The 56,041-nt window shown below is 71.2% G+C and carries 53 protein-coding genes, 1 tRNA gene and 2 pseudogenes (2 of these 56 running past the window's edge); 28 read left to right on the top strand and 28 right to left on the bottom strand.

What is annotated here, in order from left to right:
• Positions 1–71, top strand: partial view of an ABC transporter ATP-binding protein gene (locus RI138_RS08055; protein WP_311119358.1) — the end only. 1,663 nt of this gene lie to the left of the window's left edge; the window shows 71 of its 1,734 coding nt (coding positions 1,664–1,734); its start codon lies beyond the left edge, outside the window; its stop codon occupies positions 69–71.
• A gap of 73 nt (positions 72–144) precedes the next feature.
• A complete protein-coding gene (locus RI138_RS08060; protein WP_311119359.1) occupies positions 145–999 on the top strand; it encodes an ECF transporter S component in 855 nt (284 codons plus the stop codon).
• A gap of 39 nt (positions 1,000–1,038) precedes the next feature.
• On the opposite strand, the gene RI138_RS08065 is transcribed toward RI138_RS08060, so the two are convergent.
• Positions 1,039–2,217 carry a steroid 3-ketoacyl-CoA thiolase gene (locus RI138_RS08065; protein WP_311119360.1) on the bottom strand — a complete coding sequence of 393 codons (1,179 nt, stop codon included), beginning with the start codon at positions 2,215–2,217 and terminating at the stop codon, positions 1,039–1,041.
• Positions 2,218–2,579: 362 nt separating this feature from the next.
• Here RI138_RS08065 and RI138_RS08070 point away from each other — a divergent pair, with 362 nt between their 5' ends.
• Complete coding sequence (locus RI138_RS08070) at positions 2,580–3,833, top strand: cytochrome P450 (RefSeq protein ID WP_311119361.1); 1,254 nt, start codon at positions 2,580–2,582, stop codon at positions 3,831–3,833.
• A 159-nt stretch (positions 3,834–3,992) separates the two neighbouring features.
• On the opposite strand, the gene RI138_RS08075 is transcribed toward RI138_RS08070, so the two are convergent.
• Both RI138_RS08075 and RI138_RS08080 read right to left on the bottom strand, forming a co-directional pair.
• Positions 3,993–6,131, bottom strand: coding sequence for a bifunctional glycosyltransferase 87/phosphatase PAP2 family protein (locus tag RI138_RS08075; protein WP_311119362.1), 2,139 nt, complete (start codon positions 6,129–6,131; stop codon positions 3,993–3,995).
• A gap of 179 nt (positions 6,132–6,310) precedes the next feature.
• The gene (locus RI138_RS08080) at positions 6,311–6,445 is read right to left on the bottom strand and encodes a hypothetical protein (RefSeq protein ID WP_311123076.1); all 135 of its coding nucleotides are present in this window, start codon (positions 6,443–6,445) and stop codon (positions 6,311–6,313) included.
• Between the two features lie 112 nt (positions 6,446–6,557).
• On the opposite strand from RI138_RS08080, the gene RI138_RS08085 reads away from it, so the two are divergent.
• Positions 6,558–7,046: a GNAT family N-acetyltransferase gene (locus RI138_RS08085; protein ID WP_311119363.1), complete on the top strand. Its 489-nt coding sequence runs from the start codon at positions 6,558–6,560 to the stop codon at positions 7,044–7,046.
• Between the two features lie 48 nt (positions 7,047–7,094).
• On the opposite strand, the gene RI138_RS08090 is transcribed toward RI138_RS08085, so the two are convergent.
• Positions 7,095–9,182 carry an MDR family MFS transporter gene (locus tag RI138_RS08090; RefSeq protein ID WP_311119364.1) on the bottom strand — a complete coding sequence of 696 codons (2,088 nt, stop codon included), beginning with the start codon at positions 9,180–9,182 and terminating at the stop codon, positions 7,095–7,097.
• A gap of 175 nt (positions 9,183–9,357) precedes the next feature.
• On the opposite strand from RI138_RS08090, the gene RI138_RS08095 reads away from it, so the two are divergent.
• Positions 9,358–10,479 carry a peptidoglycan-binding domain-containing protein gene (locus tag RI138_RS08095; protein WP_311119365.1) on the top strand — a complete coding sequence of 374 codons (1,122 nt, stop codon included), beginning with the start codon at positions 9,358–9,360 and terminating at the stop codon, positions 10,477–10,479.
• A 256-nt stretch (positions 10,480–10,735) separates the two neighbouring features.
• Positions 10,736–11,398: an HAD-IA family hydrolase gene (locus RI138_RS08100; RefSeq protein ID WP_311119366.1), complete on the top strand. Its 663-nt coding sequence runs from the start codon at positions 10,736–10,738 to the stop codon at positions 11,396–11,398.
• Between the two features lie 16 nt (positions 11,399–11,414).
• Here RI138_RS08100 and RI138_RS08105 read toward each other — a convergent pair whose 3' ends face one another.
• Positions 11,415–12,149, bottom strand: a complete 735-nt coding sequence (locus tag RI138_RS08105; protein ID WP_311119367.1) for an ABC transporter permease — start codon at positions 12,147–12,149, stop codon at positions 11,415–11,417.
• 232 nt (positions 12,150–12,381) lie between these two features.
• Between RI138_RS08105 and RI138_RS08110 the strand changes: the two genes are divergently transcribed.
• The 3 genes from RI138_RS08110 to RI138_RS08120 all read left to right on the top strand — a co-directional run bounded on the left by RI138_RS08110 (position 12,382) and on the right by RI138_RS08120 (position 15,558).
• The gene (locus tag RI138_RS08110; RefSeq protein WP_096623068.1) at positions 12,382–13,026 is read left to right on the top strand and encodes an HNH endonuclease family protein; all 645 of its coding nucleotides are present in this window, start codon (positions 12,382–12,384) and stop codon (positions 13,024–13,026) included.
• Positions 13,027–13,110: 84 nt separating this feature from the next.
• A complete protein-coding gene (locus RI138_RS08115) occupies positions 13,111–15,024 on the top strand; it encodes an alkaline phosphatase D family protein (protein ID WP_311119368.1) in 1,914 nt (637 codons plus the stop codon).
• 84 nt (positions 15,025–15,108) lie between these two features.
• Positions 15,109–15,558 (top strand): DoxX family protein, encoded by a 450-nt coding sequence (locus tag RI138_RS08120; protein ID WP_311119369.1) that lies wholly within the window; start codon positions 15,109–15,111, stop codon positions 15,556–15,558.
• Between the two features lie 223 nt (positions 15,559–15,781).
• On the opposite strand, the gene RI138_RS08125 is transcribed toward RI138_RS08120, so the two are convergent.
• Complete coding sequence (locus RI138_RS08125; RefSeq protein WP_311122821.1) at positions 15,782–16,543, bottom strand: superoxide dismutase family protein; 762 nt, start codon at positions 16,541–16,543, stop codon at positions 15,782–15,784.
• 229 nt (positions 16,544–16,772) lie between these two features.
• Between RI138_RS08125 and RI138_RS08130 the strand changes: the two genes are divergently transcribed.
• The gene (locus tag RI138_RS08130; RefSeq protein ID WP_311119370.1) at positions 16,773–17,708 is read left to right on the top strand and encodes a DedA family protein; all 936 of its coding nucleotides are present in this window, start codon (positions 16,773–16,775) and stop codon (positions 17,706–17,708) included.
• 31 nt (positions 17,709–17,739) lie between these two features.
• Here RI138_RS08130 and RI138_RS08135 read toward each other — a convergent pair whose 3' ends face one another.
• The 4 genes from RI138_RS08135 to RI138_RS08150 all read right to left on the bottom strand — a co-directional run bounded on the left by RI138_RS08135 (position 17,740) and on the right by RI138_RS08150 (position 19,317).
• Positions 17,740–17,964, bottom strand: a complete 225-nt coding sequence (locus RI138_RS08135; protein WP_096623074.1) for a DUF2277 domain-containing protein — start codon at positions 17,962–17,964, stop codon at positions 17,740–17,742.
• Between the two features lie 101 nt (positions 17,965–18,065).
• Positions 18,066–18,530, bottom strand: a complete 465-nt coding sequence (locus RI138_RS08140) for a DUF7144 family membrane protein (protein ID WP_311119371.1) — start codon at positions 18,528–18,530, stop codon at positions 18,066–18,068.
• Positions 18,531–18,662: 132 nt separating this feature from the next.
• Positions 18,663–19,007 carry a hypothetical protein gene (locus RI138_RS08145; protein ID WP_096623078.1) on the bottom strand — a complete coding sequence of 115 codons (345 nt, stop codon included), beginning with the start codon at positions 19,005–19,007 and terminating at the stop codon, positions 18,663–18,665.
• A gap of 91 nt (positions 19,008–19,098) precedes the next feature.
• Positions 19,099–19,317, bottom strand: coding sequence for a hypothetical protein (locus RI138_RS08150; protein WP_311119372.1), 219 nt, complete (start codon positions 19,315–19,317; stop codon positions 19,099–19,101).
• 133 nt (positions 19,318–19,450) lie between these two features.
• Between RI138_RS08150 and RI138_RS08155 the strand changes: the two genes are divergently transcribed.
• Positions 19,451–20,074, top strand: coding sequence for a histidine phosphatase family protein (locus RI138_RS08155; RefSeq protein ID WP_311119373.1), 624 nt, complete (start codon positions 19,451–19,453; stop codon positions 20,072–20,074).
• 12 nt (positions 20,075–20,086) lie between these two features.
• Here the strand turns inward: RI138_RS08155 and RI138_RS08160 are convergent.
• Positions 20,087–20,736, bottom strand: a pseudogene (locus RI138_RS08160) (inositol monophosphatase family protein).
• Positions 20,737–20,920: 184 nt separating this feature from the next.
• Here RI138_RS08160 and RI138_RS08165 point away from each other — a divergent pair.
• A complete protein-coding gene (locus RI138_RS08165) occupies positions 20,921–21,352 on the top strand; it encodes a nuclear transport factor 2 family protein (RefSeq protein ID WP_311119374.1) in 432 nt (143 codons plus the stop codon).
• A gap of 35 nt (positions 21,353–21,387) precedes the next feature.
• Here RI138_RS08165 and RI138_RS32370 read toward each other — a convergent pair whose 3' ends face one another.
• Both RI138_RS32370 and RI138_RS08175 read right to left on the bottom strand, forming a co-directional pair.
• On the bottom strand, positions 21,388–21,615 hold the full coding sequence (locus RI138_RS32370; protein ID WP_398862593.1) for a hypothetical protein: 228 nt from the start codon (positions 21,613–21,615) through the stop codon (positions 21,388–21,390).
• A gap of 68 nt (positions 21,616–21,683) precedes the next feature.
• Positions 21,684–21,758, bottom strand: a tRNA-Val gene (locus RI138_RS08175).
• 225 nt (positions 21,759–21,983) lie between these two features.
• Here RI138_RS08175 and RI138_RS08180 point away from each other — a divergent pair.
• From RI138_RS08180 to RI138_RS08190, 3 genes are all read left to right on the top strand, one after another.
• Positions 21,984–22,784, top strand: coding sequence for a DUF4097 family beta strand repeat-containing protein (locus tag RI138_RS08180; RefSeq protein WP_311119375.1), 801 nt, complete (start codon positions 21,984–21,986; stop codon positions 22,782–22,784).
• A gap of 243 nt (positions 22,785–23,027) precedes the next feature.
• On the top strand, positions 23,028–24,341 hold the full coding sequence (locus RI138_RS08185; RefSeq protein WP_311122822.1) for a hypothetical protein: 1,314 nt from the start codon (positions 23,028–23,030) through the stop codon (positions 24,339–24,341).
• Positions 24,342–24,605: 264 nt separating this feature from the next.
• Positions 24,606–24,824, top strand: coding sequence for an FmdB family zinc ribbon protein (locus RI138_RS08190; RefSeq protein WP_311119376.1), 219 nt, complete (start codon positions 24,606–24,608; stop codon positions 24,822–24,824).
• A gap of 128 nt (positions 24,825–24,952) precedes the next feature.
• Here the strand turns inward: RI138_RS08190 and RI138_RS08195 are convergent, their stop codons facing one another.
• The 4 genes from RI138_RS08195 to RI138_RS08210 all read right to left on the bottom strand — a co-directional run bounded on the left by RI138_RS08195 (position 24,953) and on the right by RI138_RS08210 (position 30,344).
• Positions 24,953–25,612, bottom strand: coding sequence for an O-methyltransferase (locus RI138_RS08195; RefSeq protein ID WP_096623091.1), 660 nt, complete (start codon positions 25,610–25,612; stop codon positions 24,953–24,955).
• A 100-nt stretch (positions 25,613–25,712) separates the two neighbouring features.
• Entirely contained in the window at positions 25,713–26,588 is an 876-nt protein-coding gene (locus RI138_RS08200) for an HAD family hydrolase (protein WP_311119377.1), read from the bottom strand.
• Positions 26,585–29,149, bottom strand: a complete 2,565-nt coding sequence (locus tag RI138_RS08205; RefSeq protein WP_311119378.1) for a phosphoribosyltransferase — start codon at positions 29,147–29,149, stop codon at positions 26,585–26,587. The genes RI138_RS08200 and RI138_RS08205 overlap by 4 nt, the downstream gene beginning before the upstream one ends.
• A 10-nt stretch (positions 29,150–29,159) precedes the next feature.
• On the bottom strand, positions 29,160–30,344 hold the full coding sequence (locus RI138_RS08210; RefSeq protein WP_311119379.1) for an HpcH/HpaI aldolase/citrate lyase family protein: 1,185 nt from the start codon (positions 30,342–30,344) through the stop codon (positions 29,160–29,162).
• A gap of 220 nt (positions 30,345–30,564) precedes the next feature.
• On the opposite strand from RI138_RS08210, the gene RI138_RS08215 reads away from it, so the two are divergent.
• Positions 30,565–31,536, top strand: a complete 972-nt coding sequence (locus RI138_RS08215) for a TerD family protein (protein ID WP_311119380.1) — start codon at positions 30,565–30,567, stop codon at positions 31,534–31,536.
• 57 nt (positions 31,537–31,593) lie between these two features.
• Here the strand turns inward: RI138_RS08215 and RI138_RS08220 are convergent, their stop codons facing one another.
• From RI138_RS08220 to RI138_RS08245, 6 genes are all read right to left on the bottom strand, one after another.
• Positions 31,594–32,328, bottom strand: coding sequence for a TerD family protein (locus RI138_RS08220; RefSeq protein ID WP_311119381.1), 735 nt, complete (start codon positions 32,326–32,328; stop codon positions 31,594–31,596).
• A 184-nt stretch (positions 32,329–32,512) separates the two neighbouring features.
• Entirely contained in the window at positions 32,513–33,676 is a 1,164-nt protein-coding gene (locus RI138_RS08225; RefSeq protein ID WP_096623101.1) for a DUF475 domain-containing protein, read from the bottom strand.
• A 70-nt stretch (positions 33,677–33,746) separates the two neighbouring features.
• Entirely contained in the window at positions 33,747–34,322 is a 576-nt protein-coding gene (locus tag RI138_RS08230; protein ID WP_096623103.1) for a TerD family protein, read from the bottom strand.
• 240 nt (positions 34,323–34,562) lie between these two features.
• Complete coding sequence (locus tag RI138_RS08235; protein WP_096623105.1) at positions 34,563–35,138, bottom strand: TerD family protein; 576 nt, start codon at positions 35,136–35,138, stop codon at positions 34,563–34,565.
• Between the two features lie 137 nt (positions 35,139–35,275).
• A complete protein-coding gene (locus tag RI138_RS08240) occupies positions 35,276–35,734 on the bottom strand; it encodes a peroxiredoxin (protein WP_311119382.1) in 459 nt (152 codons plus the stop codon).
• 259 nt (positions 35,735–35,993) lie between these two features.
• On the bottom strand, positions 35,994–36,431 hold the full coding sequence (locus RI138_RS08245; protein ID WP_003969400.1) for a DUF3052 domain-containing protein: 438 nt from the start codon (positions 36,429–36,431) through the stop codon (positions 35,994–35,996).
• Positions 36,432–36,935: 504 nt separating this feature from the next.
• On the opposite strand from RI138_RS08245, the gene aceE reads away from it, so the two are divergent.
• Positions 36,936–39,668 carry a pyruvate dehydrogenase (acetyl-transferring), homodimeric type gene (gene aceE, locus RI138_RS08250; protein WP_096623109.1) on the top strand — a complete coding sequence of 911 codons (2,733 nt, stop codon included), beginning with the start codon at positions 36,936–36,938 and terminating at the stop codon, positions 39,666–39,668.
• A 79-nt stretch (positions 39,669–39,747) separates the two neighbouring features.
• Here aceE and RI138_RS08255 read toward each other — a convergent pair whose 3' ends face one another.
• Together RI138_RS08255 and RI138_RS08260 are read right to left on the bottom strand one after the other, a co-directional pair.
• Positions 39,748–40,140 (bottom strand): peptidase inhibitor family I36 protein, encoded by a 393-nt coding sequence (locus RI138_RS08255; RefSeq protein WP_311119383.1) that lies wholly within the window; start codon positions 40,138–40,140, stop codon positions 39,748–39,750.
• Between the two features lie 168 nt (positions 40,141–40,308).
• Positions 40,309–41,928, bottom strand: coding sequence for an MFS transporter (locus tag RI138_RS08260; RefSeq protein ID WP_311119384.1), 1,620 nt, complete (start codon positions 41,926–41,928; stop codon positions 40,309–40,311).
• Positions 41,929–42,045: 117 nt separating this feature from the next.
• On the opposite strand from RI138_RS08260, the gene RI138_RS08265 reads away from it, so the two are divergent.
• The 7 genes from RI138_RS08265 (at position 42,046) to RI138_RS08295 (ending at position 49,740) form a co-directional block, all read left to right on the top strand.
• Positions 42,046–42,705: a TetR family transcriptional regulator gene (locus RI138_RS08265; protein WP_311119385.1), complete on the top strand. Its 660-nt coding sequence runs from the start codon at positions 42,046–42,048 to the stop codon at positions 42,703–42,705.
• 206 nt (positions 42,706–42,911) lie between these two features.
• On the top strand, positions 42,912–44,129 hold the full coding sequence (locus RI138_RS08270; protein ID WP_311119386.1) for an alpha/beta hydrolase: 1,218 nt from the start codon (positions 42,912–42,914) through the stop codon (positions 44,127–44,129).
• Between the two features lie 77 nt (positions 44,130–44,206).
• Positions 44,207–45,070: a DUF4429 domain-containing protein gene (locus RI138_RS08275; protein ID WP_311119387.1), complete on the top strand. Its 864-nt coding sequence runs from the start codon at positions 44,207–44,209 to the stop codon at positions 45,068–45,070.
• Positions 45,071–45,261: 191 nt separating this feature from the next.
• Entirely contained in the window at positions 45,262–46,623 is a 1,362-nt protein-coding gene (locus RI138_RS08280) for a sensor histidine kinase (RefSeq protein ID WP_311119388.1), read from the top strand.
• Positions 46,620–47,309 (top strand): response regulator transcription factor, encoded by a 690-nt coding sequence (locus tag RI138_RS08285; protein ID WP_311119389.1) that lies wholly within the window; start codon positions 46,620–46,622, stop codon positions 47,307–47,309. The genes RI138_RS08280 and RI138_RS08285 overlap by 4 nt, the downstream gene beginning before the upstream one ends.
• Positions 47,310–47,452: 143 nt before the next feature.
• Positions 47,453–48,511 carry an alpha/beta hydrolase gene (locus RI138_RS08290; protein ID WP_311119390.1) on the top strand — a complete coding sequence of 353 codons (1,059 nt, stop codon included), beginning with the start codon at positions 47,453–47,455 and terminating at the stop codon, positions 48,509–48,511.
• Entirely contained in the window at positions 48,508–49,740 is a 1,233-nt protein-coding gene (locus RI138_RS08295) for an acyltransferase family protein (RefSeq protein WP_311119391.1), read from the top strand. The genes RI138_RS08290 and RI138_RS08295 overlap by 4 nt, the downstream gene beginning before the upstream one ends.
• Before the next feature lie 65 nt (positions 49,741–49,805).
• On the opposite strand, the gene RI138_RS08300 is transcribed toward RI138_RS08295, so the two are convergent.
• On the bottom strand, positions 49,806–50,819 hold the full coding sequence (locus RI138_RS08300; RefSeq protein WP_311119392.1) for an aldo/keto reductase: 1,014 nt from the start codon (positions 50,817–50,819) through the stop codon (positions 49,806–49,808).
• Positions 50,819–51,331: a MerR family transcriptional regulator gene (locus RI138_RS08305; protein ID WP_311119393.1), complete on the bottom strand. Its 513-nt coding sequence runs from the start codon at positions 51,329–51,331 to the stop codon at positions 50,819–50,821. Before RI138_RS08305 ends, RI138_RS08300 begins: the two co-directional genes overlap by 1 nt.
• Before the next feature lie 86 nt (positions 51,332–51,417).
• Between RI138_RS08305 and RI138_RS08310 the strand changes: the two genes are divergently transcribed.
• From RI138_RS08310 to RI138_RS08325, 4 genes and pseudogenes are all read left to right on the top strand, one after another.
• Positions 51,418–51,909 carry a GNAT family N-acetyltransferase gene (locus tag RI138_RS08310; RefSeq protein WP_096623131.1) on the top strand — a complete coding sequence of 164 codons (492 nt, stop codon included), beginning with the start codon at positions 51,418–51,420 and terminating at the stop codon, positions 51,907–51,909.
• 17 nt (positions 51,910–51,926) lie between these two features.
• Positions 51,927–52,739, top strand: a complete 813-nt coding sequence (locus RI138_RS08315; RefSeq protein ID WP_096623133.1) for a serine hydrolase domain-containing protein — start codon at positions 51,927–51,929, stop codon at positions 52,737–52,739.
• Positions 52,740–53,125: 386 nt separating this feature from the next.
• Positions 53,126–53,847, top strand: a pseudogene (locus RI138_RS08320) (DUF5753 domain-containing protein); the annotation flags it as partial.
• Entirely contained in the window at positions 53,810–54,007 is a 198-nt protein-coding gene (locus RI138_RS08325) for a DUF397 domain-containing protein (RefSeq protein ID WP_311119394.1), read from the top strand. The pseudogene RI138_RS08320 and the gene RI138_RS08325, both read left to right, overlap by 38 nt.
• Before the next feature lie 73 nt (positions 54,008–54,080).
• Here RI138_RS08325 and RI138_RS08330 read toward each other — a convergent pair whose 3' ends face one another.
• Positions 54,081–56,041 carry the 3' portion of an FG-GAP-like repeat-containing protein gene (locus RI138_RS08330; RefSeq protein WP_311119395.1) on the bottom strand. The gene runs 1,108 nt beyond the window's last position, so 1,961 of the gene's 3,069 nt are visible here — the last part of the coding sequence; the start codon falls outside the window, past its right edge — the gene reads right to left on this strand; its stop codon occupies positions 54,081–54,083.

Consider the following 56,041-nt stretch of genomic DNA (forward strand, 5'->3'; position numbering starts at 1 on the left):
CGAAGATCCTGGCCCCGCAGGAGTGGCTGACCGTGTCCCAGGTGCGCGGGGCGCTGGAGGCGGGCGCGTGAGCGGAATCACGGGAGTACGGGAGCGGGCACCCCGGCCCGGCGCGGGGCTGGGCGTACGGAAGCGGGGCGCGCGATGAGCGTACGGGAGCGGGCGGTACGCGGGCGGGCCGTACCGGAGCCCATGGCCCGGCCCGTGCGGCTCGGGCCGAAGTCGGTGGCCGCGCTGGTGCTGATCGGGGCCGTCGGCGTGGTCGCCTTCGGGTGGCCGCTGCTGGCGGACGCCGGGTCCGGGCTCGCGCACGCCGTCGACGCGCCGTGGCTGTTCGCGGCGTTGCTGCCGCTGCTGGTCGCGGTGGTGGTGGCGACGATCTCCGAGTCGGGGATGGACGCGAAGGCGGTCGCGATGCTCGGCGTGCTGGCCGCGGTGGGGGCGGCGCTGCGCCCGCTGGGGGCGGGGACGGCGGGCCTGGAGCCGATGTTCTTCCTGATGGTGTTGAGCGGCCGGGTGCTGGGTCCCGGGTTCGGCTTCGTCCTCGGCTCGGTGACCATGTTCGCCTCGGCGCTGCTGACGGGCGGGGTGGGTCCGTGGATGCCGTTCCAGATGCTGGCGATGGGCTGGTTCACGATGGGCGCGGGCCTGCTGCCGGGGCCCGACCGGCTGCGCGGGCGGGCGGAGCTGGCGATGCTGGCCGGCTACGGCTGGGTGGCGGCGTTCGCGTACGGCACGGTGATGAATCTCCAGGGCTGGCCGCTCATCGCCGGGCTGGGTTCGGGCGTCTCGTTCGTCGCGGGGGACCCGCTGCACGAGAACCTGGTGCGCTTCCTCGCCTACTGCGCGGCGACCTCGCTCGGCTGGGACCTGGGCCGGGCGGCGCTGACCGTCGTCCTGACCCTCACGGTCGGACCGACCCTGCTGAGGGCGCTGCGCCGGGCGACCCGGCGGGCGGCGTTCGACGCGCGCGGCGCGTTCGGGGAGCCCGGGGGGTGATGGCCCCCGGGGCTCGTCCGGTACCGGCCGCAGACGGGGTCACAGCCGCTGGATGATCGTTCCCGTCGCCAGCGCGCCGCCCGCGCACATCGTGATGAGGGCGAACTCCTTGTCGCGGCGTTCCAGTTCGTGCAGGGCCGTGGTGATCAGCCGGGCCCCCGTGGCGCCGACCGGATGGCCGAGGGCGATCGCGCCGCCGTTGACGTTGACCTTCTCCAGGCCGTCGAGGTCCGCCTCGAACTCCTGCGCCCAGCTCAGCACCACCGACGCGAACGCCTCGTTGATCTCGACGAGGTCGATGTCCCGCAGCGACATCCCGGCCTTGCCGAGCACCGCCCGGGTCGCGTCGATCGGACCGTCGAGGTGGTAGTGCGGGTCGGAGCCGACCAGCGCCTGGGCCACGATCCGGGCCCGGGGCCTGAGCTTCAGGGCCCGCGCCATCCGCTTCGAGGACCACAGGATGGCCGCGGCCCCGTCCGATATCTGCGAGGAGTTGCCCGCGGTGTGGATCGCGCTCGGCATGACGGTCTTCAGCCCGGCGAGCGCCTCCATCGAGGTGTCCCGCAGTCCCTCGTCCCGGTCGACGAGCCGCCACATGCCCTGCCCGGCCGCCTGTTCCTCCTCGGTGGTCGGCACCTGGACGGCGTACGTCTCGCGCTTGAAGCGCTCCTCGGCCCAGGCGGCGGCGGCCCGCTGCTGGGAGAGCAGGCCGAGCGCGTCGACCCGCTCCCGGGTCAGGCCGCGCTTACGGGCGATGCGCTCGGCGGCCTCGAACTGGTTGGGCAGGTCGACGTTCCACTCGTCGGGCCAGGGCTTACCCGGGCCGTGCTTGGAGCCGCTGCCCAGCGGGACCCGGGACATCGCCTCCACGCCGCAGCTGATGCCCACGTCGATGACCCCGGCCGCCACCATGTTGGCGACCATGTGGGACGCCTGCTGCGAGGAGCCGCACTGGCAGTCCACGGTGGTGGCGGCGGTCTCGTACGGCAGGCCCACCGTCAGCCAGGCGGTTCGGGCCGGGTTCATGGACTGCTCTCCGGCGTGGGTGACGGTGCCGCCGACGATCTGTTCGACGCAGTCGGCCTGGATGCCGGTGCGGCCGAGAAGTTCACGGTAGGTCTCGCCCAACAGGTAGGCGGGGTGCAGATTGGCGAGTGCGCCCCCGCGCCTGCCGATGGGGGTGCGTACGGCTTCGACGATGACGGGTTCCGCGGCCATGAGCTCGTCCTCTCCTCACGCTTCCGCTGGGGCTTCCCGGCGCCCACGGAAGGAACTAGTACGCGTTCTAGTTCTGCAAGCAGTCTCGTGACGGCGGCCCTGCCGCGCAAGGGGCGTGCACGCACCACGCGCGCGCCCCCCGGCGAGCCGACAGGCGCGGCACCGGCGGCAGAGGCACCCGCACCGCCACCGGAAACCCCCGCACGGGCATCGGGGGCAACAGATCTGGCCACGACCCTTGCCACTTGTAGAACTCGTTACTACCTTGCGGGGCAACTTCTGATGGGTCGTCAGGATGCCGGATGGCCGGCCGGGCGGCTCCCCGAACGGTTCGCCGCCAGATCCGGAGTGGAGAGGTGCCCATGCGCTGCCCCCATCTGCCCGACGGGTTCGACTTCACCGACCCCGACCTCCTCCAAGCCCGCGTTCCGCACCCGGAGTTCGCCCTCATGCGGCAGACGGCACCGGTCTGGTGGTGCACCCAGCCCGCCAACATCTCGGGGTTCGGCGACGAGGGCTACTGGGCCGTGACCCGCCACGCGGACGTCAAGTACGTCTCCACGCACCCGGAGTTGTTCTCCTCGAACACCAACACCGCCGTCATCCGCTTCAACGAGACGATCAGCCGCGACCAGATCGAGGTCCAGAAGCTGATCATGCTGAACATGGACCCGCCCGAACACACCCGGGTCCGCCAGATCGTCCAGCGCGGCTTCACCCCGCGCGCGGTGCGCTCCCTGGAGTCGGCCCTGCGCACCCGGGCCCGCAGCATCGTGGAGACGGCCCTCGCCTCGGCCGACACCGACGGCTCCTTCGACTTCGTCACCGACATCGCGGTGGAACTCCCGCTCCAGGCCATCGCCGAACTCATCGGCGTACCGCAGGAGGACAGGACCAAGATCTTCGACTGGTCCAACAAGATGGCCGCGTACGACGACCCCGAGTACGCGATCACCGAGGAGATCGGCGCCGAGGCGGCCATGGAGATCGTGGCGTACTCGATGAACCTGGCGGCGGCCCGCAAGGAGTGCCCGGCGAAGGACATCGTCAGCCAGCTGGTCGCGGCGGAGGGCGAGGGGAACCTGTCATCCGACGAGTTCGGGTTCTTCGTGATCCTGCTGGCGGTGGCGGGGAACGAGACGACCCGTAACGCGATCAGCCACGGTATGCACGCCTTCCTCACCCATCCCGAACAGTGGGAGCTGTACAAGAGGGAGCGCCCGACGACGACGGCCGAGGAGATCGTGCGCTGGGCCACCCCCGTGGTGTCCTTCCAGCGGACCGCCACCCAGGACGTGGAGCTGGGCGGCCGGCGGATCAGGAAGGGCGAACGCGTCGGGCTGTTCTACTCCTCCGCCAACAACGACCCCGAGGTGTTCGACTCCCCGGAGGCCTTCGACATCACCCGCGACCCCAACCCGCACCTCGGGTTCGGCGGAGGCGGCCCGCACTTCTGCCTGGGCAAGTCGCTGGCCGTGATGGAGATCGACCTGATCTTCAACGCGATCGCCGACGTACTGCCCGATCTGCGGCTGCTGGAGGACCCGCGACGGCTGCGGTCGGCCTGGCTCAACGGCATCAAACAGCTCCAGGTGACCACGGCGGCGGCTTCCTGAGACAGCCCCGCCCGAGTGGCGGGCGGGGCCGGGAGGGCGGACCATGTAGGGACGCGGCGATCCACGCCGAAGGGGTGCCGGGACGGTGTACGTCGTCCCGGCACCCCTTCGGCCTGTTGCTGCCCTACTGCCCTTCGGTCCTGCTGCCCTCGTGCCCTGCTACTGCTTGCCGCCGACCTTCTCCGCGGGTACGCGCTCGGGTTCGGGCTCGGCGTCTGCGGGCTCCGCTGGTACGCGCTCGGGCGCGGGCGCGGCCACGGCCTCTGCGGGCTCCGCGGGTTCCGCCGTCGCCCGCTTCCCGTCGGCCACCAGCCTCCTCGGCCCCGAAAGCACGTATGTCAGCCCGAAGCCCAGCGTGACGACCAGCGCGCCACCGGCCGCGTCGAGCACCCAGTGATTGGCGGTGGCCACGATGGCGGCGATGGTGAAGAGCGGGTGCAGCAGACCGAGTGCCTTCATCCACATCTTCGGGGCCAGCATCACGATCACCACCCCGCACCACAGCGACCAGCCGAAGTGCAGTGACGGCATCGCCGCGTACTGGTTGGTGACGGTGGTCAGCGTCCCGTAGTCGGGCTTGGCGAAGTCCTGCACCCCGTGGACGGTGTCGATGAAGCCGAGGCCGGGCATGAGCCGGGGCGGGGCCAGCGGGTAGAGCCAGAAGCCGACGAGCGCCAGGAGCGTGGCGAAGCCGATGGAGGAGCGGACCCAGCGGTAGTCGGCGGGGCGACGCGCGTACAGCACGCCGAGAATCGTCAGCGGGACGATGAAGTGGAAGGTCAGGTAGTAGTAGTCGAAGAACTCGCGCAGCCAGTTGATCTGGACGACGGTGTGGTTGACCCAGTGCTCGATGTCGATGTGCAGCCACTGTTCGATCGCGTGGATCTGCCGTCCGTGCTCCTCGGCTACGGGGCGGCCCGCGGTGGCGGCGAGGCGGACCTGCGCGTAGGCGGAGTAGACGACCCGGATGAGCAGGAGCTCCAGCAGCAGGTTGGGGCGGCTGAGCACCCGGCGCCAGAACGGCAGGAGCGGCACGCGTCTCCAGCGCGCCGCCACCGGCTTCGCGTAGTCCGTGGGGATCGGGTGCTGCCAGTACGGCGAGGTACGGGGCAGGAACGGGGCGAGGCAGGCCGCGCCGAGGGCCGCGAGGAGCAGCACGTTGTCGCGTACGGGGTAGAGCGTCGCGATGTTCGGCAGCAGCATCGTCCCCGGCAGGGTGACGATCAGGACCACGACCGCCGGCCACACCAGCCGGTCGGAGGCCCGCCTGCCGACCCGGCCGACGACCGCGAGGAGCACCCAGAGCAGCTGGTGCTGCCATGCGGTCGGCGAGACGGCCACCACGACACAGCCGGTCACGGCCACGGCGAGGAGCAGCTGGCCGTCCTGGGCGTAGCGCACCGCGCGCCGCAGCCCGAGGAACACGACGACGGCGGCGAGCGCCAGGAACAGGGCGATCTCCAGGGGGCCTTCGAGCCCGAGCCTGAGCAGCGCCCCGTGCAGGGACTGGTTGGCCAGGCTGTCCGGGCGCTCGCCCAGCCCGGCGCCCGCGGCGTGGTGCGCCCAGTACATCCACGAGTCCTTCGGCGCCACGGCCCAGGCGGCGGCGGTGGCGAGCGCGAAGGTCGCGCCCGCGCTCACCGAGGCCTGCCGTCGGCCGGTCAGCCAGAGCAGGGCGGCGAAGAGCAGCAGCACCGGCTGGAGGGCTGCCGCGAGGCCGACGAGGACGCCCGCCGCCCGGTGCTCCCGTACGACGAACACGGCCAGAAGCACCAGCAGGACCGGCAGGATGCTGGTCTGGCCCAGGTGGAGGGCGTTGCGGACCGGCAGCGACAGCATGAGCAGGCTGATCGCGACGGGCGCGGCGAGCAGGACCGTCCGACGGCCGGCCGGCCGGGGCAGGGCGCGGGCCGCGACGATCCCGAGGGCGACGACCAGCAGCAGGGAGCCGAACGTCCAGGCGACGCCCAGGGCCTGCTGGGCCGCGGCGGTGAGAGGTTTCAGCACCACGCCGGCGAACGGCGTTCCGGTGAACCGGCCGCCGTCGTACAGCGCGCCGGTCGCATGCAGGACCCCGTTCTCCCCGGTCCAGGTCTCCAGATCGGTGAGCCGCTCCCCCGGTGGCTGCCGGAGCACCACCGCCACCTGCCGCACCGCCAGCACGGCCACGACCAGCCAGAGGACGGCCCTGGCCAGCCGGTCCCTCGCCCCCGCGTCCGATGCCCCGTCCGCTGCCGCGTCCCCACGCACACTGTGATCCGCTGTCGCCACGCTGCGCCGACCCTCCCACCGTTCCATGCATCGCCCCTTCGAGTGGGGCAGTGCAGGATGAAGCCTCGCATTGCCCTACGAGGCAGACACAATCAACCCCCTCTTTGCCTGACTGTCATCATGCTTTCGTCCAGAAGAATGACCGGGGAACGGAATCCTGGAGTCTCAGACAGCGACGGGACCGAGGCTGCCGGTGCGTCCGCCTGTCAGGCGGTGAGGAGCGGTACGTCGTCGGCCCCGCCCAGCACGACGATGCCGAAGGGCCGGTCGAAGGCGATGTGCCGGACCCGCCGCGGTCGCGGTGCGGCGTTCCGGGGGCCATCGCGGCCACCGTCCGCCACCGTCGCACTGTCGGCCGTTGCAGCGCTGTCGGCCGTCGCCCGGCCCCCTTCACTGCTGCCCCTGCACGCAATTGCGTCGCCGCACGGCTGTGCGCGAGCAAGAATGCCCCACATGACCTGGACCGTGACCACCGAACGATTCGACTCCCCCGACGCGACCGCGCTGCGCCGCGACTACTACGACGAGGTCGCGAGCCGCTATTGGCAGCGGCCCGCGACCGCCGAGGAGATCGCCGACGGTCTCACGGACGACGGCGCCGATCTGCTCACCCCGCCGACCGGGCAGTTCGTCGTCGGCCGCCACGAGGGCAAGGCCGCGGCCTGTGCCGGGCTGGTGCTGACGGAGGCCGCCGGGCCGGGGACGGCGGAGCTGACGCGGGTGTACGTGCGCCCGGCGTTCCGGGGTACGGGCGGCGGTGCGGTGCTGCTGGCCGCGGTCGAGGAGGCGGCGAGGGCGTTCGGCGTCCGGCTGCTGCGGCTGGATACCCGCACCGACCTGGTCGAGGCGCGCGGGCTGTACGCGAAGCACGGGTATCGGGAGGTGCCGGCGTTCCACCGCCGCACCCCGTACGCGGAGGTCTGGTTCGCCAAAGAGCTGTGATTCGCCGAGGAGGTGTGGGGGGAAGCCGCGCCCCGGCCCGCGCGCCGCTCAGGCGGACGGCGGGTGGGGACGGTCGTGGTGGCCGTGGCTCCAGTGGGCCTCGTGGTCGCGGGGAGGCTCCGGGGAGTGCGGGCGCTCCTTGCTCGAACCGCCGGCCTCCGCCGCCAGCTCGGCGACGAGTGCGACCAGGTCGGTGGGGCGCTCGGGCCCCCACCAGTCGCCCAGCAGTTCGGCGAGGGAGTCCTCACGGGCCTGGGAGAGCCGGACGACCGCCTCGCCCCCCGCGTCGGTGAGGATCATCTGCAGCCCCTCGCGACGGGCCAGCCCGCGTTCCTCCACCTGACGGGCCGCCTCGGTGATCACCCGCAGCGGTACGGGGGCCGTCTCGGCCAGCCGGGCGGGCTCGACCATGCCGTGCCGCTTGATCCGCAGCAGCAGCCAGCTGGAGGCGGGCAGCAGGTCGTACCCGGCGCGCGCGGTGATCTTCTCGTAGATCTCGCGGCGCCCCTCCCGGGTGGCGAGCACCGACAGGGCGCGGGCGCACTCGTCGTACGAGGAACGCTCCACGGGGTTGGACGCGAGGGTCTGGCTGGTGTCGGGAGCCGTCACCGAGCCCCGGAGCTTGTCCTCCCGGAGGAACCAGGCGAGGACGAAGGCGATGAGGACGACGGGTGCCGCGTACAGGAAGACGTCCGTGATGGAGGTGGAGTACGCGTCGAGGATCGAGGGGCGCAGGTCGGCCGGGAGCATCTGGATGGCCCGGGGGTCGGCCGCCAGCCGGTCGGCGTCGACGCCCGGCGGCAGGGAGCGGCCCGCGAGCGCGCTGTCCAGCTGGCCGGTGAGCCGGTTGGTGAAGACGGTGCCGAAGATGGCCACGCCGAAGGAGGCGCCGATGGAGCGGAAGAAGGTGGCTCCGGAGGTGGCGACACCCAGGTCCTGGTAGGAGACCGCGTTCTGCACGACGAGGACGAGGACCTGCATGACGAGGCCGAGTCCGGCGCCGAAGACGAAGAAGAAGACGCTCATCGCCCAAGTGGAGCTGGCCGGGTCCAGCCGGTGGAGCAGGAGCAGGCCGACGGCGGTGAGGGCGGTGCCCGCCAGCGGGAAGACCTTCCAGCGGCCGGTCCGGCTGACGATCTGCCCGGAGCCGGTCGAGGTGAGCAGCATGCCGAGGACCATCGGCAGCATGTGCACGCCGGACATGGTCGGCGTGATGCCGTGCACCACCTGGAGGAAGGTCGGCAGGTAGGTCATCGCGCCGAACATCGCGAAGCCGACGACGAAGCTGATCACGGCGACGAGGCTGAAGGTCCGGATCCGGAACAGCTTGAGCGGCAGCACCGGTTCGGCCGCCCGCCGTTCGGCGGCGACGAACGCGACGAGCAGGACGACGGCGAGCACCGCGAGCGCGATGATCCGCGCCGAACCCCAGGCCCAGGTCGTACCGCCGAGCGATGCGATGAGGACCAGGCAGGTGGCGACGGACGCGATGAGGAAGGTGCCCAGGTAGTCGATGGTGTGCTTCTCCCGGTGGACCGGGATGTGCAGCACGGCCGCGATGACGAGCAGGGCGACGACACCGATCGGCAGGTTGATGTAGAACACCCAGCGCCAGCTGAGGTGTTCGGTGAAGAACCCGCCCAACAGCGGCCCCAGGACGCTGGTCACACCGAAGACGGCACCGAACAGGCCCTGGTACTTGCCGCGTTCGCGGGGCGTGACGAGATCGCCGACGATCGCCATCGACAGCACCATGAGCCCGCCGCCGCCGAGCCCCTGGAGGGCGCGGAAGCCGATCAGCTGGGGCATGTTCTGGGCGATACCGCAGAGCGCGGAGCCGATGAGGAAGATGACGATCGCGGTCTGGAAGAGCTTCTTGCGGCCGTACTGGTCGCCGAGCTTGCCCCAGAGGGGGGTCGCCGCGGTCGCCGCCAGCATGTAGGCGGTGACCACCCAGGACAGATGGTCCATGCCGCCGAGTTCGCTGACGATGGTCGGCAGCGCCGTGGAGACGATGGTCTGATCGAGTGCCGCGAGCAGCATGCCGAGGAGCAGGGCGCCGATCGCCACCATGACGGTCCGCCGGGACTGTCCGTCGCCGGGGGCCAGCGGGGGCGGGCTCAGCTGCTGGGCCATGGGCGTCTCCTCGGTCCGCTGATCCACTACTCCCCCATCCTGGCCGTTTTCCTCCGTTATGGCCTGTTGTGCCCTGCCGGGCGCCGGCAGGGCACCTGGGGGCTCCCGGCAGGGCATTGGGCTTCCCCGGAGCGGGCTGCATAATCGCAGGCAGCTCAAGGGGAGGGGACCCACGATGACCGGACAGGCATGCCCGGAGTGCGGGAGACGGACGACCGGGGAGCCCGGTACGGAACACCGGGTGCCGTGCCGGTGCGGCGCGGGCGCACGTCCGGCGCCGCTCACGGAGGAGGAGCAGCGGGCCGCCCGTACGGCGGAGATCGCGGCGGCCGAGGACTTCGACCCGCTGAGGATCAGGCCGTACGTGAAGCTGACGGACGACTCCTCGGCGCCGCCGGAGGACGTTCCGGGCGCCGCGGCCACCACCATGCCGCTGTTCCTGGACACCGAGGGACGGGCCACGGCGGCGGAAGCGCGTACCGATGCGCGTACGAATGCGGGCACCGATATGGGTGCGGGCTTCGGTACGGACACGGGTGCGGGCACAGGCACGGCTGCGGGCTTCGGCACGGATTCCGTGTCGGGCGAGAGCCGCCGGCGCACCACCCCCACTGCCATCACCACCACCTCCGCCACCGTGAGCGCGGGCTACGACCCCGTGCAGCCGCGCCGCAGGCGCCCCTTCGCGGCCCTCGCCGTGGGGGCGGCCGTGGCCTCGGTGATCGGCACGGCAGCTTTCGCCGGGGGACTCTTCGGCGGCGACGGGAGCCAGGACGAGGCACTGCCGGAGGCGACCACGAGCGCCCCGGACACCGGGGGCGGACCGGCGGCGTCGGCGGCCCCGTCGCCCTCCGCGTCGGCGACCCCATCCCGTACCACCTCACCCTCGCCCACCCCGCCCCCCTCACCGTCCGCGTCTGCGTCCGCGTCGCCGACGAGGAGCGAGGAGCCGACCCCGACCGCCACCGCCCCGGCGACGCCGACGGCGGGCACCCCGTCGGCCCCGGCGACGGGCAGTGCGACCCCGGGGACACCGTCCGCAGCCCCGCCCGCGGGCCTGGCCGGACCCTCGCTCCGGCGTGGCGACCGGGGCCCGGAGGTGGCCGAGCTGCAGAAGCGGCTCATGGAGGTGTGGCTCTACGGGGGCCCGCCGGACGCGCACTACTCGGTCCGGGTGGAGAACGCCGTGACCGTCTACCAGTCGTACAAGCCGATCCAGGGGGACCCGGCAGGGGTGTACGGGCCGAACACGCGGCGCGCACTGGAGGCGGAGACGAGCGGACGGGGCCACCGCTGACCAGCCGACCGCGGAGCGGCTGACCGGTCGGCTGCGGAGCGGGCGAAGCCCCCGGACCGCCATGAAGGCAGGGCCCCGGAGCGGAGTGGTGAAGACTCCCGGACCAGGTCGGACCGGGTCGGACCAGGCTGATTGGCTTTCCGGCCCAGGTTTTTGTATGTTCGTGGAACAAAGTAGCTCCCGCCCGCACTCCCTGACCGGCGGGCGGGGCTGCTCTTGTACCGCACCACCGTCCCCCGCGTCCTGGAGCCAGCCGATGTCGGCAACCGTCCTCACCGCACGAGCCCTCCTGCTGGACATGGACGGCACCCTCGTGAACTCCGACGCGGTGGTGGAGCGCTGCTGGCGCCGCTGGGCGATCAAGCACGGGCTGGACCCCGAGGCCGCACTGAAGGTGGTGCACGGCCGCCAGGGGTACGCCACGATGGCGGTCCTGCTTCCGGACCGCCCGGTGGAGGAGAACTACGCGGACAACCGGGCGATGCTCGCCGAGGAGACCGCCGACGTCGAGGGCGTCGTACCGATCGGCGGGGCGCCCGCGTTCATGGCCTCGATCGCCGATCTGCCGCACGCGCTGGTGACCTCCGCCGACGCCGCGCTGGCGACGGCCCGGATGGGCGCGGCCGCCCTGCCGATGCCCGCCGTCCGCGTCACCGCGGAGCAGGTCGGCGCGAGCAAGCCGGACCCCGAGGGCTTCCTCAAGGGCGCGGCGGAGCTGGGCTTCGACGCGGCGGACTGCATCGTGTTCGAGGACTCCGAGGCGGGTATCGCGGCGGGCCGGGCGGCCGGGATGCGCGTCGTGGGCGTGGGCCCGCGCGCCGCGGCCCTGGCGCCGGACATACACGTCGAGGATCTGACGCGGGTACGGGTGGAGGCGGCGGGCGACGGCTCGATCCGCCTGCACATCAGCGGGGTCTGAGACCGCTCGGCAGCCGTCACCCCCGCCGCAGCCGCCCGCGGGCAACCAGCTCCAGCACCACCGCGACGGCCACCACCTGCACGGCCATCAGTGCCACCAGGACGAAGAGCTGCACGGCGCCCGCCTCCACGGGTGAGGCGCCGCCCAGCAGCATGCCCACGAACGCCCCCGGCAACGTGACGAGCCCGACCGTCCGGGTCTGGTCGAGACCCGGCAGCAACGCGTCCGACGCCGTCGGCCGGACGATCTCCAGCCGGGCGTCCCGGTCGAGCATCCCGAGCGCCATCCCCGCCTCCACCTCCCCGTAACGGGTGGCGAGCTCGTCCAGGGCGCGCCGCCCACCGAGCACGGTCGCGGTGAGCGCCCCGCCGATGAGGATGCCCGCGACCGGGATGAGGGCCAGGCCCCGGACCGGGACGAGCCCCGTGAGCAGCAGGGCCCCGACCACGGGAAGCACGCCCGCCCCGATCGGCAGGGCCGCCCACCGCCAGGTGTGATTGCCGGTGATCCGGCGGCCGGCGGTCCACACGGCCACGGCGAACATCAGCACCACGAACCCGAGGAGCGGCGCCAGGGAGCGGGCCACCCAGCCGATGAGCAGGGAGACGGCGGCGAGTTGGGCCGCAGCCCGCACGCCCGCGACGAGAATCTCGCGCGAGCGGCCGAGCGACGCCCACACCGCGACGAGGGCGGTGAGGACCAGCAGGACGGCGAGGACGACTCCGAGGGTGGCCGAGACCGGAAGCAGCACGCGGCAACGATAAGCCGGGAACGAGGACGCTCCGCCGCCCCGACAGAGGCGCGCCGGACACCCGTACCACCCTCCGCGCACCCCTCACACACGCCTTGCACACCCCTTGATGTGACGTGAACATGTCGTCACCCTGTCACCTGACGCCCATCCCCGAGAAACCTGGCGTCGCCACGATGGCCGGGCTCCACCCACCGCCCGCCCAATCACCCCCCGCGTCAAGGGAGTTCGTATGTCCGGTGTCTACGCGCGTCGGCTCTCCGTCGTCGCCGCAACCGCAGCGCTCGCCGCCACATCCGCCCTGTTCACCGCCCCGTCCGCGCAGGCCGCCATGCCCACCCCGGTCAGCGCGGCGACCGCACGCACGTACCTCGGCCAGCTCACCGTCGGCGCGGAGGGCTCGTCCAGCGGCTACAGCCGGGACAAGTTCCCGCACTGGATCACCCAGTCGGGGACCTGCAACACCCGCGAGGTCGTCCTCAAGCGCGACGGCACGAACGTCCAGCAGAACGCCGCCTGCGCCGCGATCAGCGGCAGTTGGTACTCGCCGTACGACGGCGCCACCTGGAGCGCCGCGTCCGACGTGGACATCGACCACATGATCCCCCTCGCCGAGGCCTGGCGCTCCGGCGCGAGCAGCTGGACCACCACCCAACGCCGGTCGTTCGCGAACGACCTGACCCGCCCCCAGCTCATCGCGGTCACCGACAACGTCAACCAGTCCAAGGGCGACAGGGACCCGGCCGAGTGGATGCCGCCGCGCACGGCGTACAAGTGCACGTACGTCCGCGCCTGGGTCCACGTGAAGCACCACTACGGCCTGAGCGTGGACCAGGCCGAGAAGAGCGCCCTGCAGACGGCCCTGAACGGCTGCTGACAGCCCGCTGGCCCACCGCCGGAACCCACCCCCCTCCCCGGTCGTTCAGCAGACACCCCTGACGCCGTCGCGAGGAGGCATCACATGGCGGGACTGCGTCTGGGTCCGCTGCTGCGGTACGTCGACTGGGAGTCCGGTTCCACCGCGACGGTCTGGGTCGAGGCCAGCCGTCCGTGCACGGTGAACGTCCGTTGCGCGGACGGCGCTTCGGGGGCGTCGCGGACCTTCGCGGTGGCCGGGCACCACTACGCCCTGGTGGTGGTGGAGGGGCTGACGCCCGGTTCCACGACGACGTACGAAGTGCTGATCGGGAACCGGCGCGTCTGGCCTCCCAAGGAATCACGCCTCCCGCCGAGCACCATCACCACACCCCGGGCCACGACCACGGCAACGGGCACGGCCACAGCCACGGACACAGGCAGGGCCACGGACACGGGCAGGGCCAGGACCTCCGCCACGGACACGTGCACAGTCACGGACACGAGGGCGGGTACGGGCACCAACACGGGCACGGACACCAGGGCCGACACAGGCACGAGGGTCGACACAGCACACGGCACAGCACACGGCACAGCGGCGGAACCGGCGGCCGGGGCGGAGGAGCCAGGCGTGCGGGTCTCGTTCGGCTCGTGCCGCTGGGCGGCAGCGCCCGGTGGCGGGCACGACCCCGCGGGACCGGACGCACTGGCCACCCTGGCCGCCCGGCTCGCCGCGGATCCGGCGGCCGAACGCCCCGACGTCCTGCTCCTCCTCGGCGATCAGGTGTACGCGGACGAGACCTCCCGGGCGACCCGGCGCAGGCTCGCCGCTCGCCGCGACCTGCGCGAGCCGCCGGGCGCGGAGGTCGCCGACTACGAGGAGTACACCTTCCTCTACGACGAATCGTGGCGGGACCCGGAGGTGCGCTGGCTGCTCTCGACGGTTCCCAGCTGCATGATCTTCGACGATCACGACGTCATCGACGACTGGAACACCAGCGCCGCCTGGCAGGAGCGGATTCGCGCCACCTCCTGGTGGCACGAGCGGATCGTCAGCGGGCTCATGTCGTACTGGGTCCACCAGCATCTGGGCAATCTCTCCCCCGCCGAACTGGCCGCCGACCCCGTGTACACGGCGGTGCGGGCCTCGCCCGACGGCACCGAGGCGCTGCGCCGCTTCGCGGCCGAGACCAACGCCGACCCCACCCGCACCCGCTGGAGCTACCAGCGTGTTTTCGGCCGAGTACGGCTGCTGATGGTGGACACCCGCGCGGCCCGCGTCCTGGCCGAGCAGGAGCGCGCGATGCTCGACCCCGAAGAGGACCGCTGGCTGCGGGACGAGGCTCTGGGCGACCCCGCTTCATACGATCACCTCCTGATCGGCAGCTCCCTGCCGTGGCTCCTGCCCCCGCTCGTCCACGACGCGGAACGCTGGAGCGCCGCCCTGTGCGCGGGCGTGCGCGGGGAGCGCTGGGCCCGGTTCGGCGAGAAGCTGCGCCGGGCGTCGGACCTGGAGCATTGGGCCGCCTTCCCGGATTCCTTCGACCGGTTCACGGAACTGCTGCGGGAGGCCGGAAGCGGGCCGGCCGCCCCGGCGACGGTATGCGTGCTCTCGGGCGATGTGCACCACGCCTACATCGCCGAGCCCCGATGGTCCGCCACCGGCGCCGCGAGCGCACCGCGGGCCCGCGTCCTCCAGCTGACCTGCTCCCCCACACACAATGCGGTCCCCCGCCCGCTCCGCGCCGCCTTCCGCTTCGGCTGGAGCCGGACGGGCCGGCGCCTCGGCCGCCTGCTGGCACGCCACGGCCGTACGCAAGCGTCGCCGGTGACCTGGAGCAGAGCCGGTGGCCCCTGGTTCGGTAACCAGCTCATGACGCTGACGTTGCGTGGCCGGAAGTCTGCGCTGGCATTGGCACAGGCCACAGCAGGCAGACGAGGAGCCCAGCTGGAGACGGTTCTTGAGCGTTCACTCACCCCCGAGGATGGGTCGACTTTCAGCCACTCGCCACAATGTTGAAGTTGCAAGTACTAGTGAGGTTTCCCTAACCTGAGGCACCCAGTCGGTTCCCGTCCCCACCTCGACCGAAGGAGCCCGCCCCCCATGCTCATCCGCCTGAACCATGCCCAGCCCTACGCGCTCAGCCTCTTCCGCTTCGTGATCGGCCTGCTCTTCGCCTGCCACGGCGCCTCCTCGCTCTTCGGAGTGCTCGGCGGCAACCAGGTGGAGGCCGGTGCCTGGCCCGGCTGGTACGCCGCCCTGATCCAGCTGGTCTGCGGCGTTCTCGTCGCCCTCGGCCTCGGCACCCGCGCCGCCGCCTTCCTCGCCTCGGGCTCGATGGCCTACGCCTACTTCAAGGTTCATCAGCCCGACGGGCTGATGCCGATCGAGAACGGCGGCGGACTGTCGGCGCTGTTCTGCTGGGCGTTCCTGCTCCTGGTCTTCACCGGACCTGGCGCCGTGGCACTGGATCGCCTCTTCGGCGCGCGGAGCGCCGAGGATCCGGCCGGGGACGCGTCCCGACGCGAAGACACCTCGGCCGTCACGGCCTGACCCGCCGCCAGGCCCGACCGCACGCCTGACGGCCTGATACGGCAGTGGCCCTCACCTCTTGCCCCGGAGGCGAGGGCCACCTCCGTACAGCAGGTAGACCAGGCACAGCAGAGACCGCGAAGCAGAGATGAGACCCGCGGGCTTAGCGGGTACAGCGGGCACAGCGGGCACGTCCAGGCGCATCCAGGCGCATCGGAACGCGCAGGCCCCTTCAGGCCCGCCCTCAGCCCCGCCCCATGGGACCGAACGGCACTGTGAAGCAGGCCGCCCGCTCCCCCGCACCACCCTGTCGGTCGTGAATGATCACCGATCCCGCTCCGCCCTCGCGGAATCCCCAGCGGTGCCGGGCCTCGGCCCGCCCGGCACCGTCCGCGTCGGTCCGGAAGTCCAGCCACACCTCGTTGACCGGGTCCGCCGTCGCCGACGGACGGTGCTGGTAGTGCGGCCCGGCCGCGGCGGGATCGGCGCCGCACGGGGAGGTGTGCACGTGCATCCCGTACGCACGGTTCGGCACGAGCCCCCGCAGCCGGGCGGTGACCCGGGTGCCGGTCCCGTCCGCGTACTCCGTGACCTCGATCCGCGCGCCCGCCGGCACCAGAACGGTGTCGTACGTCAGGGCCTCGGACGGGACGAAGGCGCCGGGCGGCGAGAACACTCCCGCGGCCCGCATCCAGAAGCCGCCGCCCCGCGTGACGGCCTCGTCGGAGGGACGCGGGTCGCCGCCGGCCGGGACCGCCGCCGCGGGCCCCGTCGCATGGGCGCCATGCGCGCCGGACGCTCCGTCATCGCCCGCACCATGGGCGACGCCGAACCCACCGGCCAGCGCCAGCAGGGCCAACGCCCCCGCCAGCACGGCGGGGGCCCGCAGAACGCCCCGAGCCCCCGGCACCCCCGGCAACGCACCGCCCACCCGCGATGCCGTCCGCCGCGCACCCGAATTCGAGTGCGCCGCCCCGCTCCCCGTCCGTACGATCCATGCCGTCATGTGCTCCGTCTGCTTCATGTGCTTCATGTGCTGTACTGCTCCTCGCTCGCACCGGCCACTCCCCCCGCATAACGGCACAAGGCCCGCCAGGTGTACGTGAGGTGCACAACATCACCCGCCCTGGTCGATGGCCGGAGAACCCTCACGCGTACGCTGTACAGCTGAACCTGCCGCCCCTGCCGCTCCCCTGCGACGTCGCGGCGTTGACACGACCGGGGAGTAGTAGACGGTGCTAGAGAGTGTGGGCGCGCTGACCAGCAGCCCATGGATCTACGCGGTGGTCGCCCTCTCCGTACTCCTGGACGTTTTCCTCCCCCTGCTGCCCAGCGGCGTACTCGTGATCACGGCCGCCACGGCGGCGGCCGCGGGCTCCACCACCGTCAGCGGCGCCGGGGAGGGCACCTCCGGGCAGGTGCCCTCGCTGATCGTGCTGATCCTCTGCGCGACCACCGCTTCGGTGCTCGGTGACCTCGTCGCGTACCGGCTCGCCTGGCGCGGGGGCGACCGGCTGGACCGGGCCATCGCCCGCTCGCGACGCCTCACCACCGCGCAGGAACGTCTCGGCGCAGCGCTGAGCCGGGGTGGCGGGGCACTCGTCGTCATCGCCCGGTTCGCTCCGGCGGGCCGGTCCGTGGTCTCCCTGGGCGCGGGCGCCGCGCGCCGCAGGGTGCGGGACTTCCTGCCCTGGTCCGCACTGGCAGGCCTGGCCTGGGCCTGCTACAGCGTGGGGCTCGGCTACTTCGGCGGCCGGTGGCTGGGCTCGACCTGGTTCGGCACGGCGGTTTCCGTGCTGGCCCTGTTCATGGCGGGCGCGCTGGCCGCGTTCGTGGTCAAGCGCCCGACGGTGGCGCGGGCCACCGCGGAGGCGGCGACGGGGGCAGCGGGGGCTGTGAAGTCTCTGACGGCCGAGGGGACGGCTCCACCACCGTCACCTAAGGCGGCGAACGCAGCGAAGGCAGCGAACGCAGCGAAGGCAGCGAAGGCAGCGAAGGCAGCAGAATCACCAGAGGCAGTGCGAGCGCCGAACTCCCTCGCCCCGAAGGTAACTCCCGCTGCGGCCGCGCTCCCGTCCCAGGTCTCCGTACCGACGCCCGCGTCCGCCCCGGACCCCGGCCCCCTGACCGTACCGACCCAGGTATCGGCACCGACGCCCGTCACCCCCTGAGCGGCGGCCGCCCGGTCCCGGACTTCGTCTCTCAGCGGCGGGCCGCCGCCCCGCGTATCTCCAAACCGTCGAGCAGCTTCATCGTCGCTGCGGTGATCTCGTCGACGGCGCGGTCGAAGACTTCCCGGTTGTGCGCGGCGGGCGCGCGGAACCCGGAGACCTTGCGTACGTACTGAAGGGCGGCGGCCCGCATGTCCTCCTCGGTGGCCTCTTCGGGGAGGGCGGGCGGGCGGAGCGTCTTGATGCTGCGGCACATGTCTCCAGTGTGGACCGCACCACTGACAACGGACACCGGACACTGAACGGCCGGGACACCGGACGCCCGCCGCCCCGCCCACCGCCCCCGCCCGGACAGGTTCAGCCGTTCCGGACCGAGGCACTCGGATTCGACCGGTCCGTGCACAGGGCCCAGATGACGAAGACATCGATGGCGATGGTGACGAGGGCCCAGACCGGCGTGTACGGCAGCCACATGAAGTTGGCGATCAGGTTCAGCGCGGCGAGCGCGATACCCACGCCCCGGGCCCAGGTGGCGCCCGAAAGGATGCCCCAGCCCACGAAGATGAGGATCACGCCGAGGACGAGGTGGATCCAGCCCCACGAAGTCACGTTGAACTTGAAAACGTAGTCGTTGATCCGCGTGTACACGTCGTTGGAGGCGATCCCCGCGATGCCCTTCAGCACTCCGAGGATGCCGTCCACGAAGAGGAGGACACCGGCGAACACCGTTCCCCCCGCCGCCCACGCACTGCCGGACCCTCCGGCCGGGCGCGGGTCGGCGGGGCGCGAGGTCCCGGGGGTGGGCTCACTGGGCTGCGACATGAGGACTCCTTAGCCGGAACAGGCGCGGGCGCCTGCTGTCCTGACCTGCCCTGGTGGCGCGTGCAGATCAGCTCCGACATTCCTCCCGGCCCCTGGGGGCAGCCACCTGGACACACCCGTACGGGTGACACGTCACGGCGCATTGACCTGGACGATGCGCCCCTGGGCGTCGACAGTGAGGGCTACGCGCTCCACGCGGTTAACCAGGGACACTCCGGCCCAGACAAGCCCCCAGACCAGGCACGAGAAGACGGTGAGGATGGCGTGCAGCACATGGTTCACCGGCTGCCCGCGCACCAGCACCACCTGGCTCCCGGACCGCGACTCGACCCGCCACCCGCCGGCGATGCGCCGGCTCACCACCCAGTCCAGGATCAGCGCGCGCTGCGCGGCATCGGGGGGCTCACCCGCGGCGGCGTAATAGCCGGGAGGCGGCTCGATCGATGCGCTCTCGGGCGCCGTTCGACGACGCTTCACGGGACCACCCCCATGTGTCGCCTCACGGGACCACCCCTAGGTTTCACCTCACGGGACCCCCACGTGACGCACCGCATCCCACGTCAAGGGATCATCCCCACGTATCGAGATCACCGCCGCGCCATTCGATCAGCTCGGGCCGGTCCAGCTCGACGGCCTCGTCCGGCCCCGGAGCAAGCCCCGCGGCCCGCAGCATTGCGGCCACCTCACCCCGTCCGTGCGCCAGCCCCACGATCTGCCCGTGCACGGTCACCCGCCGCCCCCCGGTCGTGGACGGCGGGTGAACGATGACAGGCGGGTGCTCGGCCATGCCTCCACGGTGCCCCGACGACTGCGCGCGCGCATCCCGGGAGGCGGGAACGCGTACGGAACCGGGCTGGAACAACCCGGCGTCCACCCTTTCGTACGATCATGAAATCCGACGCCCGACGGAGGACGCGCCGATGACGGCAACTGCTGCCCGCTACCTGTACATCACGCGCCACGGTGAGGCGTCTTCGGACGAGAGCGCGTTGACGGAGAACGGCCGCCGCCAGGCCGCGCTGCTCGGGGAGCGGCTCGGCACGGTGCCCCTCACGGCAGTCCACCACGGCCCGCTTGCCCGCGCGGAGCAGACGGCCCGGCTGATCGGCGAGCAGCTCACCAACGTACCGCTGCTGCGGTCCGAAGCGGCCGGCGACTACATCCCTCACCTACCCCGCCGCGAGGAGTTGCCCCCGGAGTCGGCGGACGCGACGCTCGCACGCCTGGCGGGTTTCCCGGCGGAGGAACGCGAGAAGGGCCCGGAGCTGGCCGAGGAGGCCCTGGCACGGTTCACCGGCCCGGTGGAGGGGGACGAGCCCCGCCACCACCTCCTCGTCACCCACAACTTCCTGGTCGGCTGGCTCGTACGGGCAGCGCTCGACGCCCCGAAGTGGCGCTGGCTGGGCATCAATCACGCCAACGCGGCGCTGACCGTCATCCGTTACGCCCCCGACCGCCCGGCGTCCGTCCTCCTGTTCAACGACACCGGCCACCTCCCGAGGGACCTGCGCTGGACCGGCTTCCCGCCCGAACTGCACGTCTGAGAACTGCACTGGTCAGCTACGGATCATCGACAGGAGCGACGCATGCGTCTCGGCGTCCGCAGCGGCGACGAGACCGCGGCCCGCCGGCCCGAGCGGAGCCCCGTCGACTCCGGTGACGACGCATCCAGCAGCCCGGCAGAGGGCGATGCCCGCGGCGAAGTGCACGCTCTCGCGCAGGTCACCGCCGTCGGTGACGTACGCGGCACGCTTGCCCGCCGCGACCCAGGCGAGCGCGAGGGTGGTGGACACGACCCGGGGACGGAAGCGCTCGACGAAGGCGGGGTGGGCGAGCAGGTCCACGGCCCTGAACCCCGGCGCACCAGAAAGGGCGGATCCAGGTTCACATCCACGAGCCGGTTGTCCGAGGCAGGCACCAGGACCTCGCCGCCGTCGCCCGCCCCCTCATCCGCCTGCCGCCGAAGCCGGGCGGCCGTGCCATCGGTGAAGAAGACCTCACCCCCGAACGGATCGGCCACCGCGTCGCACTCCATGGCACCCAGCGTCGCGTGAACCCACTCGGGGTCCTCGTCGGTGAACAGGACCGAGTGCGCGGTGAAGGCGATCACCCCCGCATCCCGGGCACTGGGAGCGGCAACCACGGTCGTACGTCCATCAGCCTCCGGAAACCGCCCACGAGCGGCGTCGTCCAGTATCCCGGCCAGGGTCTGCCCCGTGAAGTGCCCTTTCGCTGTACGTCATCCGCTTCCATCATCGCGAGCACAGCCCGGCCCCGCCGCCCCATTACCTCGGGAGTAATCGACGCGCCGCCCTGCCCCCGGCAGCATCGTCCACACCAACGAGAGAGACACCACCGACAAGAGGCACACCAACAGCAAGGAGGCCCGCATGCCCACCGCATCCCCCGCCGACGCCACCCGGGCGGTCGTCCAGAAGTTCCTCGCCGCCCGACTGGCCGGAGACACCGAGGCGCTCACCGCGCTCTTCGCCGACAAGGTCGACTGGCAACTGGCCGACAACCCGACAGTCCCCTGGATCCGCCCACGCTCCACGCCCGACGAATGTGCGGCCCAGTGCGGGGAGTTGATGGAGCATACGGTCCCCGAGGAGGCCCGAGCCTCCGTCGACACCTTCCTCGTGGACGGCGCCGACGCCGTACTGATGGGGCACCTGTCGGGGACCGTACGCGCGACGGGCAGGTCCTTCGAGGGCCCGTTCGCGCTGCGGCTCACCGTCGAGAACGGCCGGATCACCCGGCACCACCTCTACGAGAACAGCCTGTCGATCGCGGAGGCCGTGAGCGACCGGAAGGCCGGTTGACCACCGGTAGCTTCCGGAAAGTCGGCATGCCCGGATCAGGCGTCGCCCTCGCCCAGGGCCAGACGCAGCCAGCCGAGGGCATCCTGCGACAGAAGCCCGTCAGCGAGCCGGTTCGCGGTCTCGGCGACGAGACGGCCACGGCTGTTACGGCCTTGAGCGTCGGCCTGGCCCCGTCGCACATCGTCGACAACGGGCGGCACGCCTTGATCCTGCACACCTCCACCTACGCCGAACTGTGCGAACAACTCGGCGGCTTCGGCCACTACTTCCCCTTGATAGCAAGGTGGACACCAAAGGCCCCCAACCATGATCAGTTGGGGGCCTTCGTGTCTGGTGGGCGCGGACGGTTTCGAACCGCCGACATCTGCTTTGTAAGAGCAGCGCTCTACCCCTGAGCTACGCACCCGTGGATGAGTCAACAGCGTACATGGACGGGGGGCCCTGCTCATAAACCGATTCGGCGGGACCGGTCGGCGGCGGCTCCGGGCCGCCGGGGACCGGGGGATAACCCCACCCCGGAGACGGTGGCCGCCCGGATCCCGTCGGGGGCTTCCGGTGCATACGGTTTGAGGGAACCGGGCGGGACGTCCGGTGGCACCGTCCGGCCCGACTCACTGGGGGATCGATCACCGTGGACATCGTTTCGAGCGCACCGAACCGAACCCGTCGCGGGGTGCGCGGTCGGGTTCTCGCCCTGGGTGGTGGGGTCGCGCTGCTGGCGCTGGGCATCACCGGGTGCGGGGGGACCAACGTGGATGACGCGCCTGTGGAGCGGAAGACGTTCGCGTTGGAGGGGAAGACCTTGACCATCGACGCCGAGAACAGCTCCGTGGAGCTCGTGCCCGCCGACGTGGAGCAGGTCGAGGTCGAGCGGCAGGTCGACGGATGGGTGATGTTCGGCAGTGGGCCCGATCCTGTGTGGGCTGTGGACGCAGACACCCTGACGTTGCACATGAAGTGCAAGGCCATGATCAACAACTGCGAGGCCCGGCACCGGGTGAAGGTGCCGCGCGGGGTGAGCGTGACGGCGGTGGCGGTCAACGGGAGAGTCAGCGCCACCGGGTTCGACCGGCCGCTGGAGCTGTCCTCCTCCAACGGCGAAGTCCACGTCCGGGACGTGAGCGGGACGCTCAAGCTGCAGAGCGACAACGGGCAGGTGCTGGCGGAACGGATATCCTCCGCCTCCGTCGTCGCCAGGTCGGACAACGGCGAAGTCCGGTTGGACTTCAACACCGTGCCCGATCTCGTGGACACTGTGAGCGACAACGGCGGCATCACCATCGACCTGCCTGCGGGCGGGAAGAAGTACGCCGTCAGCGCCTCCGCCGACAACGGCGACGTCTCGATCGGCGTGCCGCGCAGCGACGACAGCGCTCACGTGGTGAAGGCCCGCAGCGACAATGGTCAAGTCACCGTGCGAAGCGCGAACTAACCGACCCGTGTGTTCGTCCTTACCTGGTGGGAGAATGTACCGGGCAGGGGCGGAACAGCACGGGAGAGGGATGTGACGGCGACGCACACGCGGCCAGAGGCACGAGCGGGTGGGAGTTCCGCCGTCAAGGGTGATCAGCGAGCCCGAGCCCGTGAAAGCCAGGAGGGCCGGGACGCTCACCGTGTCCAAGGGGGCCGCCCCAGGGGCCGTGGTCAAGGGGGTCGTGGCCAAGGAGGGCGGGATCTGCTGGCGCTCGTGCTGCTGCCCGTGCCCCTCCTGCTTGCCGCACTGCCCGCCGCCTTCGCCGGGGGCGGTACGCGCCGGTGGTTCGGCGGGCGTGGTGAGAATCAGCGGGCCGAGGCGCAGGCCGCGAAGGACGCCGCCGCCGAGGCCTTCTACGAGCTCGACAGCGCCCAGCGCGATCTCAGGATCTCCATCGAGACCATCAACGCCGTGGACAGTTCCTCGCGCGGCCGCAAGGCCTCCGAGGACTTCGCCGCGCTGAGCCACCGTATCGACGCGGTCAGCCACGCGTACATCACCGCCGTCGACTCCCATGACCTGGACCGGGACGATCTGGAGCCCTCCATCGCCTCCCGGGCCCGCACCGAGCTCACCCGGGCCAAGGACGACCTCGTCCGGGTCAAGGGCGAGCTGGACCGGTTCGCGCAGGGGCTCGGGCCCCTCCTGGGCACTGCGGAGACCCAGCTCGCCCGGCTCGCCCCCGCCGTGGAGCGGGCCCGGCAGACGCTCCTGGCCGCCAGCAACGCCCTCGATGCCGTACGGGCCGCGGGGCTGCGGGCCGATGAGCTCGCCGCCCGGCTCGCCGCGCTCGCCCCGGAGCTGACCAAGCTGAACCAGGGTGCCGGAAAGCACGGGGTCGCCGAGACACTCCAGCGCGCCGACGTCGTACTGCGCGACGCCGAGGCCGTACGTACCGAAGCCGAGCGGCTGCCCGAGCGGGCCGCCGAGATCGACCGGCGCCTGGTCTCCCTTCGTACCCGCGCCCAGGCCCTCACCACTCGCGCCGGGTCGGTCGAGCCGGTCCTCAGCGAACTACGGCGGCGCTTCTCCGCCGCCTGCTGGCAGGACCTCCAGCCCATCCCGGAGCAGGCCGCCGTCAACGTACGACAGGCCGAGGACAAGCTCGCCGAGGCAGCCAAGGCGCGCGATGAGCAGCGCTGGGCGGACGCCACCTCGCGGCTCTCCACCGTCCGGGCCCTCCTCAACTCCGTCGACGAGGCGGTCTCCGCCGCCGGAGACCGGTTGCAGCGGCTCGATGCCGTGGCGAAGGACCCGCAGCAGGAGATCGAACGGACCCGGTTCGCGGTCCGGGACGCCCAGCGCCTCGCCATGGCCGGGCGGCACACCCCCGACCCCCGGCACGCGCGGCCGCTCGACGACTCCGTGGCCCGGCTGGAGCGCGCCATCACCGGCCTGGAAGGGCGTCACCCCGATTACTGGCACTTCCTGACCGAGACCGAAGCCGTCCGACGGACCGCCGCCCGCGTCGTCTCCGACATCCGCGAAGAGCGCGGCAGCGGCGCCGGGGCGTAGCTGCGTACGGCGGAGCTGCGTACGGCGGAGCTGCGTGCCGTGCGTTGCAGGGCTGTCCGGTGCCGTACCTTGCCGTGCCCGGCTCGCGATACGGTGCGAGGTCCTCGGGCGCCGTGTCGGGCCGTGCCGGGCTCGCGACGCGGTGCCTGCTCGCGCCGTGGCGTACGTCGCGGTGCGCTGCACTTCCCGCCTTGCCCACCGCCCGCCCGAGGCCACTAGCGCCCGTCGTAGCCGTGCGGGCGCGGATGGCTCTAGCCTTGGCCCATGCCTCGCTATGAATTCCGCTGCCGCACCTGCGGCGACACGTTCGAAGTCAGCCGCCCCATGGCCCAGTCCTCGGACCCCGCATCCTGTCCCCTCGGCCACGACGACACCGTCAAGCTGCTGTCCGCCGTGGCCGTGGGCGGTGCCGCCGGGTCCGCGCCCGACTCGTCCGGCGGCGGAGGGGGCGGGGGCTGCTGCGGCGGTGGGTGCTGCGGCTGAACCGCAGCCCGCCCCACCCAAGGCTTACCCCGCCGCCACCCGCACCCCGCACCCCGCACCCCGCACCCCAACTGTGCCGGACCTGAGCCGGGTCTGCGCCGGACCTGAGCCGGACGGCCTGGTGAGCGCTACTTCTTACGGGAAAGTGTCAGGCCGTCCGCGACCGTCAGCAGCACGCTGTCCATCCGGTCGTCCGCGCTCACGTGGTCGTTGAACTCCTTGATCGCCGCTGTCGGGCCCGTCGCCTCCGGGTCCGTCACGCCGCCGTGGAAGAGCACGTTGTCCGTGGCGATGACCCCGCCCTGCCGCATCCGGGGCACCAGCTCCTCCCAGTACGCGATGTAGCCGCCCTTGTCCGCGTCCAGGTAGGCGAAGTCGATGTGCGGCTCGGCGGGCATCGCGCGCAGCGTGTCCAGGGCCGGGGCGATCCGCAGGTCGATCCGGTCCGCGACGCCCGCCTTCTCCCAGGCCTCCCGGCCGTACGCCGTCCACTCCTCCGAGATGTCGCAGGCGATCAGCCTGCCGTCGGCGGGCAGCGCCTGGGCCATCGCCAGTGCGCTGAAGCCGGTGAACGTCCCGACCTCCACCACATGCCGGGCGCCCACCAGCCGGACGAGGAACGCCAGCAGCGGGGCCTGCTCCTCGGCCGACACCATGCCCGCGTGGTCGGGGAACCGGGCGTACGTGGTGTCCACCAGCTCCCGCTGGACCGGGTCCAGCGGCGGGTTGTGGGCCAGCATGTACGCGTACAGCTCGTCCGTGATCGTGGTCTCGTTGCCCTTGGTCATCCGGGTGCGCTTCCCTCTGTCGTGTCGTCCGTGAAGAAGAGCTGTCGGGGCTCCGCGCCCGTCCGCCGCTCTCCGCCCCAGCCTCGCGCAACCAGCGCCCTTACGCAGAGGAAGCGGAGGAATCAGAGGAAGCGGCAGACGCGGCGGACGCGGCGGAAGATGCCGTCAGGAAGCGGCGGAGGATCTCCTCCCCTGCTGCCCCTCCCCTCTCCTCCAGTGCCTCGACGTGCGGGGCCCGCCAGCCCTCGTCCGCGAGTTCACCGTGGCCGGGGCGCCAGCCCAGGTCGGCGGCGAGCAGCAGGTCGGCGTCGAGGAGCGAGTCCCCGGCGGCGAGCGTGCGGGTGGCGCCGGAGCGGCGGGCCACCTCGTGCATCGCGGCGCTCTTGGTGAGCGGGGCCGGGACCGCGTAGATCTTGCGGCCCTGGAGGGAGACCGTCCAGCCTCGGGGCCGCGCCCAGGCCGCCAGCTCCTTAACCCACTCCTCAGGGAGGAGGGAGCGCTCGACGACGAGGTACGCGAAGAGGTTCTCGGCCACGCGGTCCTTGAGGAGCCAGGCCGGGTCGGCGGTCGTGGCGAGGTGGGCCCGGATCTCGGTGAGGGGGGCGCACTCGTCGGCGATGCGGGTCTCCACCCGCGCCTGCCAGTCCGGGTCGGAGACCCCGTCGACGAGGATGTGGCCACCGTTGGCGCAGATCGCGTACCGGGGGGCGGGGCCGGGGAGGTGGATGCGGTGGTACTGCTCGCGGGTCCGGGTGGTGGTCGGGACGAAGAGCGTCGAGGTCGCCACCTCGGTGAGCAGTGCGGCCGCCGTCTCCGTCATGTACGAGAGGGGCTTGTGGCCGTACACCTCCACGCACAGGAGCCGGGGGGCCTCCGCGTCCGGCATCGACAGGTCGAGTGAGGCCGCCGAGTAGATGAGCGTACGGTCGAGGTCGCTCGCCACCAGGGTGACCGGTGAAGTCTCGCTCACGCTCATGCGCCCTGCACCGCCTTGCCGTCCGCGCCCGTCGCACCGCGCGTGAACCGGGGGTGGATCAGACCGACACAGCTGTACGGGAGGTCGTCGACCTCCTCGACCGGGACGCCCCGCTGCTCGGCCAGCAGCCGGATGTGCTCCAGGTCCGTGCCTGCTCCACGCTTCGCGAGGATCTTCCAGGGGACCCGGCGCAGCAGCACCCGGGTGGTCTCGCCGACGCCGGGCTTGACCAGGTTCACGTCGTGGATGCCGTACTCCTCGCTGATCCGCTCGACGGCCGCCCAGCCCTCCCAGGTCGGGGCGCGGTCGGCGGCGAGCAGCTCCTTCGCCTCGGCGTCGACCTGGTCCGCCACCTCGTCGAAGCGCGCGGCCACCGCCGCCAGGAAGTCGCCGGAGACATCGGCCCCCGCCAGCTCGCGGTAGAACTTCGCGCCGTGGAAGTCGTCGGGGCCGACCAGGTCGGCGCGGAGCACCGTACGGGAGATGAGGCCGGAGACGGTGGAGTTGAGGCAGGCGGAAGGGATCAGGTAGTCCTCGCGGGTGCCGTACGTGCGGACGCAGCCGCCCGGGTCGGCGAGCACCGCGATCTCCGGGTCGAAGCCGGCGCGGCCGCCAGGACCCGTGGAGCCCTCAGCCCTCTCCTGCGCCTCGAACTCACTTATGGCCGCTGCCAGTTCGCGGGTGATCGCACCCTTCCCCGTCCAGCCGTCGACGAACACCACGTCGGCCGGGTCGTGGTGGGCGGCGAGCCAGCGCAGGGCGTTGGCGTCGATGCCCCGGCCCCGGACGATGGAGATGGCGTAGTGCGGGAGGTCCAGCCCGTGCCGGTGGCGGGCCCAGTGGCGCATCAGCACCCCGACGGGCGTTCCGGCGCGGGCGAGCGAGACGAGGACCGGGCGCGGGCCGCGTTCGGCGAGGACCGTCTCGGTGACGGTGCCCACCGCGCGGGCGATGCGGGCGGCGGAGGCGCCCAGGGCGGCCGTGAACAGGGCCTGGTACTCGGGGCTCGGCTGGTACTCGACGGGCAGCGACTCCGCGTAGTGCGCGCCGCCGCTCTGGATCGCCTCCTCGCGCTCCTCGGTGGGCGCCTCCAGCTCGGTGTCCGAGAGGTCCTGGAGGAGCCAGCCGACGTCCTCCGGTGCGTAACTGGAGAAGTCGGGGCCTCGGAGGGGCTCGGGCAGCACGGGGGGCTCCTGCCGGTGGGGAACGGGTGCGGGGGCGGGGGTGTACGAGGGGATGACCGCGAGGAGTACGTGGCCGGTGTGCTCGGCGAGGCGGGCCAGCAGGCCGTCGGGGGCGTGTAGTTCGGGGGTGTCGGCGGCGGAGTCGACGACGGCGACCACCGCGTCGAAGCCCGCGCCCGCCACGTTGTACGCGTAGCGGTCGCCGGGTCCGTCAGCCGGGTCGTCGTGGGCCGGGAAGACCAGGCGGGTGCGTATCGCGTAGCCGGGGTCGTCGACGGCGAGGACCGGGGAGCGGGTGGTGGTGGAGTAGCGGACCTCGGTGTCGGCCGCGTCGGCTCCCAGCACCTCTTCCAGTGCGGTGCCCAGGCGCAGCGGCGCGTACATCAGCTCCTCGAAGCCGAGGACGAGGACCCGGCGGACGTCGCTTCCCAGGGCACCCGCAATCCGCTCCGCCAGAACCGGGAGCGCCGATTCGAGGGCCGCCCGGTGGACCGGGGTGAAGCCGTGCCGGCCGCCGTCGGGGACGCCTGCGGGCCAGCCGAGATCGACGCGGGTGACGGGAGCGGGGACCTGTGCGGAGGGCGGCGGGGAGACGGGGGCCTCCGCCTCCTGCGCCGCCACCAGGGCCTGTCCGTGTTCCAGTACGCCGTCCGGCAGGGCGACCGTGCCGCTGCTGCGGGCCACCAGGTCCACCCGGGCCCCGATCTCGGCGGCGAAGGCCGTCAGCCGGTCGCGGTCCTCCGGTGAGCGCATGTCGACCAGGGCGACGATCACGTACCGTTCGCGCGGGTGCAGGTCGTGCAGGGTGCGGATGGTGTTCAGGACCGTGTTGCCGGTGGAGAACTCGTCGTCGACCAGGACCAGAACGGAAGCACCTGCCTCCGCACCGGCATCCGGGCGCCCCGCCAGCAGCTCCCGGTCCTCCGGCAGCAGCAGGTGCGAGGTGGCGTGCGAGTGGGACTCCTCGAAGCCGCCCGCCTGCTCGACGCCCGGCACCGGGCGCCGGGTGGAGTGGAGGTACGGGGCGTCCCGCAGGCCGTCCGCGACGGCGTGGCCGAGGCCGGTGGCCGTCTCCGCGTACCCGAGGACGACCGCGCGGCGGGCCTCCTCCGCGCCGAGCAGCTCCCGCACCCGCTCGCCGAGCGCGAAGCCTTCTCCGTACACGACGGAGGGGCGCTGGGGCACGTGCTTGCCCAGCACGTTCGACACGAGCAGATGTGCCCGCTTGGGGTTACGGCGCAGGGCGAGGCCCAGCAGTTCCCGGAGCTCCCCGTCGCCTTCCAGGGCGACTCCCAGCCGCTCCGCCACCCAGCTGCCCGACCACACCACGTCCACGGTCTCTTCTCTGGTCTCTTGTCCCGCCGCGCGCTCGCTCATCGATACGCGCTCAGTTCGTCAGGCCTGCGGCCAGCAGGTCCACGAAGCCGACGTCTTCCCTGGCCACCCCGAAGACCTCGGCCCGCTGGAGCGTGCGCTCGGCCCAGGCCCGGTGGGGCTTCACTTCGTTCATCTTGTTCGTATACGCGGAGCGCAGCACGCCGCCGCCGCCGCGCTCGGGCCGCAGGATGTCCTGGGCGTCCGTGAACTCCTCGTGGCTGACCACGGACAGCGCGTGCACGGGCGCCACGTGGGAGGGGTGGATGCAGGTCTTGCCGAGCAGGCCGTTGGCACGGTCGAGCTCGATCTCCCGCAGCAGGCCGTCCAGGTCGTGCTCGATGAGTGCCGTACGCAGCTCCTCGGCCCGGCCCTCCAGGAAGGGGCTGCGGCGCAGCTGGGGCTTGAACATGCGTTCCTGGCGCCGGAAGTACTCCCAGACAGGGCCGGTGATCGTGAAGCCGGTGCCGTCGGCGCGGCCCAGCACGTTGACCACGTCGGCGATCACGGAGCCGACGATCTGGACGTCGTACGCCGTCATGTCGGGTGATCGGCGTAGTCCGTAGGCCGAGCAGAAGTCCGTGACGCCGAGCCGCAGGGCGAGCACCCGGTCCCGGTACTTGTCGACGCTGCGGGCGATGCCCTGGAGGATCTCGGCGCGGGTCTCCAGGTGGAGCAGCTCGGGCGATTCGAGGACCGGCATGGCGAAGAGCCGCTGTCCGCAGGCGGTCTCTGCCTCGGCGAGAGCCTCCAGGAACAGGGCTCCACGCTCTTCGGTGAATTTGGGAAGTACGAAACCGGACAACATCCGGACCGCGTCGCCGAGGCGCTCCACGAGGTCGGTGATCTGCGCCGGTTCGCGGACCCGGATGAAGAGCAGCGGCACGTCGGGGGCGGTGGGGCCCGGGGACTCGGACCGGGCGGCGAGGGCGGCGAACTGCCTGATCAGATTGGCCTCGGCGGCGACCACCTCGGCGTCGTCGATCGAATCCTCCAGGCAGAGCACCATGGAGACGACGCCGCGCCCGGCCTGCTTCAGCACGTCGTCGGCCAGGGCCGGGCGGGTGGCCGGGGAGTAGAGCGTGGCCCCCAGGGCGACCGAGAGCAGCCGCGCCGGGGAGCGCGCGCTGAAGTCGCAGGGCTCCCGGAAGAACAGACCCTCCCGGGTCGCGGGCGCTATATGCCCGAAGTGACGCATGAGTTTCCCCCGAACTGCCTGACCGGCCGGACAACGTATGGCCGGTAATAGTACGTACGGACGGGTGTCAACAGTTCCGCAAGGACATGAATTTCCGGTTACCCGGCAGTCACCCGCCCTCCTCCCGCGGTACCGTCCCGCCCCGCCGGCGCGGTCTCCGGGCACAGACGTGCCGCCCCCGCGTTGTCCACACAAGCCCCCAGCAGGCAGGATGACGGTCATGACGCACACGATGCTGAAGGGCTCGAACGTCCCCGTCGATGCCGCGGCCGTACGGGCCGTGCTGCGCTGGACCCCGGGCGCCGGGGTTCCCGACGTGGACGCCTCCGCCCTGCTCCTCGGTGCGTCCGGCCGGGTGCGGTCCGACGAGGACTTCGTCTTCTACAACCAGCCCCGGCACCCCTCCGGCCTGGTCCGGCGGCTGCCGAAGCGCAGTGTGCCGGAAGGGCTGACGGACACGATCGAGGCGGATCTCGGCGCGCTCGACGCCTCCGTGGACCAGGTGGTCATCGCTGCCTCCTCGGACGGCGCCGCCTTTGAGCAGGTTCCCGACCTGCGGATACTTCTCTTCGATGCCGCGTCCGCCGGGGGCGAGCCGCTGGCCGTGTTCGACGTGCGGCCGGAGACCGGCGAAGAGACCGCGATCATCTGCGGCGAGCTGTACCGGCGCGGTGAGGGATGGAAGTTCCGTGCGGTCGGCCAGGGCTATCCCACCGGGCTGATCGGACTGGCCACCGCCTTCGGGATCTCGGTCGACGATTCGGAGGCCGGCGGGGAGGACGAGAGCGCGGCCGCCGCGCAGGCGGGGGCCCAGCCCTCCGCCGTCCGGCCCGAGGCCCCGCAGCCTCAGCCGCAGGTCTCGCAGCCCCGGTCTGGGGCGCAGTCCGCTCAGCCTGCCCCGGCGGCCGTGCCCCCGGCACCGCCCGTGCCCCCGCGGCCCGCTCCGATGCCCGCGGCCACCGGGGCCGGTGGTCCGGACTCCCAGGCCACGGTCCTGCATCAGCAGCCCTCCTACGGCTACCCGCCTGCCGCCGCACCTCCCGCGGCGGCCCACCAGCCTGCGTACGGCTACCCTCAGCCCGCCGCCGCGCCGCCCGCGTACGGCTATCCCCAGCCCGCGGCGGCCGCCGCGCACGCACCCGACCCGCATTTCGTGCTGCCCCCCCAAGGTCCGCAGTTCATCCGGGCCTGACGATCCGGGCGCCCGGGCCGCGAAGCCCGCGTCCGGCGGCTCAGGTGCGGGAGCGGCTCAGGTACGGGACTTGTAGCCGCGGCCCCACTGCATGCCGTAGCCGTACAGCCGGTCCAGCTCCGACTGGAATCCGTAGACGAACTTCACCTCGCGGCGCACGATCAGCTCGCCCTTGGTGTTGTCGACGGTGAACACCGCGCAGGATCGGGCCTGCGGTGCGCGCTCGTCCAGGTCGATCTCGATGCGCGGCCCGTGCCCCGGGTACAGCGTGATCTTCGCGTGGGTACGGTCGAAGGCGGGCGTCTGGTCGTAGATGTAGACGAAGAACAGCAGCCGCTTGATCTGTTCGCGCTGATCGAGGTTGACGTAGACCGTCTCCCCCGAAGGCGCGCCGAACCGGTCGTCGCCGCTGAGCCGGATGTACGGCGGGGCGTTGAGGTCGCCGATCAGGCCGCCCAGCGGCTGCACGACCCCCCTGGTGCCGTCCGTCAGCTCGTACATGCAGCCGAGGTCCAGGTCGACGTCGACGACGCCCTGGGTGTGCGCCTGGACCACCTCGGGCTGGAAGAGCTTGAGGGGGCGGCGCAGCCGGCCGCTCTGTCGGGAGCGGCCCTCGATGTCCGAGGTCCGCATCCGCCAGGAGAGGTTGACCCGGAGATTGCCCGACAGGGCGCCCTGTTCGGTGAGCGAGATGGTCGCGTTCCGCTTGGTCAGCTCGATGGCGCTCGACGTGGCATTGCCCGAGTCGAACTGTGCCGCGCGCAGCGGTCGCAAGCCGTCGAAGAATCCCATTCCAACCCCCACCTGTTGGCGCGCCTGTCGGCGTGCTCGTTCTCGCGCCTGCTCTCGCGCCCGCACGCATGGCAGCACCCGGACATCGCTGCGGGGCGGCCACCCGGGCCGGGTCCGGGAGATCCCGGAGAGCCGTCGCCGTGTGGCCGCCCCGCAGAGAGAGCGTTCCTCAATCCCTACCGGGTCACACCCCGGAGGTGACTTCGGCCTTGGCGCCGGAGCTGGGGCCGTCGCTCCCGCCACCCCCGTCGGCAGCCGCGAGCGCCCTGTTGCGACGCAGGGAGGACCAGAAGGACAGCCCGATCAGGACGACGCCGACCAGACCGGTGATGATCTCGCTGATCTCGTACTGGATGGTGATCAGCAGGATGACCGACAGGGCACCGATCGCGTAGTGCGCGCCGTGCTCCAGGTAGACGTAGTCGTCCAGCGTGCCCTCGCGCACCAGGTAGACGGTGAGCGAACGGACGTACATGGCGCCGATGCCGAGGCCGAGGGCCATGAGCACGATCTCGTTGGTGATCGCGAAGGCGCCGATGACGCCGTCGAAGGAGAACGAGGCGTCCAGGACTTCCAGGTAGAGGAAGAGGAAGAACGCGGCCTTTCCGGCGAGGGCGACCCCGGTGACGGGCTTGCCCTTCCTCTTGGCCTCTTCCTCGGCCTCGTGCTCACGCTCCTCCTCCTCTTCGAGCTTGTTCTCGAAGAATCCGGAGAGCCCGCCGACGACGAGGTAGGTGATCAGACCGGCGATGCCGGAGAGCATGACGGTCGACGCCTTGTCCACGTGCCCGCCACCGTGCTGGTGGGCGTTGGTCGCGAAGGTCATGGCGGTGATCAGCAGGATGATCAGCGCGACGCAGACCGACAGCATGTCGACCTTGCCGAGCTTGGCGAGCGGACGCTCGATCCAGCGCAGCCAGTGGATGTCCCGGTCCTCGTCGAAGATGAAGTCGAGGAAGATCATCAGCAGGAACATGCCACCGAAGGCGGCGATCGACGGATGGGCGTCCGTGACCAGTTCCTTGTATCTGTCCGGGTCGTTGAAGGACAGGTCGATGGCCTCGATCGGACCGAGCTGGGCACTCACGGCCACGATCACGACGGGGAACACCAGCCGCATACCGAAGACGGCGATGAGAATGCCGATGGTGAGGAAGATCTTCTGCCAGAAGGCATTCATCTTCTTCAGGATTCCGGCGTTGATCACCGCGTTGTCGAAGGACAGCGAGATCTCCAGGATCGACAGGATCGCGACGATACCGAAGGCCTGCCACCCCCCGTAGAAAAACGCCGCAACCAGGCCGAGCGCGGTGACCGCGAACGACCAGCCGAAGGTTTTCAGAACCACTGCCTACCCCATCGTGTTGTGTAAGGGTCTCCCCTGGTGTCTTTCGGGGGCTCCCCCGCGCCGTGCGCGGCTATGAAACGTTGACGCCGAAGTCTAGAGCGATGCCGCGGAGCCCCGACGCGTACCCCTGACCGACCGCACGGAATTTCCACTCGCCGTTGTACCGGTAGAGCTCGCCGAAGATCATCGCGGTCTCCGTCGAGGCGTCCTCGCTCAGGTCGTAGCGGGCCAGCTCCTGGCCGTCGGCCTGGTTGACCACCCGGATGAAGGCGTTGCTGACCTGGCCGAACGCCTGCCCCCGGTTCTCCGCCTCGTGGATCGAGACCGGGAAGACGATCTTGTCGCAGTGGGCGGGCACCTGGTCGAGGCGGACGATGACGGACTCGTCGTCGCCGTCACCCTCACCCGTGAGGTTGTCGCCGGTGTGCTCGACGGAGCCGTCGGGGCTCGTGAGGTTGTTGTAGAAGACGAACCACTCGTCACCGAGCACCCGGCCCGACTGGCACAGCAGTGCGCTGGCGTCGAGGTCGAAGTCCGCTCCGGTGGTGGAGCGTGCGTCCCAGCCGAGCCCGACCAGCACCTGTGTGAGGTTGGGTGCGACCTTGGAGAGGGAGACATTGCCTCCCTTGGCGAGCGTGACGCCCATGTGTGTCCTCCCCTAGTCGTGTGAACGCTGCCAGGGGGCTCCCCGGACACGGTCCGCCGGACACCCCCCGAGCGCGTCCGGCGCCGCATGTGCATGCGGCGCCGGACACGGTGGTGCGGGAGCGCTGTGCGCGCTCCGTACTTCTGCTGCTGCGAGCCTCAGAGCTTCTACTGCTGCTCAGAGCCTCAGAGCTTCTGCTGCTTCTGCGAGCTCCAGAGCTTCTGCTGCTGCTTCAGAGCCTCAGACGTTGACGCCGAAGTCCTGCGCGATGCCGCGCAGACCCGAGGCGTAGCCCTGCCCGATGGCACGGAACTTCCACTCGGCGCCGTTGCGGTAGAGCTCGCCGAAGACCATCGCGGTCTCCGTCGAGGCGTCCTCGCTCAGGTCGTAGCGGGCCAGCTCGGTGTTGTCGGCCTGGTTGACCACGCGGATGTACGCGTTGCGGACCTGACCGAAGCTCTGCTGGCGGGTCTCGGCCTCGTAGATCGAGACCGGGAAGACGATCTTGTCGACGTCGGCGGGGACACCGGCGAGGTTCACCTTGATGACCTCGTCGTCGCCCTCGCCCTCACCGGTGAGGTTGTCACCGGTGTGCTCGACGGAGCCGTCGGGGCTCTTCAGGTTGTTGAAGAAGACGAAATTGCCGTCCGCCGCGACCTTGCCCTCGGCGTTCGCCAGCAGCGCGCTGGCGTCGAGGTCGAAGTCTCCGCCGGTGGTGGTGCGGGCGTCCCAGCCCAGACCGACGATCACCGCGGTCAGGTTGGGCGCGGCCTTGGTCAGCGAGACGTTGCCGCCCTTGCTGAGGCTGACTCCCACGAGTCCTCCAGTAGTTTTCTCAGGGGCCGGCAGACACCAGCGTCCCCGTCGTTCGTTGGCATCGGATCAACGATTGGATCCTAGTGACCGGTTCCCGGCCGAAACAGCTTATGGCCGGGCGCCGCCAGGAGATCGTCTCAGAGCGCTTCGAGCGCCTTGACGTAGTCCTTCAGGTCGCGTGCGTCCGGGAGGCCGTTGACGACGCTCCAGCGGACGACGCCCGCCTTGTCGATGACGAAGGTGCCGCGCACCGCGCAGCCCTTGCCCTCGTCGAAGACACCGTAGGCCCGCGAGGCCTCGCCGTGCGGCCAGAAGTCGGACAGCAGCGGGTACTCCAGGCCCTCCTGCTCGGCGAAGACGCGCAGGGTGTGGATGGAGTCGTTGGAGACGGCGAGCAGCTGGGTGTCGTCGTTCTCGAAGCGCGGCAGCTCGTCGCGGAGCTCGCACAGCTCGCCCGTGCAGACGCCGGTGAAGGCGAACGGGTAGAACACCAGCACCACGTTCTTCTCACCGCGGAACTCCGAGAGCCGCACGGTCCGGCCGTGGTTGTCCTTGAGTTCAAAGTCCGGGGCCTCGGTGCCGACCTCGATCGCCATGGAAACACGCATCCCTTCGCCGCTTCTCCGCGTCCCGGGCGGGGGCCGTCCGGGTGACACCCACCCTACGCAGAGCCGCGGGCCGGTCTCCAAGCACCCGTGGCCTCCGCCCGCCGACCCGGGCCGCGGGCAATCCGAAGGCCCGGGGCCGCCGAAGACCCGGGGCATACGAAGGCTTCCATGGCCACAGGCGTACGAAGGCCCCCACGAGCACAGTGTTGTGCGCCCGTGGGGGCCCCGGGGTGGTGCAGAGAGTGGTTCAGCGCTTGGCCTTGGCCCCCTTGGGGGTGACCAGACGGCTGCCCGTCCAGTCCTTGCCCGCGCTGATGCTCTTGGTCTGGGCGAGACCGGCTGTCTGGGCAGCCTCATTGATGTCGCTCGGTTCGACGTATCCGTCACGGCCGGTCTTCGGCGTCATCAGCCAGACCGTACCGCCGTCCTCGATCAGACCAATGGCATCCACCAGCGCGTCCGTAAGGTCGCCGTCCTCGTCACGGAACCAGAGCAGGACGACGTCTGCGACGTCGTCGTACTCCTCGTCGACGAGTTCCTGGCCGGTAGTGGCCTCAATGCCCTCACGGAGCTCCAGCTCGACGTCGTCGTCGTAGCCGATCTCCTGGACCACCTGTCCGGGCTCGAACCCCAGGCGTGCTGCCGGGTTGGTCCGCTCCTCCGCGTGGTCCGCGGTCGCGCTCACGGGTTGCCTCCTGATCATGTCTTCGGAAAATGCTGCCCACGCGCGTGCGCGGGGCGTAGGCCGTAGTCCACACGGGCCCGGCGAATCGCGCAAGTACCCAGCGTGCGAGACCGCCGAAACGGTGACGTTCCCTGCCACGTCACCGCAAACTCCGGCATGTCTCTCCGGCGGCTCCCCCGGGTCGCCCCTGGGTCGCTCCATCCGTTTACGTCCTTCCTCAGCTTATGCCGTTTCGATCCGCCAATCGGAGTCGAACAGCCTTTGGGAACGCTTGGACGCCTTGGGCGTAAGGTTGCGGTTTGCCCGTACCCAGCCGCGTACTGCCCATACTCGTGCCCCGCGGACGAGTTTTCGCAACCCTCGGGGTTACCCAACGGTAGAGATGACGTTTGGACCCTCGCGGTAGCACGATGGAGGCGGCGCGCACAGAGTTGACAGAGCTGTCCGGGGTTACATTCCCCGTAACAGGCCCCGTAGAGCACCACCGAACAGCGAAGGAACAGTGTGGCTTCCGGATCCGATCGCAACCCGATCATCATTGGCGGCCTTCCGAGCCAGGTCCCGGACTTTGATCCCGAGGAGACCCGGGAATGGCTCGACTCCCTCGACGCCGCCGTCGACGAGCGCGGCCGTGAGCGGGCCCGCTATCTGATGCTCCGGCTCATCGAGCGCGCGCGGGAGAAGCGCGTCGCGGTGCCCGAGATGCGCAGCACGGACTACGTGAACACGATCGCCACGAAGGACGAGCCGTTCTTCCCCGGCGACGAGGAGATCGAGCGCAAGGTCCTCAACGCGACCCGCTGGAACGCCGCCGTGATGGTCTCGCGGGCGCAGCGCCCCGGGATCGGCGTCGGCGGCCACATCGCCACCTTCGCGTCCTCCGCCTCGCTGTACGACGTGGGCTTCAACCACTTCTTCCGGGGCAAGGACGAGGGCGACGGCGGCGACCAGATCTTCTTCCAGGGGCACGCATCCCCGGGGATCTACGCCCGCGCGTTCCTGCTGGACCGGCTGAGCGAGGCCCAGCTCGACGCGTTCCGCCAGGAGAAGTCGAAGGCCCCCAACGGCCTGTCCAGCTACCCGCACCCGCGGCTGATGCCGGACTTCTGGGAGTTCCCGACCGTCTCGATGGGTCTCGGCCCGCTCGGCGCGATCTACCAGGCGCGGATGAACCGCTACATGGAGGCGCGCGGCATCGCCGACACCTCCAAGTCGCATGTGTGGGCCTATCTCGGCGACGGTGAGATGGACGAGCCGGAGTCGCTGGGCCAGCTGTCCATCGCCGCCCGTGAGGGCCTGGACAACCTGACCTTCGTGGTCAACTGCAACCTCCAGCGGCTGGACGGCCCGGTACGCGGCAACGGCAAGATCATCCAGGAGCTGGAGTCGCAGTTCCGGGGTGCCGGCTGGAACGTCATCAAGCTGGTCTGGGACCGCTCCTGGGACCCGCTGCTGGCGCAGGACCGCACGGGCATCCTGGTCAACAAGCTCAACACCACGCCGGACGGCCAGTTCCAGACGTACGCCACGGAGACCGGCGCGTACATCCGTGACCACTTCTTCGGCGACGACCCGCGGCTGCGGGACATGGTCAAGGACATGACCGACCAGCAGATCCTGCACCTGGGCCGCGGCGGTCACGACCACCGCAAGGTCTACGCGGCCTACGCGGCGGCCAAGGCGCACAAGGGCCAGCCGACGGTGATCCTCGCCCAGACGGTCAAGGGCTGGACGCTGGGGCCGAACTTCGAGGGCCGCAACGCGACCCACCAGATGAAGAAGCTCACGGTCGAGGACCTCAAGCGGTTCCGCGACCGGCTGCACATCCCGATCACCGACAAGCAGCTGGACGAGGGCTACCCGCCCTACTACCACCCGGGCCGTGACTCGGAGGAGATCCAGTACATGCACGACCGCCGCCAGAGTCTGGGCGGTTACGTCCCGACCCGGGTCGTGCGGGCGAAGCCGCTGCCGCAGCCCGTGGAGAAGACGTACGCGGCCGCGAAGAAGGGCTCGGGTTCGCAGTCGATCGCCACCACCATGGCGTTCGTCCGCATCCTGAAGGACCTCATGCGGGACAAGGAGATCGGCAAGCGTTTCGTGCTGATCGCGCCCGATGAGTACCGCACCTTCGGCATGGACGCGTTCTTCCCGAGCGCGAAGATCTACAACCCGCTCGGCCAGCAGTACGAGGCGGTCGACCGGGAGCTGCTGCTCGCGTACAAGGAGTCCCCGACCGGGCAGATGCTGCACGACGGCATCTCCGAGGCAGGCTGCACGGCCTCGCTGATCGCGGCCGGGTCGGCGTACGCCACGCACGGCGAGCCGCTGATCCCGGTGTACGTCTTCTACTCGATGTTCGGGTTCCAGCGCACCGGTGACCAGTTCTGGCAGATGGCCGACCAGCTCTCGCGCGGTTTCGTGCTGGGCGCGACCGCCGGGCGTACGACGCTGACCGGTGAGGGTCTCCAGCACGCGGACGGCCACTCGCAGCTGCTCGCCTCGACGAACCCGGGCTGCGTCGCGTACGACCCGGCCTTCGGGTACGAGATCGCGCACATCATGCAGGACGGGCTGCGCCGGATGTACGGCGAGGCCAACGAGGACGTCTTCTACTACCTCACCGTCTACAACGAGCCGATCCAGCACCCGGCCGAGCCCGAGAACGTGGACGTGGACGGCATCCTCAAGGGTGTCTACCGCTTCAAGCAGGGCGAGGCGGGCGAGATCCCGGCGCAGATCCTGGCGTCCGGCGTGGCGGTCCCGTGGGCCGTCGAGGCGCAGAAGATCCTCGCCGAGGAGTGGAACGTCAAGGCGGACGTCTGGTCGGCGACCTCCTGGAACGAGCTGCGCCGCGAGGCCGTGGACGTCGAGCGCTACAACCTCCTGCATCCGGAGGAGGAGCAGCGCGTCCCGTATGTGACCAAGAAGCTCGAAGGGGCCCAGGGCCCGTTCGTCGCGGTCTCGGACTGGATGCGTTCGGTGCCGGACCAGATCGCGCGCTGGGTGCCGGGGGCGTACCAGTCACTGGGCGCCGACGGCTTCGGCTTCGCGGACACCCGTGGCGCGGCCCGCCGGTTCTTCCACATCGACGCGCAGTCGATCGTGCTGGCGGTGCTCACGGAGCTGGCCAAGGAGGGCAAGATCGACCGGTCGGCCCTGAAGACGGCGGTGGACCGCTACGAGCTCCTGGATGTGGCCGCGGCCGATCCGGGCGCGGCGGGCGGCGACGCGTAGCCGCGGGCTTCCGTACGGATCCGAGGGGCGGTGACGCGTGTGCGTCGCCGTCCCTCGGCGTGTCCGGGGGCCCATGCGCTCAGTTCTCCCAGATCTTGAAGGCGCGTACCTGGTAAGGGGAGCGCGGCAGCCAGGTCCCGCCGCCCGGATACGTCTCGAACTCGCCGGTCTCCGCGCATTCGGCGGACTGGTAGGTCGTGACAGGTCGGCCGGTGCGGTTGGCGAGGGACTGGGCGTCGCCGCCCTTCGGCAGCGGGGTGCAGCTCTCGATGTCCACGCCGGAGAGCTCGTAGGTCTGCCGGGCTCCGGTGAAGTCGGGCTTCTTCCAGAGGCAGAGGCTGCCTGCCTCGCAGCTCCCGAGGCGGATGTCGGACGACGGCTCGGGAGGGGCCGCGGCCCGGTCGTCGGCGAGGGCCTGGGGAACGAGTGCGGTGACGGCCAGGGCGGCCGCCGCGAGAACGGTCGTACGCATGGTGGATCAACCCCCGTGGTTGGTGCTGTTCTTCTGCCGCTCACTCTGAGTCACCGAGCGGGGTGCGCGGAAGAGGGGGACGGCCCGGGCCACCCTGATAGGCGACAGCCCCGCCGAAAGGATTCGGCGGGGCTGTGGTGTGCGCCGGGTTGACGGCGTACGGGGGTGCTAGACGTGGCCGACTCCGGCGCCCGCCTCGGCGTTCGCACCGCGCTTGGTGAGCGTGGCGACCAAGGCGGCGACCACGGCGACGACGCCCGCGACGGTGAAGGCCAGGCCCATGCCGGACAGGAACGTGTCGTGGATGACCCCGCCGATGCGGTCGACGAGGTCCGGCGTCATGCCCGGGGCCTTGGAGAGTTCCTCCACCGGGACCATGCCGAACTCGGCGGCCTCCTCCAGCTTCGGGTCCGCCTCGCCGGGCAGGCCGGCCGCCGCCCAGTTCCCGGCGAAGTCGGCGCTGACCTTGGAGGACATGACCGCGCCGAGGACGGCGGTGCCGAGCGCCCCGCCGACCTGCATGGCGGCCTGCTGGAGACCGCCCGCCACACCGGAGAGCTCCAGCGGCGCGTTGCCGACGATGACCTCGGTGGCGCCGACCATGACCGGGGCGAGCCCGCAGCCGAGCAGCGCGAACCAGAGGGACATGGCGAAGGTGCCGGTGGAGTCGGTGAGCGTCGTCATGCCGAACATCGCGGTGGCCGTGCAGACCATGCCGCCGACCAGCGGGACGCGCGGGCCGAACTTGGTGATCAGCACACCGGCGACCGGCGAGGAGACGATCATCATGGCGGTGAGCGGCAGCAGATGCAGGCCGCTGTCGACCGGGCTCAGACCGTGGACGCCCTGGAGGAAGAACGTCACGAAGAACAGGCCGCCCATGAAGGCGAAGGCCATCAGCACCATGAGGATGGTCCCGGCCGTCAACGGGACGGAGCGGAACATCCCCAGCGGAACGAGCGGTTCCTTGACCCGGGCCTCCCAGAGGCCGAAGGCGACGAAGAGCAGGATCGCCAGGCCGAGCCAGGCCCAGGTGCGGCCGTCGCCCCAGCCCCAGGCCTCACCGGCCTTGATGATGCCCCAGATGAGGGAGAACATCGCGCCCGAGAGCAGCACGATGCCGAGGATGTCGAAGGAGCGCGGCGCGTTGGCGGCGCGGTGGTCCTTGAGGATCACCAGGCCGAAGGCGAGCGCGACGATGCCGACCGGCACATTGATGAAGAAGACCGACTGCCAGCTGACGTGCTCGACGAGCAGACCGCCGACGATGGGACCGCCCGCGGTGGACGCGCCGATGACCATGCCCCAGATGCCGATCGCCATGTTCAGCTTCTCGGCGGGGAAGGTGGCGCGCAGCAGACCGAGCGCGGCCGGCATCAGCAGGGCGCCGAAGAGGCCCTGGAGCACACGGAAGAGAACGACCAGGCCGATCTCCTTGGAGAAACCGATCGCGGCGGAGGAGGCCGCGAAGCCCGCGATGCCGATCAGGAACGTCTGCCGGTGGCCGAAGCGGTCGCCGAGCTTGCCCGCGGTGATCAGGGCGACGGCGAGGGCGAGCAGATAGCCGTTGGTGATCCACTGGACGTCGGCGAGCGTGGCGCCGAGGTCCTTCTTGATGGCGGGGTTCGCGATGGCGACGATCGTGCCGTCGAGCGCGACCATCATCACGCCGATGGCGACGGCGAAGAGGGTCAGCCAGGGGTGGCCGCGGAGCCCCTTGGCCGGGGCGGGAACAGCGTTGTCCGCGGGCTCCCGCGGCGCCTTCTCGACGGTGGTCTGACTAGTCATACGCGGAGACTAATGACAGCCGCTGACAGTTGACAAACGATTTCACAAGTCAGTAACTGTCACGTAGCTCACAGGTAAGCTGAGCTGGACAAACGACAGGAAAAGAGGGACCAGTACGTGACCGACGGGCAGGCAGTGGAGCCCCGAGCCGGACTACGCGAACGCAAGAAGCAGCGCACTCGCGACGCCTTGCTGCTCGCCGCCCTCGAACTGTTCACCACCCAGGGATACGAGCGCACCACGGTCGACGAGATCGTCGACGCCGTGGAGGTCTCCCAGCGCACCTTCTTCCGCTACTTCGCGAACAAGGAGGAGACGGCCTTCGCCATACAGGAGATGGTCGAGTCGCACTTCCTCGCGGAGCTGGGACGCCGCCCCGCCGACGAGGCCCCCTTCGACGCGATGCGCCGGGCGGTGCTGTGCTCCTGGAACAGCATCGGCGAGGCGATCGAGGAGGTGGTCACGGTCGACCTTCATATGCGGACGTACCGGATGATCGAGTCGACACCCTCCCTGCTCGCCGCCCACATGCGGCGCGGCGTCGCCATGGAGGAGCAGATCGCGCGGCTGATCGCCGAGCGTGAAGGGCTCGACGTGGACCGGGACCCCCGCCCGCGGGTCGCCGTCGCCGCGTTCTCCGGAGTGATCCGGGTGACCGGACAGCTCTGGGGCCAGGGGCAGGACACGAGCGTGGAGGCCCTGCGCGAGCTGACCGAGACCTACCTCGACCAGCTCGGCCCGGCGCTCGCCCATGAGTGGCGACAGGGCGCACCCTAAGGACCGGTGCGCCTGCCGGATGGCCGGTGACCCGGCCGAGGGGCAGATGACGCCACCGAGGGACAGGGGGCTCTGCCGACGGACGGGTGACCCTGACGAGGGGCAGGTGACGCTGCGTGAGAAATCGCGGGTGAATCCTTCGCGGACGGGTGATGTACGTCACCTGGATCACGGTCCTCGTGGCACGTCTCCTAGGGTGTGGCGCAGTGACTTCTTTTGACACCTCCCCCACCTTGACCGCCTGGCGCGCGCTGCTCGCCGTCGCGGTGGTGTTCGTGATGCTGGCGACGACCGGCTGGAGCGCCGTACACCATCAGCGCTCCGACGAGGGACGGACACTCGCCCTCGCCTCCTGGGCGCGGGACCGGATAGCGGGCCGTGTGCTGCCGGACGTCGACGCACCGGCCTACCGGCTGGCCCACTTCTTCGCCACACTCACTTCCGGACAGCAGGTCGCGCTCGCGGGCAAGTACCCATCAGTGGTGGGAAATCTGAACGGGGCGCCGGTCACCCTGCGCTACCACGCCAACCGGCTGGCCCTGAAGCAGGCCGCCGCCGCGGAGAAGCGGCGCGTGCACAACGCGGCCCTTTCCGCGGACGGCCGCGACGAGGCGGTACGGCGTATCAACCGCTTCCGGTCACTGCTCGCGGGCGACCGTCAGATCCTGGCCTTCGACCCATCCGGGAAGGGCCGCGCGGCCGAGGTGTTCGGGGATCTCGACCGGGCCGCCCGGGTCTCCGTGATCGTCCCCGGCGTCGACACCCATCTCCTGACCATGGAGCGCACCCGGGGCGCGAACGCCGCCCCCGTCGGCATGGCGAAGTCCCTGTACGGGGCGGAGCGCTCGGCCGCCCCTGGCACCCGTACCGCGGTCATCGCCTGGGCCGACTACACCGCCCCGGCCGGTCTCGGCATGGACGCGGCGCTCGGCCGGCTCGCGGCGGACGGCGCGGTGCGGCTCAACGCGATGGTCGGCGCGCTGCCCGGCACCTCCACGGTCTCGCTGTTCTGCCATAGTTACGGCTCCGTGGTCTGCGGGGTGGCGGCGGACGAGGCACCCGGCCGGGTGGCCGACATCGCGGTCGCGGGCTCCCCCGGCATGCGGGCCGCGAACGCCGGGCAGTTGGACACCGACGCCCGGATCTGGGCGATGCGGGACCAGGACGACTGGATCGGGGACGTACCACATCTGGAGTTCGGCGGCATCGGCCACGGGGCCGACCCGGTGGACCCGGACTTCGGCGCCCGGATCGTCTCGGCGGCCGGGGCGGCCGGGCACAGCGGCTACTTCGAACCGGGCACCGCGAGCCTGGACAACTTCGCCGCGATCGGCGTCGGGGCCTACGGATCGGTCCGCTGCGCGGGTGCCGACAGCGCATGTCACAGCGGTATTTACGGTGAACGGGACGGCCGACGCGCGTAGAAGGGCGTGACGGGCGGATTAACTGGGACTTACTCCGAGGGGGGACGTGCGGGCCTGTGCCGCATACGATGAGGCACATGGGTGATGTGCTGGCCGGAATTCATGCCACCTGGGAGTTCGACACCGACTCCGTGCTCATCCGCTTCGAACGGGGTATCCGCGCACCGAAGCTCTTCCAGAGCCTGCGGGAACGCCGCATCCCGTATGCGGCGCTGTCATCGGTGACGCTGACTCCGGGCAAGCGGGGCACGGTGGTTCTGCGTGCCGTGCCCCGACCAGGTGCCGACCCCCTGATGGAGGCTGCCGCGGGGCAGCTCAAGGAGGGGTCCGACCCCTACCGCCTGGTAATTCCGGCGGAGCGGGAGGTGCTCGCGGAGTACTACGCCGACGAGCTGCGGGCGCTGCTCGGCGCCTCCTGCGACGAGCCCGCCGACCGCTTCCTGGTCGCCGCCCCGGAGGCGCCGGTCAACTTCAAGGCGTACGACGGACGGGCCGGCTTCGACGGCGAGCGGGTCTCCTTCCGGTGGTCCTGGACCGGGGCGTCCAGCGCCAAGTGGAAGGCCGGCGACCAGACCTACCGGGTGAGCGAACTGGCCGGAATCGAGTGGCGCTCACCCGAGGCACTGGACGGCTATCTGCGGCTGGTGCCCCGCACGGCCGCCCCGGTGGCCCAGGCGGACCAGGACCCGGCAGCCGTGATCTTCGGCCTGGGCTACGGGCCGGTGCACGAGTCGCTGCCCTTCGCCGCCGCCGTACTGGAGTCCGTGCGGCGCAGCCAGCCCGCGCCCGCCGAGCCCGCCCCGGTCCTGGTGAGCGCCGGACGGCGGGATCCGGCGGACATCGCCGAGCGGATACATCACCTCGGTGAGCTGCATCAGGCGGGGCTGGTGACGGACGCCGAGTTCACCGCGAAGAAGGCCCAGCTGCTCGCGGAGCTGTGAGGCGGGCCCTGGCCTCGCCCACTCCGAACCGGACCCACTCCGCACGGGGCCCACTCGGCACCGGGCCCACTCGACACCGGGCCCATTCGGCACCGGCCCCACCCCGTACCGGAGTATGAGGTGGCCCGTGGGTGGGTCGGAACCCCGGTATGACGCACGGACGGCCGTCGGCTGCCTAGGCTGACCGGGCCATGTCGACTTCCCCTTCCCCCTCCCCCACACCCGCCGGCCCCCCCGGCCCCCCGCCCGCCGACGGCCTGCTGAGCGCCGCCCGCCGCAATCTGCGCGACCTCGCCCACGGGCTGTCCCACGCGTCCCATACGTCCACGCCGCTGCTGGCAGAAGCCCCCAAGCGGTGGCAGCGGTTGCTGCCGTACGCGGTGGTCCTCGCCCTGGCCGCGACCTTCATCCCGGTCACCATCACCGTCCTGACCACGCAGTACGGCGTGCCGGGCGCGTTGGCCGGAGCGCTCGGGGTGGCCCAGACGGCCCCCCTGCTGATGCTGGCCCATCGTCCCCTCCAGGCGTGGTGGATCATCTTCCCGGCCGACATCGCGGGCGCGCTGGTGCTGCTGGCCTACCCCGACGATCGGCACGACGTCTGGCCGTGGATCCCCCCGGTGCTGATCGCGTACCTCTTCCTGCTGCTGGCCCTCGGTCTGCGCGAGACCCGGCGGACGGTGGTCGCCGTGTGGGTGGCGACGGGCGCGGCCGGGCTGGTGCTGCACCTGATCGCACCGGCGGACCGCGACACGGGCAGCGCCCTGCTGCTGCCCATCCTCGGTGCGGTGGTCCTGGTCATCGGCGGGGCGGTACGGGAGCGCGGCGAGGCGACCCGGCGGCTGGCCGAGCAGGAGACCATCAGCGAGACGGAACGGGCCCAGCGCACGCTGCTGGAGGAGCGGACGCGGATCGCCCGGGAGCTGCACGACGTGGTCGCGCACCACATGTCGGTGATCACGGTGCAGGCCGACTCCGCGCCGTACCGGATCAGCGGGCTGCCGAAGGCCGCCGAGGAGGAGTTCACGGCGATCGCGGCGGCGGCGCGGGAGTCGCTGGGCGAGATGCGGCGGCTGCTGTCGGTGCTGCGCAGCGAGGGCACCGAGGGCGACCGGGCCCCGCAGCCCGGCCTGGGCCGGCTCCAGCAGCTGGTGGAGGCGACGGTACGGGCCGGGCTGCCCGTACAGCTGTCGCTCGCCGCGGACCTGGGCGAGGTACCGCCGGCGGTGGATCTGTCGGCGTACCGGATCGTGCAGGAGGCCTTGGCCAATGTGGTGCGGCACGCGCCCGGGGCCCGTACGCAGGTCTCGGTCCGGGCGTCGATGAGCCATCTGAACGTGCTGGTGGTCAACGGGCCCGCCGCGAAGCCGGGTTCGCCGCTGGAGACGGCGGGGACCGGGCACGGGCTGGTCGGGATGCGGGAGCGCGTACGGTTGACCGGCGGCACGCTGGACACCGGGCCGCTGCCCGACGGCGGGTTCCGGGTGGCCGCCCGGATGCCGCTGCCGCCGGCCGACGCGCCGGCCACCCACCCGACTCCGGAGGACCCGTGACCATCCGCGTGATCATCGTCGACGACCAGGCCATGGTGCGGGCCGGGTTCGCGGCGCTGCTGTCGGCGCAGAGCGACATCGACGTGGTGGGTGAGGCGGCGGACGGCCGCCAGGGCGTCGACGTCAGCCGCCACCAGCATCCCGACGTCGTCCTGATGGACGTCCGGATGCCGGAGATGGACGGACTGACCGCCGCCCGCGAGCTGTTGAACCCGCCGGTGGGGGTCGTGCACCAGCCCAAGGTCCTGATGCTCACGACGTTCGACGTGGACGACTACGTCTACGAGGCGCTGCGCGCCGGGGCATCCGGGTTCCTGCTGAAGGACGCCCCGCCCGCCGATCTGATCGCGGCGGTACGGGTGGTGGCGGCCGGGGACGCGCTGCTGGCGCCCTCGGTGACCCGGCGGCTGATCGCGGACTTCGCGGCGCAGCGGCCGACGGGGGCGACGCGGGGCGGTCAGGCGCTGCGGCTGAACGGGCTCACCCCGCGTGAGACGGAGGTGCTGGAGCTGATCGCCCGGGGCCTGTCGAACCAGGAGATCGCGGGGCGGCTGGTGCTGGCCGAGCAGACCGTGAAGACGCACATCGGGCGGGTGCTGGCCAAGCTGGACCTGCGGGACCGGGCGCAGGCGGTGATCTTCGCGTACGAGTCGGGGCTGGTGACGCCGGGGGACGCGGGGGCGTAGCCCTCGGCCAGGGCCTGGCCCACCCCCTACCCCGGTATCACTCCGTGGTTGGCTCCCCGGTGTGACGCCGCGTCACCCGTCGTCCTCCTACCTTCCTCCCCTCCGCACCGACCGGCGCGGAGGGGACAAGGAGGGCAGGCACGATGCGCCGATACGCGAGGACCCTGGTCGCGCTCGCACTGGCTACCAGTGCGGTGACGGGTACCGCGGGATGGGTTTCGGGGGACGCGCAGCAGGCGCTGACCGGGCCGCCCCCGGGCAGTGCGCAGTGGCGGGCGGACCGGGCGCCGGGAGTGGAGCTGCCCGACCCCGAGCGGTCCACGCCCGCCGAAGTGGCGGCCTTCTTCGCCGGGTTGAGCGACGAGCAGCAGCAACTCCTGCTCCTGCGGCACCCGTCCGTCGTAGGCAACCTCGACGGCGCGCCGCTTGAGCTGCGTTACCGCGCCAACGCCCTCGTCCTCTCCGCGGACGGCGACCCCCGCTACCGCTCGCTCGCCGCCCCCGGCCGGCAGATCCTGGCGTTCGATCCGCGCGGGCGCGGCCAGGTCGCCGAGGTCTTCGGGGACCTGCGCTCGGCGCACCGGGTCTCCGTGGTGGTGCCGGGCTCGGACAACGACGCCGGGACCTTCGACCGGAAGGCCGCCGCCCACGGGGCCCCGCCCGGTATGGCCAGGACCCTGCAGAAGGCGGCCGGCGCCCGGACCGCCGTCATCGCCTGGGCCGGGTACACCACCCCCGTCGGCTTCGGCATCGACGCCGCGACCGGGCGGCTCGCCGAGGCGGGCGCCGGGCGGCTGACCCGGTTCGCGGAGGGGCTGACCGCCGACGGGCTGCCCGAGCCCGCCGTCTTCTGCCACAGCTACGGCTCCGTCGTCTGCGGCCTCGCCGCACCCCGTCTACCCGCCACCGACGTGGTGGTCCTCGGCTCCCCCGGCATGCGGGCGGAACACGTGGACGCGCTGCGGACGAAGGCCCGGGTGTGGGCGGCGAAGGACCCGACCGACTGGATCGACGACGTGCCGAGCGTGCGGTTCGCGGGGTTGGGCCACGGCACCGACCCGACGGACCCGGCGTTCGGGGCCCGCCGGGTCCCGGCCGACGACGCCCGGGGCCACAGCGGCTATTTCGAACCCGGCACGGACTCGCTGCGCGCCTTCGCGGCGATCGCACGGGGGACGGCTGTGGAAGGTGCGGCCCGATGAACGCGATGCTCACGAGGGCGCACCGGCTCGCCGCCCGTATCGACACCGCCACCCCCGCCCACCGGGACCGGGCCGTCGACGGCCTGCGGGCCCTGGCGCTGCTCGCCGTACCGCTCGGGCACTGGATGCTGGGCGGCTTCCGGCTCGACGCGGACGGCCTGCACAACGCGAGCCCGCTCTCGGCGTTCGGCGCCCTCGCCCCGCTCAGCTGGGTGCTCCAGATGCTGGGGATCTTCTTCCTGGTCGGCGGGTACGCCTCGGTCCTCTCCTACCGCCGCCGGACGTCGACCACGGCCGTCTGGCTGCGCGGCCGGCTGGTCCGGCTCGGCAGGCCGGTGCTGGGGGTGGCGGCCGTGTGGGCGGTGCTGCTCGCGGTGCTGTCGGCGCTGGGGGTGCCCGGGGACACCCTGCGTACGGCGTCGACGCTGGTGATCCAGCCGCTCTGGTTCGTCGGCGTGTACACCGTGGTCACGGCCCTGACCCCGGTCTGCGTACGGCTGGCGCGACGGCTCGGCGGATGGGCGGCGCTGCCTCTGGTGGTCTCGGTCGCGGTGGTGGACTTCCTGCGCTACGGGCCCTTCGCGGAGGCGGTGCCGTCCTGGCTGAGCGTGCTGAACGTCCTGCCCGGCTGGCTCTTCGCGTATCAGCTCGGTGTCTCGTGGGGCGAGGGGCGGATCGGGAAGCGGGGTGCGCGGCTGCTGCTCGTCGGGGGCGGGGCCCTCTTCGCCGTACTGCTGCTGGCCTTCCACTACCCGCCGTCGATGGTCGGCGTGCCGGGCGAGGCGCGGACCAACTCGCATCCGCCGTCGCTGCTGGTGGTGGCGCTGGCGGCGGCGCAGAGCGGGGCGGCGATCCTGCTGCGCGACCGGATCGGGCGGTTGCTGCGCAGGCCGCTGCTGTGGGCTCCGGTCGTGGTGATCAACCTGTCGGCGATGACGATCCTGTGCTGGCACCAGAGCGCGATGCTGGCGGCCGCCGTACCGGCCTCGCTGCTGGGCGACGGTACGGCGGCGGTTGCGGGGCTGACGACCGGGCCGGACACGGTCGGCTGGATTCTGGCCCGGATCGCCTGGCTGCCGGTGTTCGCGGGGCTGCTGGTGCTGATCGCCCGGTACGCGCGCCGCTTCGACGCCCCGTGGAAGGCGGGCACCCGCGCGGCGAACGCCCGCCGCGCGCTGGCGGGGCTGCTCGCGGCGGGGTTCGCGGTGTTCGCGCTGGGGCTGGCGTGAGGGGGCGATGCCGCGTGGTCGTCATGAACCGCATGAACCACGCGATCGCCTCGTACGCCTCCCGGCTACTCCCGCGCCTCAGAGGTACTGCTCATGTCCGGGTAGCGGTCCCCCGCCACCTGCCCGGCGATCGGCTCCAGCAGGGCCAGCTCGTCGGCCGTCAGGGTCAGCCGGGTCGCCGCCACGTTCTCCAGCAGGCGGCCGCGCCTGCGGGTGCCGGGGATCGGCACCACGGTCAGCCCGTGCACCCGCGCCCGCTGCTGCACCCAGGCCAGGGCCACCTGCGCGGCGGTCACCCCGTGCGCGGCGGCGGTCTTGTGGACGGGCTCCAGCAGGGCGGCGTTCCTGCGGGCGTTGTCACCGCTGAAGCGGGGCTGGTGCTTACGGAAGTCGCCCTCCGACAGGTCCTTGCCCGCGTCGGTGAAGGAGCCGGTGAGGAAGCCCCGGCCGAGCGGCGAGTACGGCACGAGGGTCACGCCCAGTTCGGCGGCCGCGCCGACGGCGCTCTTCTCCACGTCACGGCTGAAGAGGGACCACTCCGACTGGAGGGCGGCGATCGGGTGCACGGCGTGCGCCTCGCGCAGCTCGGCTCCGGTCACCTCGCTCAGTCCCAGCTGCTTGACCTTGCCCTGCTGGACCAGTTCCGCCAGCGCGCCGACCGATTCGGCGAGCGGGACGGCGGGGTCGCGGCGGTGCATGTAGTAGAGGTCGATCACGTCAGTCCTCAGCCTGCGCAGGCTCGCCTCGACGGCGGTGCGGATGTACGCGGGGTCGTTGCGTACGCCTCGGTAGTGCGGGTCGTCCGTCCGCTCGATGGCGAACTTGGTGGCGAGGGTGATCTCGTCCCGGTGGGCCCCGACGAACGGGGCGAGGAACTCCTCGTTGGCGCCGCGCCCGTAGGCGTCGGCGGTGTCGAGGAGCGTGACGCCCGCTTCCAGCGCGGCATCCAGGGTGTCCCGGGCGGACAGCTCGTCGGTGTCTCCGTAGAACTCGCTGATGCCCATGCAGCCGAGGCCCTGGACGCCGATCCGCGGTCCGCCGTTGCCCAGCTCCACGGTGGGGATTCTGTCGACAGTCATCAGGCGGGGTGCCTTTCCGGCGCCCGGCGGGCGCCACCGTAGAAATCGATCTTGTAGTCGAGGACGGCGAGGGTGTCGTGGAGCTCCGCGATCCGCGCGATCACATCGCGGCGGGTGGCCTCCAGCAGCTCCTGCCGCTCCTCGAAGGTGGACTCACCGGCGCGCACCAGCTCCGCGTAGCGCACCATGTCGGCGACGGGCATCCCGGTCAGCCGCAGCTTGCCGACGAGGGCCAGCCAGTCGAGGTCGCGGTTGCTGAACCGGCGCTGCCCGGTGTGCGAACGGTCGACGTGCGGCATCAGCCCGATGCGTTCGTACCAGCGCAGGGTGTGCGCGGTGAGCCCGGTGAAGGCGGCGACCTCGCTGATCGTGTAGCTGTCCTGCCCCGAGGGGCGGGGGTGGGCCTTGGGAGGGGCGGTGCAGGCGTTGCCCCCTGCGGAGGGCTCCGGCTGAGGCTGTGACTGTGTGCTGGTCGCGGGATTGCTTACGGGAGTTCCGTCGATCACCGTCATGGCCTCCACGCTAGATCCCTGGAGCGCACTCGAAGCAAGCGGAAACGGGAGGAGTTTCCCGGGCGGGGCGACTAACCTCCCCGCTCATGAGCACCACACGCCCGAACCCCGCACGCCGCGCCACCGCCGAGGACGCCGAGGAGCTGGTCCGCCTCCGCACGGTCATGCTCGACTCACTCCCGAAGCGCCCCGGGGCGAACCCGGACACCACCTGGCGGCCGGTCGCCGTGGAGACGCTGCGCGGCAAGCTGAACGACCCCGACGGCGACCTCACCGCGTTCGTCGTGGACAGCCCGGCGGGTACCGGCCTGGCGGCCTGCGCCGTCGGGACGATCGAGTACCGGCTCGGCGGCCCCGGCAACCCCGGCGGCACCACGGGTTACGTCTTCAGCGTGGCCACCGACCCCGACCAGCGCCGCCGGGGCCACGCCCGCGCCTGTACGGAGGCGCTGCTCGGCTGGTTCCGCGAGCGCGGGGTGCCACAGGTCGACCTGCGCGCATCGGTCGAGGCCGAGCCGCTGTACGCCTCGCTCGGCTTCGCCCGCACTCCGGACCCGGCGATGAGGCTCCGCCTGTGAACGTTAGGCTCGGGTCCATGGAGAGCCTGCGGATCATCGACACCTGGCCGGTCCCGACTGCGGCCGCCGCCGTCGTACGGGCGGACGGCACCGTTCTCGGTACGCACGGGCCGACCGCCCACCGCTTCCCCCTCGCCTCGGTCACCAAGCCGCTCGCGGCCTACGCGGCGCTGGTGGCGTACGAGGAGGGCGCGATCGAGCTGGACGAGCCGGCCGGACCCGAGGGCTCCACGGTGCGCCACCTGCTCGCGCACACCAGCGGGCTGGCCTTCGACGAGCACCGGGTGACGGCCCCTCCCGGCGAGCGCCGCCTCTACTCCAACGCGGGCTTCGAGGTGCTGGGCGACCACATCGCCAAGGCGTCCGGCATCCCGTTCGCGGAGTACCTGCGCCAGGCGGTCCTGGAGCCGCTGGCCATGACGTCGACCGCGCTGAACGGCTCGCCCGCCCGCGACGGCGTCTCCACCGTCGACGACCTGGTCCGCTTCGCCGCCGAGGTGCAGGCGCCCCGCCTCCTCGACCCGCGTACGGTCCTGGCGGCCCAGAGCGTCGTCCACCCGGGCCTCAAGGGCGTCCTGCCGGGCTACGGCCACCAGAACCCGAACGACTGGGGCCTCGGCTTCGAGATCCGGGACTCCAAGTCCCCGCACTGGACGGGCAACACGTCCTCCCCGGCGACCTTCGGCCACTTCGGCCAGTCGGGTACGTTCCTGTGGATCGACCCGGTGGCGGGGGCCGCCTGTGTCGCGCTGGCGGACCGCGCGTTCGGGCCGTGGGCCGCGGAGGCCTGGACGCCGTTCACGGACGCGGTTCTGGCCGAACTGTCCTGACCGGCTGCCGCCCCTCGCCGACGGTGTCAGGCAATCAAACCGACGGTCTTCCCGCTGCCATCCCACCGCTTGACGATGCCCCAGTCGTCGGTGACGGCGTTGACCAGGACGAGCCCCCGGCCCCCCGTCGTCCAGCGGGTCGCCCGTGATGGCGAGGGGCAGGGCCGGGCTGCTGTCGGCCACTTCGACGCGTACGCCTTCGTGGCGCGGCAGCGTAGATGTAGGTCTGGCCGCGCCGGTCGGGCACGTGCCGCACGACGTTGGAGATCAGAGGCCTTGAGGTAGAGCCGCAGGACTCCGCGCAGGTGCCGGGCAGAGTGCTAACCCAGGACGAAGTCGGCGCGGTAGGCGGGCTCCCCCGGGGCCCCTCCGGGGGATGAGTACGCACGGGTTCGCTGATCGGCCAGATCAAGACGCCGAGAAAGATCCCGACGCGCGACTTCTCGGAGCGGCTGGACGCGGCGCTGGGGACGGACGGGATGTTCTCGCGGCTGGTGGGGCTGGTGCTGCGCAGCCAGCTGCCGACGTGGTTCCAGCTGTACGCGGACATGGAGGCGAATACCGCGTACATCTCCACGTACCAGGCGCACGTGGTGTACGGGCTGTTGCAGACGGAGGAGTACGCGCGAGCGGTGCTGGCCACCGGCATGCCGAACGACCTGGAGGGCCTGCTCGCCGCCCGGATGGAGCGCCAGCGGATCCTGGAAGGGAGAAGCCGCCGCTGGCCTGGGCGATCCTGGACGAGGCGGTGTTCTACCGGCCGATCGGCGGCCATGAGGTGATGCGGGCCCAACTCCAGAAGCCGTTGGAGTACTCGGCGCACCGCTGGATGCGGATCCAGGTGCTGCCGTTCGAGGCCGAGGAACACGCGAGCCTGGCGGGCTCGTTCACCGGCATGCGCTTCGACGACGACCTGGACGAGATCTACACCGAGGACCTCATCTCCGGCCATATGACGGCCAACCCCGAAACGGTCAGGGAGGGCTCGCTCCAATACGCTCACCTCCAGGCCACCGCACTCTCCGTCGAGGAATCGGTGGCGCGGATCAGCCGCGTGATGGAGAAGCGTTATGGAGACCGGCCCCGACCTGAGGAACGCGGAGTGGCGCACGTCCAGCTACAGCGGGAACACCGGCGGCGACTGCGTCGAAGTCGCCGGCGGCTCCTCCTGCGGGTCCGTCCACGTCCGCGACAGCAAGAACCCGACCGGGCCCGCCATCGTCCTTGGGGCCCCGGCCTGGCAGGCGTTCCTGGACGGGCTGCACTGACGCAGCACATCCGGTGAGACGGCGGTGGCCGGGGCTTCGTTGGCTCCGGCCACCGCCTTTCCCCATCAGCCGATCAGCCTATGGACTGGTAGCCGAGGAATGCCTCCGAGACGCCGGTCACGGCGGTGTGGCCGCTGTCGGTGTAGTCGGCGAAGAAACGGAGGCGACCGGTACCGGGAGTGGTGGCCCAGAGGTCGAGCTTTCCGTTGTTGTTGGCGTCGGGCGCTGCCGTGAAGCGGGGCACGGTGTCGACACTCCAGTTCCAGCTGATGGCGGTCCGGTCGGTGAGACTGATGTCGAAGCCGTTGTCCGTCTCGCCACCGTGGAACACGTAGAGGCCGCCGACATCTGGGCGGTCGTAGCGCACGACCAGGTCAGCCCGTCCGTCGCCGTTGTAATCGCCCGCGGCTGCGAGGGTGACCTCGCCGACGGCCGATCCGCCGCCGGATATCGGATCGTCCGGGCCTGCCAGGAGAACCGGATCGCGGTCACTGTCGAGCCGGCGGTCGAGGCTGCCGTAGTAGAGCCAGAGGAACTCGCCGTCGTTGACGAGCAGATCCGGATGGCCCGCGACATCCTCGGTGCCGTCACCGTCCACGTCCAGCCCGCCGTCGACGTCGCCGATGGCGAGAATCTGCTTGACGCCGTCCTTCCAGTGATTGTTGGCGGGGTCGTAGACGGTGAGTTCCTGCCGTCCGCGGTCCGCACAGTCGGTGCAGGCGAATCCGTAGCCGTCGTTGGGATACATCCACAGCCGTTGAGTAACGCTCGTCGCCTCCTGCTGGAGGGCGATGAGATCCTCGTAGCCGTCGTCGTTCCAGTCTCCCCGGTGCGTGATCTTGGCCGCGTTCCACTGGCCATTGCTGGCGGTGGCGGATGCCTCGGCGATGGTGCCGGTGCCGGTCCCGTAGAAGCGGCGAAGGGTGCCGTCCTTGTCGATGGCCCACAGGTCGGCGTTGCCGTCGCCGTTGATGTCGCCAGGCTTGTCACGTGAGCTGGGGCCGTTGGCGTAGAAGAGATAGGTGGCGGTGTCCGAGGAGTTGCCGACCTTGTCACGGCTGATGACGTACACCTTATTGGCCCCCGCGACAGTCGGGGTGAGCTTGATATTCACCGACCCGCCCGCTGTGCCGGGCGTGACCGTGCGGCGGTTGCCGTCGGAGTCGGTCCAGTACTGGTACGAGGCGACGTCTGTCACCCCACCGCTGGAGAAAGTGAAGGTACCCTCCGTACGCACCCTGCCGGTCGTGGCGGGCCAGCCGTCACCTCCATCGGGGAACTGGCTGGACGTCACTCCTGGCGGCTGGCTGGGCCGGTTGGGGTCGTACACGAAGCGGCACCCCGGTGCGCCCTGTGTGGGGTTCCAGTCGGAGAACAGGGAGCCGTCGTTCGCCTGCGCCTTCCAGGAGAAGTTGCCGTTCGCCTTGGCGATATGCGGGCTCAACACGGCTTTGGCTACCTTGAGTTTGGCGACCGTGCCGGAGGTGACAGTGACGGTTTGGTTGACGATGATCCCGTTGCCGGCATTGTGATGACCGGTGGGCCACAGATGGAACTTCACCTTGACGGTTCCGCCGTCCCCGTCGCTTCCCTTGGCGGTCAGGTAGATGTCTGTGTTCCCGATGAGGCCGTAGGGGGCCACGTCGCCACAGCCCTTGCTGTTCTTGGTGCTGGGGATGGTGTCCAGCGACGCAGGCACGGCGGGTCGGGTGTTGTAGGTGGTGGACAGCACGGCCGACTTGGCGTCGAACTTCTTCCAGCCGTATACGTCTGTCTCGCTCGACGCCGCCAGTGCGAGCGTGAGGGTGTTCCAGGTACCGGCCTGGGAGTCCTTCGCGGCGCGGGTGGTGTCGAAGGCAAGGTTTCCGGCGGGGCAGCTGCTACTGCTGAACCCCTTGGAGTCATTGACAGTGTCCAGGGTGTACAGCTTGCCGGGTTGGTTGTTCCACGTGTGGCTGGACTTGAGGTACCGAGTGTGCCACAGCTGGATGCCGCGGTTCTCGCAGGACCAGGACCAGGTGTTCTTGATCTGGA

It is taken from the genome of Streptomyces durocortorensis (assembly GCF_031760065.1).
Classification (GTDB): Bacteria; Actinomycetota; Actinomycetes; order Streptomycetales; family Streptomycetaceae; genus Streptomyces.

Coding starts and splice junctions, on each gene's coding strand:
- RI138_RS08060 (WP_311119359.1), top strand. CDS start 145: ATGAGCGTACGGGAGCGGGCGGTACGCGGGCGGGCCGTACCGGAGCCC.
- RI138_RS08065 (WP_311119360.1), bottom strand. CDS start 2,217: ATGGCCGCGGAACCCGTCATCGTCGAAGCCGTACGCACCCCCATCGGC.
- RI138_RS08070 (WP_311119361.1), top strand. CDS start 2,580: ATGCGCTGCCCCCATCTGCCCGACGGGTTCGACTTCACCGACCCCGAC.
- RI138_RS08075 (WP_311119362.1), bottom strand. CDS start 6,131: ATGGAACGGTGGGAGGGTCGGCGCAGCGTGGCGACAGCGGATCACAGT.
- RI138_RS08085 (WP_311119363.1), top strand. CDS start 6,558: ATGACCTGGACCGTGACCACCGAACGATTCGACTCCCCCGACGCGACC.
- RI138_RS08090 (WP_311119364.1), bottom strand. CDS start 9,182: ATGGCCCAGCAGCTGAGCCCGCCCCCGCTGGCCCCCGGCGACGGACAG.
- RI138_RS08095 (WP_311119365.1), top strand. CDS start 9,358: ATGACCGGACAGGCATGCCCGGAGTGCGGGAGACGGACGACCGGGGAG.
- RI138_RS08100 (WP_311119366.1), top strand. CDS start 10,736: ATGTCGGCAACCGTCCTCACCGCACGAGCCCTCCTGCTGGACATGGAC.
- RI138_RS08110 (WP_096623068.1), top strand. CDS start 12,382: ATGTCCGGTGTCTACGCGCGTCGGCTCTCCGTCGTCGCCGCAACCGCA.
- RI138_RS08115 (WP_311119368.1), top strand. CDS start 13,111: ATGGCGGGACTGCGTCTGGGTCCGCTGCTGCGGTACGTCGACTGGGAG.
- RI138_RS08120 (WP_311119369.1), top strand. CDS start 15,109: ATGCTCATCCGCCTGAACCATGCCCAGCCCTACGCGCTCAGCCTCTTC.
- RI138_RS08125 (WP_311122821.1), bottom strand. CDS start 16,543: ATGACGGCATGGATCGTACGGACGGGGAGCGGGGCGGCGCACTCGAAT.
- RI138_RS08135 (WP_096623074.1), bottom strand. CDS start 17,964: ATGTGCCGCAGCATCAAGACGCTCCGCCCGCCCGCCCTCCCCGAAGAG.
- RI138_RS08140 (WP_311119371.1), bottom strand. CDS start 18,530: ATGTCGCAGCCCAGTGAGCCCACCCCCGGGACCTCGCGCCCCGCCGAC.
- RI138_RS08150 (WP_311119372.1), bottom strand. CDS start 19,317: ATGGCCGAGCACCCGCCTGTCATCGTTCACCCGCCGTCCACGACCGGG.
- RI138_RS08155 (WP_311119373.1), top strand. CDS start 19,451: ATGACGGCAACTGCTGCCCGCTACCTGTACATCACGCGCCACGGTGAG.
- RI138_RS08165 (WP_311119374.1), top strand. CDS start 20,921: ATGCCCACCGCATCCCCCGCCGACGCCACCCGGGCGGTCGTCCAGAAG.
- RI138_RS08190 (WP_311119376.1), top strand. CDS start 24,606: ATGCCTCGCTATGAATTCCGCTGCCGCACCTGCGGCGACACGTTCGAA.
- RI138_RS08195 (WP_096623091.1), bottom strand. CDS start 25,612: ATGACCAAGGGCAACGAGACCACGATCACGGACGAGCTGTACGCGTAC.
- RI138_RS08200 (WP_311119377.1), bottom strand. CDS start 26,588: ATGAGCGTGAGCGAGACTTCACCGGTCACCCTGGTGGCGAGCGACCTC.
- RI138_RS08205 (WP_311119378.1), bottom strand. CDS start 29,149: ATGAGCGAGCGCGCGGCGGGACAAGAGACCAGAGAAGAGACCGTGGAC.
- RI138_RS08210 (WP_311119379.1), bottom strand. CDS start 30,344: ATGCGTCACTTCGGGCATATAGCGCCCGCGACCCGGGAGGGTCTGTTC.
- RI138_RS08215 (WP_311119380.1), top strand. CDS start 30,565: ATGACGCACACGATGCTGAAGGGCTCGAACGTCCCCGTCGATGCCGCG.
- RI138_RS08220 (WP_311119381.1), bottom strand. CDS start 32,328: ATGGGATTCTTCGACGGCTTGCGACCGCTGCGCGCGGCACAGTTCGAC.
- RI138_RS08230 (WP_096623103.1), bottom strand. CDS start 34,322: ATGGGCGTCACGCTCGCCAAGGGAGGCAATGTCTCCCTCTCCAAGGTC.
- RI138_RS08240 (WP_311119382.1), bottom strand. CDS start 35,734: ATGGCGATCGAGGTCGGCACCGAGGCCCCGGACTTTGAACTCAAGGAC.
- RI138_RS08255 (WP_311119383.1), bottom strand. CDS start 40,140: ATGCGTACGACCGTTCTCGCGGCGGCCGCCCTGGCCGTCACCGCACTC.
- RI138_RS08260 (WP_311119384.1), bottom strand. CDS start 41,928: ATGACTAGTCAGACCACCGTCGAGAAGGCGCCGCGGGAGCCCGCGGAC.
- RI138_RS08275 (WP_311119387.1), top strand. CDS start 44,207: ATGGGTGATGTGCTGGCCGGAATTCATGCCACCTGGGAGTTCGACACC.
- RI138_RS08280 (WP_311119388.1), top strand. CDS start 45,262: ATGTCGACTTCCCCTTCCCCCTCCCCCACACCCGCCGGCCCCCCCGGC.
- RI138_RS08290 (WP_311119390.1), top strand. CDS start 47,453: ATGCGCCGATACGCGAGGACCCTGGTCGCGCTCGCACTGGCTACCAGT.
- RI138_RS08295 (WP_311119391.1), top strand. CDS start 48,508: ATGAACGCGATGCTCACGAGGGCGCACCGGCTCGCCGCCCGTATCGAC.
- RI138_RS08300 (WP_311119392.1), bottom strand. CDS start 50,819: ATGACTGTCGACAGAATCCCCACCGTGGAGCTGGGCAACGGCGGACCG.
- RI138_RS08305 (WP_311119393.1), bottom strand. CDS start 51,331: ATGACGGTGATCGACGGAACTCCCGTAAGCAATCCCGCGACCAGCACA.
- RI138_RS08310 (WP_096623131.1), top strand. CDS start 51,418: ATGAGCACCACACGCCCGAACCCCGCACGCCGCGCCACCGCCGAGGAC.
- RI138_RS08315 (WP_096623133.1), top strand. CDS start 51,927: ATGGAGAGCCTGCGGATCATCGACACCTGGCCGGTCCCGACTGCGGCC.
- RI138_RS08325 (WP_311119394.1), top strand. CDS start 53,810: ATGGAGACCGGCCCCGACCTGAGGAACGCGGAGTGGCGCACGTCCAGC.